This window comes from Kordia periserrulae (assembly GCF_003054265.1).
Classification (GTDB): Bacteria; Bacteroidota; Bacteroidia; order Flavobacteriales; family Flavobacteriaceae; genus Kordia; species Kordia periserrulae.
The window spans coordinates 1-57,671 of sequence record NZ_QBKT01000007.1 but is presented as its reverse complement, the minus strand read 5'-3'; the positions used below and the strand labels follow the sequence as shown (position 1 = coordinate 57,671).

General features: G+C 36.1%; 59 protein-coding genes (1 of these 59 running past the window's edge). 37 read left to right on the top strand and 22 right to left on the bottom strand.

Going from position 1 to position 57,671, the window contains the following annotated elements:
- The 8 genes from C8N46_RS14695 to C8N46_RS14660 form a co-directional block, all read left to right on the top strand.
- A protein-coding gene (locus tag C8N46_RS14695) for a hypothetical protein (RefSeq protein WP_108115676.1) crosses the window boundary here: on the top strand, nt 1-311 show its final stretch. Its footprint begins 406 nt before the window's first position; only the last 311 of its 717 coding nucleotides appear in the window; its start codon lies beyond the left edge, outside the window; the stop codon is at nt 309-311.
- 110 nt (nt 312-421) lie between these two features.
- On the top strand, nt 422-1,168 hold the full coding sequence (locus C8N46_RS14690; RefSeq protein WP_146169837.1) for a hypothetical protein: 747 nt from the start codon (nt 422-424) through the stop codon (nt 1,166-1,168).
- Between the two features lie 78 nt (nt 1,169-1,246).
- Entirely contained in the window at nt 1,247-1,879 is a 633-nt protein-coding gene (locus C8N46_RS14685) for a SanA/YdcF family protein (RefSeq protein WP_108115674.1), read from the top strand.
- A gap of 126 nt (nt 1,880-2,005) precedes the next feature.
- Nucleotides 2,006-3,100, top strand: a complete 1,095-nt coding sequence (locus tag C8N46_RS14680; protein WP_108115840.1) for an aminotransferase class I/II-fold pyridoxal phosphate-dependent enzyme — start codon at nt 2,006-2,008, stop codon at nt 3,098-3,100.
- Nucleotides 3,097-3,486 carry a putative signal transducing protein gene (locus tag C8N46_RS14675; RefSeq protein WP_108115673.1) on the top strand — a complete coding sequence of 130 codons (390 nt, stop codon included), beginning with the start codon at nt 3,097-3,099 and terminating at the stop codon, nt 3,484-3,486. Before C8N46_RS14680 ends, C8N46_RS14675 begins: the two co-directional genes overlap by 4 nt.
- Nucleotides 3,486-4,100: a dethiobiotin synthase gene (gene bioD / locus C8N46_RS14670; RefSeq protein ID WP_108115839.1), complete on the top strand. Its 615-nt coding sequence runs from the start codon at nt 3,486-3,488 to the stop codon at nt 4,098-4,100. Before C8N46_RS14675 ends, bioD begins: the two co-directional genes overlap by 1 nt.
- Entirely contained in the window at nt 4,097-5,362 is a 1,266-nt protein-coding gene (bioA, locus tag C8N46_RS14665; RefSeq protein ID WP_108115672.1) for an adenosylmethionine--8-amino-7-oxononanoate transaminase, read from the top strand. Before bioD ends, bioA begins: the two co-directional genes overlap by 4 nt.
- A gap of 152 nt (nt 5,363-5,514) precedes the next feature.
- Entirely contained in the window at nt 5,515-5,700 is a 186-nt protein-coding gene (locus C8N46_RS14660) for a class I lanthipeptide (RefSeq protein ID WP_108115671.1), read from the top strand.
- Between the two features lie 70 nt (nt 5,701-5,770).
- Here C8N46_RS14660 and C8N46_RS14655 read toward each other — a convergent pair whose 3' ends face one another.
- Together C8N46_RS14655 and C8N46_RS14650 are read right to left on the bottom strand one after the other, a co-directional pair.
- Complete coding sequence (locus C8N46_RS14655; RefSeq protein WP_146169836.1) at nt 5,771-5,962, bottom strand: hypothetical protein; 192 nt, start codon at nt 5,960-5,962, stop codon at nt 5,771-5,773.
- Nucleotides 5,963-6,079: 117 nt separating this feature from the next.
- The gene (locus tag C8N46_RS14650) at nt 6,080-7,783 is read right to left on the bottom strand and encodes a response regulator transcription factor (RefSeq protein WP_108115669.1); all 1,704 of its coding nucleotides are present in this window, start codon (nt 7,781-7,783) and stop codon (nt 6,080-6,082) included.
- A gap of 149 nt (nt 7,784-7,932) precedes the next feature.
- Here C8N46_RS14650 and C8N46_RS14645 point away from each other — a divergent pair, with 149 nt between their 5' ends.
- From C8N46_RS14645 to C8N46_RS14635, 3 genes are read left to right on the top strand one after another with little or no spacing between them, the layout of a single operon-like run.
- Nucleotides 7,933-9,093: a beta-ketoacyl synthase N-terminal-like domain-containing protein gene (locus C8N46_RS14645; RefSeq protein ID WP_108115668.1), complete on the top strand. Its 1,161-nt coding sequence runs from the start codon at nt 7,933-7,935 to the stop codon at nt 9,091-9,093.
- Nucleotides 9,094-9,133: 40 nt separating this feature from the next.
- The gene (locus C8N46_RS14640) at nt 9,134-9,754 is read left to right on the top strand and encodes a hypothetical protein (protein ID WP_108115667.1); all 621 of its coding nucleotides are present in this window, start codon (nt 9,134-9,136) and stop codon (nt 9,752-9,754) included.
- Nucleotides 9,755-9,779: 25 nt separating this feature from the next.
- The gene (locus C8N46_RS14635) at nt 9,780-11,177 is read left to right on the top strand and encodes a flotillin family protein (RefSeq protein WP_108115838.1); all 1,398 of its coding nucleotides are present in this window, start codon (nt 9,780-9,782) and stop codon (nt 11,175-11,177) included.
- A 67-nt stretch (nt 11,178-11,244) separates the two neighbouring features.
- Here C8N46_RS14635 and C8N46_RS14630 read toward each other — a convergent pair whose 3' ends face one another.
- Complete coding sequence (locus tag C8N46_RS14630; protein ID WP_108115666.1) at nt 11,245-11,547, bottom strand: hypothetical protein; 303 nt, start codon at nt 11,545-11,547, stop codon at nt 11,245-11,247.
- 153 nt (nt 11,548-11,700) lie between these two features.
- Here C8N46_RS14630 and C8N46_RS14625 point away from each other — a divergent pair, with 153 nt between their 5' ends.
- The 4 genes from C8N46_RS14625 (at nt 11,701) to C8N46_RS14610 (ending at nt 14,263) form a co-directional block, all read left to right on the top strand.
- Nucleotides 11,701-11,904, top strand: coding sequence for a hypothetical protein (locus C8N46_RS14625; protein WP_146169835.1), 204 nt, complete (start codon nt 11,701-11,703; stop codon nt 11,902-11,904).
- Nucleotides 11,879-12,142: a hypothetical protein gene (locus C8N46_RS14620; protein ID WP_108115664.1), complete on the top strand. Its 264-nt coding sequence runs from the start codon at nt 11,879-11,881 to the stop codon at nt 12,140-12,142. The genes C8N46_RS14625 and C8N46_RS14620 overlap by 26 nt, the downstream gene beginning before the upstream one ends.
- Nucleotides 12,143-12,170: 28 nt before the next feature.
- Nucleotides 12,171-13,280 (top strand): biotin synthase BioB, encoded by a 1,110-nt coding sequence (bioB, locus tag C8N46_RS14615; RefSeq protein WP_108115663.1) that lies wholly within the window; start codon nt 12,171-12,173, stop codon nt 13,278-13,280.
- Between the two features lie 110 nt (nt 13,281-13,390).
- Nucleotides 13,391-14,263: a cupin-like domain-containing protein gene (locus C8N46_RS14610; protein WP_108115662.1), complete on the top strand. Its 873-nt coding sequence runs from the start codon at nt 13,391-13,393 to the stop codon at nt 14,261-14,263.
- A gap of 3 nt (nt 14,264-14,266) precedes the next feature.
- On the opposite strand, the gene C8N46_RS14605 is transcribed toward C8N46_RS14610, so the two are convergent.
- Nucleotides 14,267-14,743 (bottom strand): regulatory protein RecX, encoded by a 477-nt coding sequence (locus C8N46_RS14605; protein WP_108115661.1) that lies wholly within the window; start codon nt 14,741-14,743, stop codon nt 14,267-14,269.
- Nucleotides 14,744-14,841: 98 nt separating this feature from the next.
- Between C8N46_RS14605 and C8N46_RS14600 the strand changes: the two genes are divergently transcribed.
- Nucleotides 14,842-19,359: a lamin tail domain-containing protein gene (locus C8N46_RS14600; protein WP_108115660.1), complete on the top strand. Its 4,518-nt coding sequence runs from the start codon at nt 14,842-14,844 to the stop codon at nt 19,357-19,359.
- A 61-nt stretch (nt 19,360-19,420) separates the two neighbouring features.
- On the opposite strand, the gene C8N46_RS14595 is transcribed toward C8N46_RS14600, so the two are convergent.
- From C8N46_RS14595 to C8N46_RS14585, 3 genes are all read right to left on the bottom strand, one after another.
- Nucleotides 19,421-20,110, bottom strand: a complete 690-nt coding sequence (locus C8N46_RS14595) for an alpha/beta fold hydrolase (RefSeq protein WP_108115659.1) — start codon at nt 20,108-20,110, stop codon at nt 19,421-19,423.
- A 465-nt stretch (nt 20,111-20,575) separates the two neighbouring features.
- Nucleotides 20,576-22,123 (bottom strand): Rne/Rng family ribonuclease, encoded by a 1,548-nt coding sequence (locus C8N46_RS14590; RefSeq protein ID WP_108115658.1) that lies wholly within the window; start codon nt 22,121-22,123, stop codon nt 20,576-20,578.
- Nucleotides 22,124-22,456: 333 nt separating this feature from the next.
- Nucleotides 22,457-22,747 (bottom strand): HU family DNA-binding protein, encoded by a 291-nt coding sequence (locus tag C8N46_RS14585; RefSeq protein ID WP_108115657.1) that lies wholly within the window; start codon nt 22,745-22,747, stop codon nt 22,457-22,459.
- A gap of 130 nt (nt 22,748-22,877) precedes the next feature.
- Between C8N46_RS14585 and mutY the strand changes: the two genes are divergently transcribed.
- Genes mutY through gldD form a run of 4 tightly spaced genes read left to right on the top strand, consistent with a single transcriptional unit; the run spans nt 22,878 to nt 26,340 of the window.
- On the top strand, nt 22,878-23,915 hold the full coding sequence (gene mutY, locus C8N46_RS14580; RefSeq protein ID WP_108115656.1) for an A/G-specific adenine glycosylase: 1,038 nt from the start codon (nt 22,878-22,880) through the stop codon (nt 23,913-23,915).
- A gap of 42 nt (nt 23,916-23,957) precedes the next feature.
- On the top strand, nt 23,958-24,449 hold the full coding sequence (locus tag C8N46_RS14575; RefSeq protein WP_108115655.1) for a single-stranded DNA-binding protein: 492 nt from the start codon (nt 23,958-23,960) through the stop codon (nt 24,447-24,449).
- Nucleotides 24,450-24,475: 26 nt separating this feature from the next.
- Nucleotides 24,476-25,780: a gliding motility-associated protein GldE gene (locus tag C8N46_RS14570; RefSeq protein ID WP_108115654.1), complete on the top strand. Its 1,305-nt coding sequence runs from the start codon at nt 24,476-24,478 to the stop codon at nt 25,778-25,780.
- Nucleotides 25,777-26,340 (top strand): gliding motility lipoprotein GldD, encoded by a 564-nt coding sequence (gldD, locus tag C8N46_RS14565; protein ID WP_108115653.1) that lies wholly within the window; start codon nt 25,777-25,779, stop codon nt 26,338-26,340. Before C8N46_RS14570 ends, gldD begins: the two co-directional genes overlap by 4 nt.
- A gap of 705 nt (nt 26,341-27,045) precedes the next feature.
- Here the strand turns inward: gldD and C8N46_RS14560 are convergent.
- Complete coding sequence (locus C8N46_RS14560) at nt 27,046-27,549, bottom strand: heavy-metal-associated domain-containing protein (protein WP_108115837.1); 504 nt, start codon at nt 27,547-27,549, stop codon at nt 27,046-27,048.
- Nucleotides 27,550-27,676: 127 nt separating this feature from the next.
- On the opposite strand from C8N46_RS14560, the gene C8N46_RS14555 reads away from it, so the two are divergent.
- A complete protein-coding gene (locus C8N46_RS14555) occupies nt 27,677-28,567 on the top strand; it encodes a DMT family transporter (protein ID WP_108115652.1) in 891 nt (296 codons plus the stop codon).
- 26 nt (nt 28,568-28,593) lie between these two features.
- Here C8N46_RS14555 and C8N46_RS14550 read toward each other — a convergent pair whose 3' ends face one another.
- The 3 genes from C8N46_RS14550 to C8N46_RS14540 form a co-directional block, all read right to left on the bottom strand.
- The gene (locus C8N46_RS14550) at nt 28,594-28,809 is read right to left on the bottom strand and encodes a hypothetical protein (RefSeq protein WP_108115651.1); all 216 of its coding nucleotides are present in this window, start codon (nt 28,807-28,809) and stop codon (nt 28,594-28,596) included.
- Between the two features lie 122 nt (nt 28,810-28,931).
- A complete protein-coding gene (locus C8N46_RS14545; RefSeq protein WP_108115836.1) occupies nt 28,932-31,022 on the bottom strand; it encodes a M16 family metallopeptidase in 2,091 nt (696 codons plus the stop codon).
- Nucleotides 31,023-31,032: 10 nt separating this feature from the next.
- Nucleotides 31,033-32,370, bottom strand: coding sequence for a M16 family metallopeptidase (locus C8N46_RS14540; RefSeq protein WP_108115650.1), 1,338 nt, complete (start codon nt 32,368-32,370; stop codon nt 31,033-31,035).
- A 169-nt stretch (nt 32,371-32,539) separates the two neighbouring features.
- Between C8N46_RS14540 and C8N46_RS14535 the strand changes: the two genes are divergently transcribed.
- The 3 genes from C8N46_RS14535 (at nt 32,540) to rpmA (ending at nt 34,024) form a co-directional block, all read left to right on the top strand.
- A complete protein-coding gene (locus tag C8N46_RS14535; protein WP_108115649.1) occupies nt 32,540-32,989 on the top strand; it encodes a DUF4199 domain-containing protein in 450 nt (149 codons plus the stop codon).
- Nucleotides 32,990-33,066: 77 nt separating this feature from the next.
- Nucleotides 33,067-33,720, top strand: a complete 654-nt coding sequence (gene rplU / locus C8N46_RS14530; protein WP_108115648.1) for a 50S ribosomal protein L21 — start codon at nt 33,067-33,069, stop codon at nt 33,718-33,720.
- Between the two features lie 43 nt (nt 33,721-33,763).
- Nucleotides 33,764-34,024 (top strand): 50S ribosomal protein L27, encoded by a 261-nt coding sequence (gene rpmA, locus C8N46_RS14525; protein WP_046743080.1) that lies wholly within the window; start codon nt 33,764-33,766, stop codon nt 34,022-34,024.
- A 79-nt stretch (nt 34,025-34,103) separates the two neighbouring features.
- On the opposite strand, the gene C8N46_RS14520 is transcribed toward rpmA, so the two are convergent.
- On the bottom strand, nt 34,104-36,236 hold the full coding sequence (locus C8N46_RS14520) for a M3 family metallopeptidase (protein ID WP_108115647.1): 2,133 nt from the start codon (nt 36,234-36,236) through the stop codon (nt 34,104-34,106).
- Between the two features lie 119 nt (nt 36,237-36,355).
- Between C8N46_RS14520 and C8N46_RS14515 the strand changes: the two genes are divergently transcribed.
- On the top strand, nt 36,356-37,111 hold the full coding sequence (locus C8N46_RS14515) for a hypothetical protein (protein WP_108115646.1): 756 nt from the start codon (nt 36,356-36,358) through the stop codon (nt 37,109-37,111).
- 73 nt (nt 37,112-37,184) lie between these two features.
- Here C8N46_RS14515 and C8N46_RS14510 read toward each other — a convergent pair whose 3' ends face one another.
- From C8N46_RS14510 to ahcY, 7 genes are all read right to left on the bottom strand, one after another.
- Nucleotides 37,185-38,090 (bottom strand): dockerin type I repeat-containing protein, encoded by a 906-nt coding sequence (locus C8N46_RS14510; protein WP_146169834.1) that lies wholly within the window; start codon nt 38,088-38,090, stop codon nt 37,185-37,187.
- A gap of 100 nt (nt 38,091-38,190) precedes the next feature.
- Complete coding sequence (locus C8N46_RS20540; protein ID WP_158269159.1) at nt 38,191-38,340, bottom strand: hypothetical protein; 150 nt, start codon at nt 38,338-38,340, stop codon at nt 38,191-38,193.
- A 93-nt stretch (nt 38,341-38,433) separates the two neighbouring features.
- The gene (locus tag C8N46_RS14505) at nt 38,434-40,131 is read right to left on the bottom strand and encodes a helix-turn-helix domain-containing protein (protein ID WP_158269158.1); all 1,698 of its coding nucleotides are present in this window, start codon (nt 40,129-40,131) and stop codon (nt 38,434-38,436) included.
- Nucleotides 40,132-40,361: 230 nt separating this feature from the next.
- Nucleotides 40,362-40,583 (bottom strand): hypothetical protein, encoded by a 222-nt coding sequence (locus C8N46_RS14500; protein ID WP_108115643.1) that lies wholly within the window; start codon nt 40,581-40,583, stop codon nt 40,362-40,364.
- 94 nt (nt 40,584-40,677) lie between these two features.
- Nucleotides 40,678-40,896: a hypothetical protein gene (locus C8N46_RS14495; protein ID WP_146169833.1), complete on the bottom strand. Its 219-nt coding sequence runs from the start codon at nt 40,894-40,896 to the stop codon at nt 40,678-40,680.
- A 73-nt stretch (nt 40,897-40,969) separates the two neighbouring features.
- Nucleotides 40,970-42,655, bottom strand: a complete 1,686-nt coding sequence (locus C8N46_RS14490; RefSeq protein WP_108115641.1) for a helix-turn-helix domain-containing protein — start codon at nt 42,653-42,655, stop codon at nt 40,970-40,972.
- 227 nt (nt 42,656-42,882) lie between these two features.
- Nucleotides 42,883-44,199, bottom strand: a complete 1,317-nt coding sequence (gene ahcY / locus C8N46_RS14485) for an adenosylhomocysteinase (RefSeq protein ID WP_108115640.1) — start codon at nt 44,197-44,199, stop codon at nt 42,883-42,885.
- Nucleotides 44,200-44,333: 134 nt separating this feature from the next.
- On the opposite strand from ahcY, the gene C8N46_RS14480 reads away from it, so the two are divergent.
- From C8N46_RS14480 to C8N46_RS14455, 6 genes are read left to right on the top strand one after another with little or no spacing between them, the layout of a single operon-like run.
- A complete protein-coding gene (locus C8N46_RS14480) occupies nt 44,334-44,975 on the top strand; it encodes a 4'-phosphopantetheinyl transferase family protein (protein ID WP_108115639.1) in 642 nt (213 codons plus the stop codon).
- A gap of 4 nt (nt 44,976-44,979) precedes the next feature.
- Nucleotides 44,980-45,714 (top strand): geranylgeranylglyceryl/heptaprenylglyceryl phosphate synthase, encoded by a 735-nt coding sequence (locus tag C8N46_RS14475; protein WP_108115638.1) that lies wholly within the window; start codon nt 44,980-44,982, stop codon nt 45,712-45,714.
- 46 nt (nt 45,715-45,760) lie between these two features.
- Complete coding sequence (locus tag C8N46_RS14470; protein ID WP_108115637.1) at nt 45,761-46,021, top strand: hypothetical protein; 261 nt, start codon at nt 45,761-45,763, stop codon at nt 46,019-46,021.
- Nucleotides 46,005-46,712 (top strand): nicotinamide riboside transporter PnuC, encoded by a 708-nt coding sequence (gene pnuC / locus C8N46_RS14465; protein ID WP_108115636.1) that lies wholly within the window; start codon nt 46,005-46,007, stop codon nt 46,710-46,712. Before C8N46_RS14470 ends, pnuC begins: the two co-directional genes overlap by 17 nt.
- A complete protein-coding gene (locus C8N46_RS14460) occupies nt 46,664-47,221 on the top strand; it encodes an AAA family ATPase (RefSeq protein ID WP_108115635.1) in 558 nt (185 codons plus the stop codon). Before pnuC ends, C8N46_RS14460 begins: the two co-directional genes overlap by 49 nt.
- Complete coding sequence (locus C8N46_RS14455; protein ID WP_108115634.1) at nt 47,218-48,765, top strand: DUF4301 family protein; 1,548 nt, start codon at nt 47,218-47,220, stop codon at nt 48,763-48,765. Before C8N46_RS14460 ends, C8N46_RS14455 begins: the two co-directional genes overlap by 4 nt.
- 87 nt (nt 48,766-48,852) lie before the next feature.
- On the opposite strand, the gene C8N46_RS14450 is transcribed toward C8N46_RS14455, so the two are convergent.
- Nucleotides 48,853-49,086: a hypothetical protein gene (locus C8N46_RS14450; RefSeq protein ID WP_108115633.1), complete on the bottom strand. Its 234-nt coding sequence runs from the start codon at nt 49,084-49,086 to the stop codon at nt 48,853-48,855.
- Between the two features lie 398 nt (nt 49,087-49,484).
- Here C8N46_RS14450 and C8N46_RS14445 point away from each other — a divergent pair, with 398 nt between their 5' ends.
- The gene (locus tag C8N46_RS14445; RefSeq protein WP_108115632.1) at nt 49,485-51,875 is read left to right on the top strand and encodes a TonB-dependent receptor; all 2,391 of its coding nucleotides are present in this window, start codon (nt 49,485-49,487) and stop codon (nt 51,873-51,875) included.
- Nucleotides 51,876-52,052: 177 nt separating this feature from the next.
- On the opposite strand, the gene C8N46_RS14440 is transcribed toward C8N46_RS14445, so the two are convergent.
- A complete protein-coding gene (locus C8N46_RS14440) occupies nt 52,053-52,496 on the bottom strand; it encodes a Rieske (2Fe-2S) protein (RefSeq protein ID WP_108115631.1) in 444 nt (147 codons plus the stop codon).
- 202 nt (nt 52,497-52,698) lie between these two features.
- On the opposite strand from C8N46_RS14440, the gene greA reads away from it, so the two are divergent.
- Both greA and C8N46_RS14430 read left to right on the top strand, forming a co-directional pair.
- Nucleotides 52,699-53,175, top strand: a complete 477-nt coding sequence (gene greA, locus C8N46_RS14435) for a transcription elongation factor GreA (RefSeq protein ID WP_108115835.1) — start codon at nt 52,699-52,701, stop codon at nt 53,173-53,175.
- Nucleotides 53,176-53,284: 109 nt separating this feature from the next.
- Nucleotides 53,285-53,674: an HIT family protein gene (locus tag C8N46_RS14430; RefSeq protein WP_108115630.1), complete on the top strand. Its 390-nt coding sequence runs from the start codon at nt 53,285-53,287 to the stop codon at nt 53,672-53,674.
- 223 nt (nt 53,675-53,897) lie between these two features.
- Here the strand turns inward: C8N46_RS14430 and C8N46_RS14425 are convergent, their stop codons facing one another.
- On the bottom strand, nt 53,898-55,067 hold the full coding sequence (locus C8N46_RS14425; protein ID WP_108115629.1) for a sensor histidine kinase: 1,170 nt from the start codon (nt 55,065-55,067) through the stop codon (nt 53,898-53,900).
- 182 nt (nt 55,068-55,249) lie between these two features.
- On the opposite strand from C8N46_RS14425, the gene C8N46_RS14420 reads away from it, so the two are divergent.
- The 3 genes from C8N46_RS14420 to C8N46_RS14410 all read left to right on the top strand — a co-directional run.
- Nucleotides 55,250-56,110: a flavin reductase family protein gene (locus C8N46_RS14420; RefSeq protein ID WP_108115628.1), complete on the top strand. Its 861-nt coding sequence runs from the start codon at nt 55,250-55,252 to the stop codon at nt 56,108-56,110.
- 5 nt (nt 56,111-56,115) lie between these two features.
- The gene (locus C8N46_RS14415; RefSeq protein WP_108115627.1) at nt 56,116-56,490 is read left to right on the top strand and encodes a DUF3127 domain-containing protein; all 375 of its coding nucleotides are present in this window, start codon (nt 56,116-56,118) and stop codon (nt 56,488-56,490) included.
- 236 nt (nt 56,491-56,726) lie between these two features.
- Nucleotides 56,727-57,671: leucine-rich repeat domain-containing protein (locus C8N46_RS14410; protein WP_146169832.1), on the top strand; the 945-nt coding region annotated here is incomplete at its 3' end.

Here is a 57,671-nt window from a genome sequence, read left to right as displayed (position 1 = left end):
ATTATATACAACTTACCGATGGCGAAAATGTAAAACTCTATCGAAAAGATCGAAAAAAGTTTGTAGAGTCAAAAGCAGCGGCTTACGGAAGTATCAATGAAACTAGAGCAAAATACAAAGAGCAAAAAAGCGAATTTTACATTGAATATGGCGATAGCGGAACTGTAGTTGAACTTCCAAGAAATAAAAAATCGATCATCAAACTGTTTGCTGACAAAGGCGATATCAAGAATTTTATTAAAAAGAACAACATCAAAACCAACAAAGAAGCAGATGCTATTCAGCTAGTAAATTATGTTAACTCTTTGTAAAAGATGATTTTAGAAGTAAAAAAAACTTCTCAAAAATAGTACAATGGTAAGATTTTTGTGAGATATTATTTACTATCAATAGACACATTAACACAAAAAACCAAAGCACTATGAGATCATTTATCAAAACAATTTGCCTAAGCGCATTTTTACTAGTATTCGTGGCAACATCGTATTCACAAGGAGGAACGGTAACGCTGCAACAAGACAATTCGCCGACAATCACATTTTTTCTAGTACCACATTTCAATCCTCTATTTGGATTGGGTTATGTGAATCCAGATAAAAGTTTATTAGAGGTTGCTGAAGGTTCGCAATACTTTGACGAAGAATTTAAAGAACTGAAAACAACACCATCTGCTGGGAAAGTCCAAGCGCGATACAATGCATTTTTTGACGAAATGGAAATCAAAAAAGACAAGGAACAAGGTTGGATTAACAAATATCGTCATCGTAATAAAATTATCTTTGCAGAAGACGGAAAAGCTTTTAAAATCTTAGATGCGGATCCGCGTTCAGATAAAAACGCACTTGGCTACTTTGAAGTTTTGTTGGAAAATAACAGAGTGTCACTTTACAAAAAGAATGTAAAAAAGCTAAGTGTCGGACTCGAAAATTCACCATACATGATTCCAGTTCCAGAAGTAGTTACAGAATTTCAAGCTGAAAAAACGGAATATTACATAGAATTAGGAAAAAATGGCAACGCACTCAAACTCTCTAGAACGCGTGGCGGAGTTGCAAAACTATTTGGAGAAAAAAGTGATATCATCAAAAATTATATGAAAGAAAACAAGCTGAAAGTGACTAAAGATGAAGATCTAATCAAAATCATCACGTTTGTCAATTCACTATAACTTTTCAAAATATATAAAATAACTAAAGACTGTCTTTTTAAAGGCAGTCTTTTTATATGAACCTAGATACCAAATCGAATGAAAAAATGGACGAAATATAGTGTTTGGTTTATAGTAGTACTTATTGTGGGAATCATAAGCTGCAATGTGTATGTGGAAATAGCTTCACAAGGAAAAACATACAATGACACTGACGAAATACCGAATAATAAAGTCGGACTACTACTCGGAACAGCAAAATATTTAAGTGACGGACGCGTCAATCTCTTCTATCAATATCGAATCAACGCAGCGGTAAAACTCTATCAATCACAAAAAATTGAATACATATTGATAAGTGGCGATAATGGAACAATTCATTACGATGAACCCACTACATTCAAAGAAGATTTAATTGCGGCAGGCATTCCCGAAAATCGTATATTCTTGGATTATGCTGGTTTTAGAACGCTGGATTCTGTCGTACGAAGCAAAGAAATCTTTCAGCAAGAAAGCATTACGATAATTTCGCAACAATTTCACAACGAACGTGCCATTGCTATTGCAAATGCTAAAGGCATCAACGCTGTTGGTTTTAATGCAAAAGATGTGGGCGGAAACAACGGTTTCAAAGTAAAAATCAGAGAAGCATTTGCACGAGTAGCAATGTGTTTGGATTTGCTTTTTGGTACGCAACCTAAATTTCTAGGTGAAAAAATTACCATTCAATAAGCGCATTTCACTACTGCTTTCCATAGAATAATCGCTATTTTTGTGTGTTGAAAAGGAAATGATAGCCCGAAGCACAAAAACTCAGTGAAAACGCCCAGAAAAATACAAGAAAAACTGCAACAACGTATGCAAAACAATAGTTTGCGTGCGCTCTCAGTTTCGAAAAATCAAGTTGATTTCTCGTCAAATGATTACTTGGGATTTGCCACTTCAAAAACTATTTTTCAAAAAACACATCAATATTTAGTTGATAACAATTTGCAACAAAATGGTGCCACAGGTTCACGATTGTTAACAGGAAATCATCAATTATATCAAGACGTAGAAGCGCAACTCTGCAAATTTCACAACAGCGAAGCAGCGTTGCTTTTCAACTCTGGCTATGATGCCAATATCGGATTCTTCTCCTCAGTGCCACAACGCGGCGATGTAATTTTGTTTGATGAATTCATTCATGCGTCCATTCGCGATGGTATTGGCATGAGTTTGGCGAAATCGTACAAATTCAAGCACAACAATCTTGACGATTTACACGAAAAAATTCAAAAACTGCAACAGTCAAACACGCCAAACCAAGAAATTTATGTGGTAACAGAATCGGTTTTTTCTATGGATGGCGATTCTCCCGACTTAAAAAAGTTGGTGGAAATATGTGAAAAAGCAGGCGCATATCTAATCGTAGACGAAGCACATGCACTAGGTGTTTTTGGGGAGAATGGACAAGGATTGTTGCACGAATTACAGCTAGAAACGCATGTTTTTGCCAGAATCTACACGTTTGGAAAAGCACTAGGTTGTCATGGTGCCGCAATTTTGGGAAGCGAAACCTTAAAAAGCTATTTGGTCAACTTTGCACGAAGCTTCATTTACACCACAGGATTGTCGCCGCACGCGGTTGCAACCATTAAAATTGCGTATGAGGAACTCTCAAAAACGAGTGAAAAACAGCGTTTGCGACATAATATAAATACATTTCAAGAAGCGACCAAAGAATTGAATTTTATAAAAGGAAATGCGGCTATTCATTGTTGTATCCTTTCGGGAAATGACACGGTAAAAAACATAGCAAACGCCTTACAAACCGAAGGATTTGATGTAAAACCCATTCTGTCACCAACCGTTCCAGCAGGAAAAGAACGTTTGCGTTTCTGTTTGCATTCGTACAATACAGAAGCAGAAATAAAAAAAGTAATTAACAGACTAAAAGAACATCTCTCATGAAAAATGATTTCTATACAGTAGCCACTTTTGAATTTACCGCAGAAGCACAAGTAATGAAAGGACGCTTTGAATCGCAAGGTATCGAAGTCTTTTTACGAGATGAATATACGGTGGATACCGATCCGCTTGTAAGTCATGCCATTGGCGGTGTAAAACTGCAAGTACACTTGCAAGACAAAGAAGCTGCTACCGAATTATACAACGAATTGCGCGAATACGAAAAAGACCGCAAAGGCAATCGAATCGTATGTCCAAACTGTAATGAAAACAAAATATTAATTGCTCCGCTCCAAAAAAAGTTGCTCTATCTACTCTTTCCGTTCTTTGAACCGAAACGATATATGTGTAATGTATGTGGAGAAATTTTCAAACCAAAAACGAACTAATGCAGAAAAAAATATTTGTCACAGGAATCTCTACGGAAGTTGGAAAAACAGTCGCTTCAGCCATCATCACAGAAGCATTAGAAGCTGACTATTGGAAACCTGTACAAGCTGGCGATTTAAACAATTCTGACAGTCATAAAATTGAAAAATATATTACTAATCAAAAAACTAAAATTCATCCAAACAGCTATGCGCTCAACACGCCAATGAGTCCGCACGCATCTGCTGCCATTGACAATTTGGTTATTCAATTAGACAAAATTCAAGAACCAACAACTAAAAATCATTTGGTTATTGAAGGTGCTGGCGGAATATTAGTGCCGCTCAACGACGAACATACCATTTTAGATATCATCAAACCTGAATATCACGTCATTGTGGTGTCGCGTCATTACTTGGGAAGCATCAATCATACCTTGTTGACGGTGAATTTATTAAAAGAAAAAGGATTCAACGTGTCTATTATTTTTAGTGGAGCTCAACATCCTACAACGGAAAGCATCATTGAAAAAATGACGAATGTTCCTATTATCGGACGCATTGATGAAGAACCGTATTTTGACCAGAATGTTATTCGCGAATATGCGGAATTGTTCAAATCCAACCTAGCATGAGTTTACAAGAAAGAGACAAAAAACATCTTTGGCATCCGCTAACACAACACAAATCGCATCCCAATCACATCGCGATTACAAAGGCGAAAGGCGCTGTTTTATACGATGAAGACGGAAACGAATATATTGACGGCATTGCATCGTGGTACACTTGTGTGTACGGACATTGCAATCCGTACATTATCGAAAAAGTAACAGCGCAAATGCAACAGTTGGATCATGTGGTATTTACAGGATTTACACATCAACCTGCTGTTGAACTTTCAGAAAAACTAATAAAAATTCTTCCCGAAAACCAAGAAAAGCTATTTTTCTCTGACAATGGTTCCACTGCTATCGATGTTGCTATCAAAATGGCGTTGCAATATCATTTTAACAACGGTGAAAAGCGCGGAAAAATAATCGCGTTAGAAAATGGCTTTCACGGAGATACCTTTGGCGCGATGTCCGTTTCAGGGCTATCTGTCTATAACGGACCGTTTGAAGAATTCTTTATCGATGTAGCGCGAATTCCTGTGCCAAATGCAGAAAATTTAGAAGAAGTCAAAGCTCTTTTTACAGAACTCATCACAACGCATAAAGTCGCTGCTTTTGTGTACGAACCGTTGGTACAAGGTGCCGCAGCCATGCAAATGCACAAAGCGGAACACATCAACGAAATTTTAAAAATTGCCCAACAACACCAAGTAGTGACCATTGCAGATGAAGTGATGACAGGTTTTGGGAAAACGGGCAAAAACTTCGCTTCCGAATATATCACAACCAAACCCGATATCATCTGTTTGTCAAAAGCACTGTCTGCAGGAATGGTGCCAATGGCAATTACGAGTTGTAGTCAAAAAATTTACGACGCTTTCTATGCGGACGACTTAAAAAAAGGCTTCTTTCACGGGCATACCTATTCGGGAAATCCTGTGGCGTGTAGTGCTGCTATTGCGGGAATTGACTTGTTACTGTCAGATGAAATGCAGGCAAATTTGCAACGAATTGAAGCAGCTCACCAAAAATTCAATCAAGAAATACAACAACATCCAAAAGTGGCTGCGACGAGACAGCAAGGACAGATTTTCGCACTCGATTTGAATATCGAAATGGAGCGTTATGGAAACTTGCGCGACAAGCTTTTCCATTCGTTTATGAGCAAAGGCGTTTGTTTGCGTCCGTTGGGAAATACCATTTACATTTTAGCACCCTACATTACTTCAGATGCGCAATTGCAAAAAATATATCAAGCCATTCGGGAAACGCTTGATACGTTGTAAATTCTTAAAAAACACTATAAAAGGTAACAATTTTGAAGCAATCGATTTTCATAAAAATCGTGTCTACTTTTCATGAAAACCGTATATAGTGGCTTGTGTCAGCCCAAAAACACTCTTAGTTTTGAGTATTGTTTAATCACAAAAATCACAATATGAAAAAACAACAATTAAAGTCGTTAAGCTTAAACAAAAAAGCAGTTTCTAACTTACAAATTGAAAATGTGTCTGGCGGATGGGATACGGAAGACACGTACACAAAAACATTTATTGGTCCTATTTGTAATTGTCCAGCACCTTCTCGCTATGGAGGAACTCAAAGCTGGTGTTTTTGTCAATAGGTAACACAACATCAAAAAAAACCAGCGAAATATACTTCGCTGGTTTTTCAAATTGAAGTGATTTAAACTCTTACACACAAATATCTACATCGACACTTAAAAACATACGATTGGTGTCGTCATTTTCAGTCGGTTGGTGATACGCGCTAGATAGTGTCGGATTTTCCGTGTCTTCTGGATTTTCTTGAGACGTATTTTCTCCGCCATATACCTGATGAATTGCTACAGTTACTTTCTTTAAAGTTAATTTCTTGGGAATCATAGTTTTCATATTAAATATTAAGTGAATTTACCTGCGAAGAAATTCAAATATCTTATACAATCCCAAGAAAGGGAAACGATTTTTATGAAAATCGGCATGTAATTTTTTCTCTATAAACTACAGATTTTCAAGGTTTTTAATATAATATGAAGGGTTGAATCCTGTACGTTTTTTAAATGCTTTGGCAAATGATTCGGACTTCTTAAAACCAATTTCTTCTGCAATAGATTGCACCGTATACGAACGCAATTTTTTATCATTCTTTAAGGCAGTCAACACATAATCAATTCGCATATCATTCATATATTCTGAAAAAGTTTTCTCCTTGTATTGATTGATGACTTTTGACAGATAACTCGAATTGGTATGACACTTTTTCGCCAATGTAGCCAAGTTGTATTTAGCGTCAAGAAAGAATTGTTTTGCTTCTAATTTTTCCAAATACTCCAAAATCTTCGCGGCTTTTTCATCGGACAACACATAGCCTTTCTGTGATGCGTTTTCTGTGGAACTTTCTTTTTCTTTAAGTTCTTGAATGAGTGTGTGAAATTTTGCTAATTTCTGCTTTTGACGATTTCTATAATACACGAAAAAAATTCCTGATGCAATTACAATAAGCACAATCGCGACCATTGCTTGTGAAAAATAATTTTTAAACAAATTGGAACTTTTTTCTGCTTTATCAGCGCGGTATTCGACGTTTTTTAAATCGTAACCTTCAAAAATAGTTTTGTACAACTCAAAACGTCTGTCAGTACTTATATTTTTTCGTTCAATATACTGGTCATAAATTTCTGTGGCTTTTTCATAGTTTCCAAGCTGAACGTATGTTTTTGCCAACCACTGATAGGTTTCGTCCAATCCCACAAAATTCAATTGTTTTTCTTGAATAATTTCGTCGGTTTCCCTAAAATAGTTCAATGCTTTCTCATAATCATTCAACCCAAACCAACATTTTCCTTTATCAAGCAATAAAAAAGGTGTAATCAAATATAAATCTTCGTGATTTGTGGAAATTTTTAAAGCTTCGTCTAACTTTACCAGTGCTTTTTCGTAGGCTTGTTGTGCCGTAAATACATTTCCTTTTCCGCCAATAGCGATACACTTTCCAGATAAAAAATCAGTAGTTTCACTCAATACCAAACTCTTCGAATACAAGTCATGCGCGCGTTGAAACATGCCTGCTTCTGTATAGGATTTAGCGGTATTATTCAACATTTTTACAAATCGAATTTTTAAAAAGCGCGAATCTGGTTTTTGTGTAAGCAAGGAATCGTACGAGCGAATGATGTTATCAAATTCGGCTAATGCTTCTGCAGTTTTTCCAACTTTCAATTTGATAGTTGCCACATCAAACTCCAACGTCAATCGGTTACTAATAGAACCTGAAACACGCATCACATCATAGGCTTTTAAATACAATTCCAACGCTTCACTGTATTGAGAAGCGATATAAAAAGTAGCGCCTTTAGCATGATAAAACGAACCTAACAACGAATCTTTCTGCTGCAATTGTGCTAACGAAATCGCACTGTCAATCGCCGCATGTGCCTCTGAATACAATTTATTTTTTCGATACACGCGATGCTTCAAATAATACGATTGCGCCATAAAATTGGTGTCTTTTTCTGAACGTGCAGCTTTTAGCAACTCGTTAATATAGGGCATCATTTCTACGGAAGTATTCAGTCTTTCTTTTACGTATGCAAATTGTTGTGATAGTTTCTTTTCTTTAAAAATAGACAAAGAATCTTGCGGATTTGCTGAAATTGGCAAGGCGAAAAACGCAATAACAATGACTAAAAATATTCGGAAATTCATAAATGGTAGTTTAGTACTGCAAAAATAATGTATTATAAAGACACTTTTATTTGGTATTTGTTACGAACGAACAGAAATATAAACTCGTGTACAAATGTTAGCAAATCATCACATTTCTTACGATATTAGCACTCTTAATTTAGGATTCTATGATGCATGATGGTATTTCAATAACAGGCTTGGGCTCGGTGTCTCCACTGGGAATTGCGCAAGCCGAAATTTGGAAACAGTACACCAATGATTCTCATTGTTTTCACCAAGAAACAATTCAACAACAAAACATATATACAGCGTCACTTTCTAAAGATGCAAAAGTAGCTGTTGAAACTTTAAAAAATTCCAATGCTAAATATAAAAATCTAGACGATAGTGTATTGTATGCAATATTAGCATCGCGCATAGCGGTTGAAAATGCTGGTTGGAACGCGGAAAACGACTTCGGAATCAACATCGGTTCTTCAAGAGGTGCCACCACACTTTTTGAAAAATACCATCAAGAATATTTAAAAAATGAACATGCTGCAACACTAAGTTCGCCAACCACAACTTTAGGAAATATTTCGTCATGGGTTGCGCACGATTTGCAAACTGCTGGTCCACAAATTTCACATTCCATTACCTGTTCTACCGCTTTGCATGCCTTGTTGAACGGAATTGCCTGGTTGCAATCGGGAATGGCAGAAAAATTTTTAGTTGGAGGAAGTGAAGCGCCGCTCACACCATTCACCATTGCGCAAATGCAAGCATTACACATTTACGCTAAAAATGAAGCTGCTTATCCTTGTCTTTCATTAGACTTAGAAAAAAATCACAACACCATGATTTTGGGCGAAGGCGCAGCAGCAATTTGCTTAGAAAAAGGCGAAAAAAGTAACGCTTTAGCAAAAATTAGAGGCATTGGCTATGCCACAGAAATTTTAACGCACAATACGTCAATCTCGGCAGAAGGTATCTGTTTTGAAAAATCGATGCGTATGGCGTTGCAAGATTTTTTGCCAGAAGAAATTGATGCCATCGTTCTGCACGCGCCAGGAACGATTAAAGGTGATTTGGCAGAATATCAAGCTATCAAAAAAATATTTTGTAACGAAATTCCAAAACTAACTACGAATAAATGGAAAATAGGTCACACTTTTGGAGCTTCAGGAATATTAAGTGTAGAATTAGCGATTTTAATGATACAGCAACAAAAATTTGTTTCAATTCCGTATCTTGAAAAAGAAAAACAACCGAAACCACTAAACACGATTTTAGTCAACGCGGTCGGATTTGGAGGAAATGCAGTATCCGTATTGCTAACCAAAGACTAAATTTCAAACAATAATAATAACACCTTAAAAACCGTACATCATGGGAGATTGGTTTTCAGCATTAACAACTTTTGAAAAATCGTATTGGATCATTGCGGCCATATCATCAACGATTTTTGTATTTGTCTTAATCACTACGTTTTTAGTAGGCGATGCAGACGGCGTTGATGGTGACGTAGATGCCGAAATAGAAAGTGATACTGGAATCGGATTTCAGTTTTTTACCTTCAAAAACTTGGTAGCATTCTTTACCATTTTTAGTTGGGCAGGAATCTCTTGTATCAATGCAGGGTTTGGAAAAGGTGTCACTATTTTAATTTCAACGCTAGCAGGTTTGGCAATGATGTTTGTTATGGCAACACTCATTTACTATATCAACAAATTGGTAAGTAGTGGAACTCTCAAACTTGAAAATGCCGTTGGAAACGTAGGCGAAGTGTATTTAAGCATTGGTCCAAATCGCTCCAAAATAGGAAAGGTACACGTCAATGTACAAGGTGCTTTGCGCGAACTCGACGCACTTGCCGATAGCAATGAAACACTCAAAACAGGTACTGTGGTAGAAGTTACTGACATTACAGGAACTGGAATATTAATCGTTCAACCAATAAACAACACAAATTATGACAAAAGCACTCCTCTTATTGCAAATGCAAAATAGTGGTGATGGCAGCGCGCTAGGCGAAATGTCAGGACTTATCCTGATAGTGGCTGCGGGACTCTTTATCTTCTTGCTAATTACGGTATTTATCCGTCGATACAAACGTTGTCCTTCCGACAGAATCTTAGTGGTATACGGAAAAGTAGGTGGCGGACAATCCGCAAAATGTATTCACGGTGGTGCCGCGTTCATTATGCCGGTTATTCAAGACTATGAATACTTAGATTTAACACCAATTTCTATAGAAGTAAACTTGGTAAATGCATTAAGTAAACAAAACATTCGTGTCAATGTACCTTCTCGATTTACCATTGGTATTTCTACCGAACCTGGCGTAATGCAAAATGCTGCAGAACGTTTGCTTGGATTGGGACAACACGAAATTCAAGAATTGGCACAGGAAATCATTTTTGGTCAATTGCGTTTGGTAGTAGCTTCGATGGATATTGAGGAAATTAACTCGGATAGAGATAAATTCTTAACGAATATTTCTGAAAGTGTCGAATCGGAATTAAAGAAAGTAGGTTTAAAATTGATCAACGTAAACATTACAGATATCGTTGACGAATCTGGTTATATTGAAGCACTTGGTAAAGAAGCAGCAGCACACGCAATCAACGCAGCGCGTAAATCGGTTGCTGAGAAAAATAGAGATGGTTCTATTGGTGAAGCAAACGCATTACAAGACGAACGTACACAAGTTGCCGCAGCAAATGCACAAGCAGTAGAAGGAGAAAACACCGCGAAAATTGCAGTTGCAAACTCTGATTCCTTACGTAGACAACGAGAAGCAGAAGCAGAACGTGTGGCAATAGCATCTGAAAAAGTACAATCCGCAAAAGCCTTAGAAGAATCATACGGAGCAGAACGCGAAGCGGAAATTGCAAGAGCAGAAAGAGAACGATCTTCTCAAATGGCAGATATTATTGTACCTGCGGAAATTGATAAACGTAAAGTAGAAATCGACGCTGAGGCAGAAGCAGAACGCATTCGTAGAAAAGCCAAAGGTGAGGCAGATGCTATCCTTTTCAAAGCACAAGCCGAAGCACAAGGTCAGTACGAAGTATTAACCAAGCAAGCAGCTGGTTTGGAAGAAATCGTAAAAGCGGCTGGCAATAATTCCAAAGATGCCGTTTTATTATTAATCGCAGACAAATTGCCAGAATTGGTAAAACTTCAAGCAGAAGCTATCAAAAACATTAAAATTGATAAAGTAACTGTTTGGGAAGGTGGAAACGGCGGAAAAGACGGTAAAACCTCTACGTCCAATTTCATCTCAGGCATGTACAAAGCGGTGCCACCATTGCAAGAAATGTTCAACATGGCAGGAATGGAATTGCCTGAATATTTAAAAGGTAAAGATGTAGCGAAGGCTGAAGAAGCTTCGGAAATGACAACTTCGGAGGATTCAGAAGAGCAATAAATAAAAAAAGCCGTTTTTATGATTAAATAAAACGGCTTTGAAATGTTTTGCTATTTATGCAGAAAGCTTATTTGCAGTTTCCTGACATTTCTAATTTCTCAAAACCGAAGATGAAGAATCCCTTCATAGAAACTGTCGTAGTAACATTTACAACCTCACCACCACATTTGTCTCGTAACTCCTGAAGTGCTGATTCAGCTTTTTTCTGAGCGTCTAATGGACTTAATCCTAAAATGTTGGTACCTTTCATGGTAACGGTAACTTTTTTGCCTGCATTGTCATAAGTTGAAGGCGTTGATACATAACCAACCGTTCCACAACTAGTTAGGAAAAATGATACGCAAACCGTTAATAGTAATAATTTTTTCATTTTATATAATTTAAAAATTCAGCAGTAAATATAAGTAAAAAGATTACAAAAATTAACAAGTAAATCAGTCAGGAAAATATTTTGATATAACTTTTTGAATGCTAGTCAATTATGAAAAATAATAAAATTATCTTTAAAAGAAAAGTTCCCATCATGCGGTATATATTTGGTGTGGCTTTCTTTTTTATGGGCGTCGCATGGATGATAACTGGAAACTTATTTGGAATGATTTTCAGCGGAATGTCTGTTTTTTTCTTTAACAAAGATGGTTCTGAAATTGATTTAGATATCAAACGTTACCGAACGTTTATAGAACTTTTTGGGATTCGTTATGGAACTTGGCAAGAATTTACCTGAAATTGAATATGTTTCTGTATTCAGTACCACCGAATCGGCAAAAGTGAGAGCGTTATCAGCAGAAGCGACCGTAAAAAATGATATCATTGTGCTCAATTTATTCTACAACGGAAATCATCGCATCAAAGCATACGCTACAACAGACAAAGAAGACGCTTTTAAAGTAGCGAAACAAATTGCAGAAATCTTAAAAATTGATATTTTAGACGCTACAGAAGCAGAATCTAAATGGATATAACTATTTTTGTCACCAAACTAACTTTTTTATGAGCAACATACGACACAATTGGACGAAAGAAGAAATCATAGAAATTTATAACAAACCAATGATGGAACTGTTGTACGAAGCAGCAACGGTACACAGAGTACATCACGACCCAAACACCGTACAAGTCTCCACATTACTATCCATAAAAACGGGCGGTTGTCCAGAAGATTGCGGGTATTGTCCACAAGCAGCACGCTATCATACCGATATTGAAGGCAACGATTTAATGACAGTTTCGCACGTAAAAGCACAAGCCTTACGCGCCAAAGCTTCTGGAAGTTCGCGTGTATGTATGGGCGCTGCTTGGCGAAATGTAAAAGACGGACCAGAATTTGATCAAGTGCTAGAAATGGTGCGTACCATTAACAAGTTAGACATGGAAGTATGTTGTACGTTAGGAATGGTGACAGAAAATCAAGCAAAGCGTTTGGCAGAGGCAGGTTTATATGCATATAATCATAACTTAGATTCATCGGAAGAATATTATAAAGAAGTCATTTCTACACGTGGTTACGAAGATCGTTTGGAAACCATTGACAATGTTCGTAAAACCAACGTAACGGTTTGTAGTGGTGGAATTATCGGAATGGGCGAATCGGTAGAAGATCGCGCGGGAATGCTAGTTGCTTTATCAACCTTAAATCCACAACCAGAATCTGTGCCAATTAACGCATTAGTTGCCGTTGATGGAACGCCGCTAGAAAACGAAAAACCGGTAGAAATTTGGGAAATGATTCGCATGGTCGCCACTACGCGAATTGTAATGCCAGAAACGCAAGTACGTTTATCTGCAGGACGAACCAATATGAGTAGAGAAGGACAAGCCATGTGTTTCTTTGCAGGAGCGAACTCTATTTTTGCGGGAGATAAGTTGTTGACGACACCTAATCCAGACGTGAATGAAGACATGAAAATGTTTGAATTGCTAGGATTAAATCCACAAAAACCATTCACCAAAAAGGTACAGCCAAAAACGGTAGAAGCAACCGATTCGCAATACCAATCGTTAGGAGAAAAGCCAAAATGGTCACGTCCAGATCATACCATTGAGCGAAACGAGCAAGCAAAAGAAAAAATGAAAGAAGCGGTTTTGGCTAAAAAACAATAGAAAATAATCAAAAATAATTGTAAAAGGGCTCAATTTTTGAGCTCTTTTGTAGCTTACAAAAGCATATTTGATAACAATTTAGTAACTTAGCTTTACAAAACGTTAGAACTTTGAAACTGAATCTGCAAGAAATTCCAAGGGTTAAAAATATTACCAAAGAAGACTTCATTAAAAACTACTTTAAGCCACAAAAACCTGTGGTGATAGAGAATTTTATTGAAGATTGGCCTGCGTACACCAAATGGAGTTTGGACTACATGAAGGAAGTTGCAGGCGATAAAGAAGTGCCGCTCTATGACGACAGACCTGTAGATTATAAAGACGGTTTTAACGAACCACATGCCAAAATGAAAATGGCAGAGTATGTAGATTTACTCAAAAGTGAGCCTACTAAATACCGTATTTTCTTGTGGAATATTCTAAAAGAAGTCCCGTCATTGCAAGATGATTATAGCTATCCTGACTTTGGTTTGAAATTGATGAAATCCTTACCAATGTTATTTTTTGGCGGGAAAGACTCGTATACCTTTATGCATTATGATATCGATTTGGCGAATATTTTTCACTTTCATTTTGAAGGAAAAAAGCAATGCATTCTATTCGATCAAAAACAAAGCGATTATCTCTATAAAATTCCACATTCGTTGATTGTTCGTGAAGATATCGACTTTTCAAATCCAGATTTTGAAAAATGGCCAGCCTTACAAAAAGCAGAAGGACATATAGCCAATTTAGAACATGGTGATATTTTATACATGCCCGAAGGTTGGTGGCATTATATGAAATACATTACACCAGGATTCTCTATGAGTCTTCGTGCCATTGCAAGAAAACCTAAAAATTTAGGAAAAGCATTGTATAATATTTTCATCATGCGTCATTACGATAATTTGATGCGCAGAATGAAAGGTCAAAAGTGGATTGATTGGAAAAACGAGGAAGCGATTGTTAGAACGCATCGCAAAAATAATATTGCTGTATAAAAACTATTTCACCAATTCATTAATTTTCTCATACACCAAATGCGATTCCCAACCGCGATACAATAAATAATCAGCAATTTTCTTTTTTCGCTTTAGCGGATTAGTCTCTTTAACAGCATTGGCTCTTTTTTCAGCCAACTCGTCCAATGTTTTTAAATACTCGTTTTCTTCAATTTCTTTCAAAGCAATATCAATATTGTATTTTGAAATATTTCGAAACTTTAATTCTCTTACAATACGCAATCGTCCCCATTTTTTGATGCGAAACTTTCCTCTAGCAAAACTCTTAGAAAAACGCTCTTCATTCAAAAAATTATCCTCAATCAATTTCGTCACAATAACATCAATCGCATCAGGAATCATGTTCATATTTTGTAACTTTTCCACAACTTCTTTATGACAACGATCTTGATATACGCAAAATTGTTGTATTTTTATGATAGCTTCTGTAAGAGAATACGATTTTTTATCTAAAGGCATGAGCAAAAAAATAACTATTTATTCACACAAACAAAAATAATGCTTTTGATTATTAAATAATTATCTAGTATTATTGTAGGTATTTAATATGCAGCGGTATGAAAAAAAAAATAACCCCAGTTTTCTTTTTTCTAATGTGTTTATTCAGTCAAGCTCAAATCTTAACATTTGACTTTAACGGATTAGCCGGAAATGAAACTTCAGCAGTATCAAATTCAAATGATGCAAATTTAACAACTTCGACAATCACCAGAGGTAGCGGACTTACAGCTTCCAATAATGCAAACAGATTTAACGCACAATCATGGGCAACAACTAGTATTGCCAATGCGGTTTCGGGTAATGACTATATGGAATTTACCATTACACCCAACAGTGGTTTTGAGTTTAACGTTACAACAATGGTATTCAATGTGCAGCGTTCAGGAACAGGGTTAAGAGGCATTGCCTTGCGGAGTTCTATAGACGCTTATGCAGCTAATATTGATACTGAAATGGCAATTGCCGATAATACAAGCGTGCAAACCATTACATTTACGGTGAACCAAACAGGAAATACAGCGGCCGTAACGTATCGAATTTACGGCTGGGCAGAAGCTACAGGCGGTTCTGGAGGATTTGAAGGTACTGGAAATGATATCATCGTCAACGGAACAGTTTCGGCTTCCTGTACAGACGCGATGGACTTCGCCAATGTACAATTCCCGACAACTTCACAAACCATTACAGTAGGCGATAGCTTTACAGTATTTGCTCAAGGATATGAACCGGGAGTTACCGAAGCAGCAGGAGCGGGAACTGGTGTAGAAGCATGGATTGGTTACAACACCACCAATAATGACCCAAGTGTAGGAGCTGGCTGGACGTGGATTTCGGCAACATTCAATGTACAATCAGGAAATAATGATGAATTTAGTGCAGAAATCGGTTCTGCATTGCCAACAGGAACCTATTATTATGCAAGTCGTTTTCGATTGAATAGCTGTAATTTTACCTATGGAGGATCAGGCGGCGTTTGGAATAATGATTCTGTACAATTAACCGTAAACCCTGATGTTGCAGACTTTTGCAATGTAGATTTTCCAAAAACAGCAACCATCACGCAAGGAGATACTTTCAATGTATATGCCCAAGTATATGAACCAGGAATAACCGATGCTGTTGGACAAGGCGCAAATGTAGAAGCATGGATTGGTTACAATACGACAGATAATGACCCACGAACCGATGCAGGTTGGACTTGGGTTGCAGCGACGTACGATTCAGACAGTGGAAATAACGATCAATATACCGCAGAAATTGGTTCAGCATTAACCGCAGGAACGTATTACTACGCATCACGATTTAGAATAAATAGTAGTGATTTCACGTATGGTGGAATTCTAGCAGATAATATGGGGAATTTTTGGGATCCTGTGACCTATAATTCAGGAATCTTAACTATCAATCCACCGCCAACAGCCAATGTGGTGATTACGGAAATCATGTATAATACTTCAGGGACTGATGACGAATGGATAGAAATTTGTAATGTTTCTGGAAGTTTGCAAGACATTAGTTCTTATATTATTGATGTTGGCGGAATAACAGAGCATACCTTTGGAGGAAGTACCACACTAGCCGATGGCGCCTGTATTACGATTTCATTAGGAAGTAATGGCGATGGAACCTACAACCCAGGATGTAACTTTACACCAGATGAAGGTGAAGATGCAAGTACTAATAACACAAATAATTTGGTGAATTCTTCCGCAACCATTACGCTATTTGCAGCTGATGGAACTACGGTTGCTGACGTGGTAACCTATTCTAATACTGATGGGGCTAATGGAAATGATGCTTCTTTGCATGTCATTGACGCTACGTTAGATAATTCTGATACAGGAACCAACTGGCAAGAAGTTCTAAATGGTGGATCGCCAGGAACTAACGCGCTAATTTCTCCATGTTCTCAAACACAAGTTCAATTTGTAGCTACAAGCTCTACACTAGCGGAAGATGGTGCTTTTATTGATATTTGCGTTGCTATCACAAATCCGAGCGGTTCTGTTGCCACTACGGTAGAAGTTGCCTTAGATGGTGCAAGTACAGCAACCAATGGAACCGATTATGACGATGGAGCAGGAACGCCAGCGGCAATTTCATTTCCAGTAACACTGACGTTTCCAGCAGGTTCTTCAACAAATGAATGTATCACTATTTTCATCTCAAACGATGATGCGGTAGTAGAGCCAAGTGAAACGGTGATTTTAAACTTGCAAAATGCTTCTGGAGGAACTTCGGCAAGTATTGGAACAAATACAACACATACCTTAACCATCACAGACAACGACGGTGCGGGTTCAGGAGATATTATGATTACGCAGTATTATGAAGGAGCAGGAATTAATAAATGGATTGAGGTAAAAAACGTAAGTGGTGCAATCATTCCAGCAAATACATACTACATCGTAATATTAAACAATGCAGATGCTGATAATCCAGCTGCAGCTGATCCTACTTTGGGCGGTTCGCCTTCAGTTAATAACAATATACTTATCAGTACAGATATGGCTGTGGATGAGGTAAGGCGCTATAAACACGATAGCGCTACCATACCTGCATACGCAACTCCAGGAGAAGTTGGTTATGACGGAAATCCAACATTTAGCTTTGCGGCAGCAGCAAGTATGTTTAGCGGTGACGATTTGGTAATCATTTCAACTACAAACGATAGCACTACGTGGGCAAATAGAGTAGATGTGATTGGTGATGGAACACTTTGGGGCGACCGTAGATGTTTTGTGCGAAACTCTTGCGTGGCAACAGGACCATCAACGACGTTTGATGTAACCGATTGGGTAGAATTTACTGATACTGAGGTTGCAAGTCCAGCTTCAGGAACCAATCCGTATTTGGGAGAACATGAAGAAGGGATTACCTCTTGGAATGGTTCTGCATGGAGTAACGGAACTCCAGATAGGTCGAGAGTAGTTACTTTATCGGGAAATTACGATACTTCTGTCAATGGCGATTTAACAGTTTGTTCTTTAACAATTGACACGGGAGTAACAACAACGATTCCTAGCGGAACTTTTATAGACATTCAAAACGATTTAACGGTAAATAGTGGAGGAACACTCACCGTTGCGAATCAAGGTTCGTTGGTTATGGTGGATGATACTGGCGTTGTAACAGCCAACGGTACAATTACTGTTGAAAAAACAACGACTTCCTTTGAGCAATACGATTATACCTATTGGTCTTCACCAGTAGTAAGTGAAACTATAGGAGGAGCATTAGGAACTTGGCGAATGGATAGAGCATATGCGTATGTAGCTTCTAATTATGAAGATTTAGACAATGATGAAATTGATGACAATAATGATGTATGGTCAAATGTAACTTCTGCAAGTACCATGACGCCTGGCGTTGGGTATGCAGTGATGGGACCAACTACGGGAAGTTTTCCTCGGACGGAAGCTGTTACCTTTAGCGGTGCGGTCAACAATGGAGTGATTACTTCTTCCATCAGTTTAAGTGCAGATAACACAGATGCTGATGACGATTGGAATTTAGTCGGAAATCCTTATCCTTCTGCGATTAGCGCGGATGATTTTGTAGCGTTAAATACGAATATTACAGGGACCTTATATTTTTGGACGCATGTTGATGACGCCTCTATGTCAAATCCTGGACCTGATTTGTATAATTTTAGTACCGACGATTATGCTATGTACAATGCTGTAGGAAGTGTTGGTACCAGTTCCGTAAGTGGAAGTACGGCGCCGACAGGTTTTATAGCTTCTGGACAAGGTTTCTTTTTAGAAGCCATTACAGCAGGTTCTGTTACATTTAACAACAGTTTGCGAAGTAGTGCGTATGATAATAGTAACTTTTACAGACAGGCTACCGATGATGATGCATTTATAACGGAAGAATCTATAGAAGCTGAAGAAACGCAAGAACGCAATCGTATTTGGTTGAATCTTACCAATGCCGATGGTGCTTTTAGCCAAATATTGATAGGATTTTTAGACGATGCCACTTTGCAAAAAGACCGTTTATACGACGGAATTCGATTGAATGGTTTCAATTATTTACGTTTCTACTCAAAAGATGACACACATACATACGGAATTCAAGGACGACCAACGTTTACAGATACGGATATCGTTCCTTTGGGCTACGATTCAGCAGTTTTAGGAAACATTACTATCAGTATTGACCAAATAGAAGGAATTTTAAATACAGCGGATGTGGATGTATTTTTGAAAGATTTAGACTTAAATATTACGCACAATTTAAAAGTTGCTCCGTACACATTTACAACTACGGACGGAACATTTCCAAACAGATTTCAGTTGCAATTCATTAACAACATTCTAAGTGTAGATGAAGAAGTGTTGCCAGATAATGCTTTAGCAGTCTATTTAAACAATAATAAAGAAATCGAAATTCAACAGCGTACACGCACAGAAATTAAAAGTGTCAAAGTATATTCTGTAGTCGGACAATTGATAGGAAGCACGTCAAATATGAACAAAAAAATATCACTTCACGATATGGCCTCTGGCGTATATATCGTTGTTATTGATACTGAAAAAGGTTCAGTAGTTAAGAAAATTACACGATAAATATTTTAAAAAAGCAATACTAAAAAAGTGATGGAGTCGATGGTTGCGTTTTCGAAAAAAATCACGCTAAAAAATCATGAATCACAGCAGCTAAGATATTCATATCCACTTTTTCAATAGGATGTTTTACACCTTCTAAAATGTTAATTGTTCCGTTTGATACTAGTGCAGCAGCATGTTCAGATTCTGCAACGCTTACCATAGTATCTAAAGAGCCGATTCCAATAAGCACTTTGTGTGGAATTTGTTGTAAATCATCGTCTGTCAGGCGTTTTCCGTTTGCTAGTGCTAACATCATATCTGCTGTTTTTTGTAGGACTTCTTTCCAATCGTTTGGATGATGTAATTGTTGGAGATGTTTTGCAAAAGCGGGTACTTTTTCTTCAATTTTGGAAGGATTTAACATGTTGACTTCCTGTTGCGCGCTTTCCAAACTCCAATTGAACTTGGTGCCCAATGTCACAATACTATCAACCATTTCTGGATGCTTTTTCGCGAGTGTTAACGCCACATATCCGCCCATACTATAGCCGAAAATATGTGTTTGAGAAATTTTCAATTCTTGAAGCTTTTCCACAACATTCTCCGCAAAATATTCCATAGCAAACCCACGATTCGACTTACGTCCGCCGTGACCTTCAAAGTTGAGTGTATGTACATTAAAATCTTTTGAAAGCAGTTGTTGAAGCGGTTGCAATTGTGCTTCGCTTCCCAAAGCACCGTGAAGTAGGAGTAAGTTGTTGTGTTTCATGACTTAAAAGTACATAAAATCACTGTGAAATAAAATATAATACTACTCAAGTCACATATGGAATTTCAATGACTTTAAAATATAAGCCTATTTTAATTGTATTTTTATGGTATTACTATTAAAACCAGTTATTATGAAGAAAAAAACTAAAAAATTATCATTGACGAAATTGAGTATTGCCAAAATTAACTGTTCAAGGAAAATAGTTGGAGGTTCAGTAAAAGCTGCATGCCCTTCTAATGTTTGTCCAACAACTACAGGGTCTGAAACACACCATTGTCAAGACGAAACCAATGACACGAGATGTTTGGGTACATGAAATGAACAATCAAGCTAGTCCGAGCTGTAAGCTCGAACAAACAAATTAGAACTTTTAAAAGATTAGATAGCTTTTCAAAGTTGATTCAAGTTTCCAACTCGGACTACTACAAACAAAAAAAGCGACCGAATTTCGGTCGCTTTTGGTTAGTTTAAGACTTCATCGTTTTTATCTTTAAAACGATATTCTAGATACGTGTAAGCGTCTCTTGGTAATATTTTTACCCATTTTTTGTGTTCTAAAAACCACTTAAAACGGATGGATGGAAATCCTTTTGTGAGATACGCTGCAATAAACGGATGTGTGTTGAGCGTAATCCCGTTAAAGCCATCTTTCTTGGCTAAAATTCTTTCTAGATCGGTTGTAATTTTATCCACAAGAACAATTGGTGCTTCCACTTCGCTACCAGTTCCATTAGGGTTTACTTCTCTTGTTTTAATATTTACTTCCGGTCGTACTCGTTGTCGCGTAATTTGTACCAAACCAAATTTGCTAGGAGGTAATATTTTATGTTTCGCTCTATCATCTTTCATTTCTGTCTTCAAATGATCAAATAGAGTTCTTCGGTGTTCTGCATTGGTCATATCGATAAAGTCGATTACAATAATTCCTCCCATATCTCGTAATCGGAGTTGCCTTGCAATTTCTTTTGAGGCAATTAGGTTGACTTCTAATGCAGTATCCTCTTGTGTTTTGGCTTTGTTAGAACGATTTCCGCTATTTACATCAATAACATGTAATGCTTCGGTATGTTCTATTACTAAATAGGCGCCTTTACTCATGGAAACAGTTTTTCCAAAAGAGGTTTTAATTTGTCGTTCGACTCCATATTTTTCAAAGAGAGGAACTTTAGATTGGTACAATTTTACGATAGACTCTTTTTTAGGTGCAATTTTTTGCACGTATTCTTTAATTTCATAATAAAGATCTTCATCATCTACTTGAATTCCCGTGAATGATTCGTTAAAAATGTCTCTCAAAATGGAAGACGCTTTGTTCATTTCACTTAATACTTTCGACGGATGTTGAGCTTTATACAACTTTTTGCACATTGTTGACCACTTTGTCAACAAGTTTTGCAAGTCTTGGTCCAATTCAGCTACTTTTTTGCCTTCAGCTACTGTACGTACAATAACGCCAAAACCTTTAGGCTTGATACTGAGTACCAAACGTTTTAATCGGTCTTTTTCTTCTTTGCTTTCTATTTTTTGCGATATGGAAACACGTTCCGAAAACGGAACAAGTACAATATATCGTCCTGCAATAGAAAGTTCCGAACTAATTCTAGGACCTTTGGTCGAAATTGGCTCTTTCACAATTTGTACTAATATTGACTGATTGGCTTTTATAGCATCCATAATGCTACCATTTTTGTCAATATTAGGTTCAAACGGAAAGTTTTTTAATGTATAATCTTTTAATTTACCTGTGCTTACACGTTTTATAAATTTTAATAAGGAGAGTAATTGTGGACCTAAGTCGTGGTAATGTAAAAAGGCATCTTTTTCGTAGCCTACGTTTACAAACGCTGCGTTAAGTCCAGAGACAGGCTTTCTTATTTTGGCAAGAAATATATCTCCGACGGCAAAGTCATTATTGTCCTCTTCCTTATGTAATTCAATAAGTTTTCCATCCTTTAGCAAGGCAAAATCAACTTCAGAGGAATTGGATCTAATGATTAATTCTTTATTCACTCTGATTTAATTTTTATCCATACAATAATGTACAGATGGATTAAACAATTTTCACAGGTATTGTTTTTACCTAATAAATATACATGTTGCGTTTGCAAATACAAGACAGTAGTATTTGCGCAATCATGCAATTTTTTTCAAAGAACGTTTTTACTTTTTAGCTTGTAAAGCTATAAAATAAAGAAGTAGTTTGCTAACCAAACTACTTCTTCTTTTTATGACGGTTGGCTCTTCTTCTTTTTTTACGCTTGTGCGTAGCCACCTTGTGTCTTTTTCTTTTTTTACCACTTGGCATAATGCTCTATGTTTTTAAATTAATAAATGTATTTTTTGTTACTTTACTTTAACGTTGTCTTTCACTCCTTCAACAAAGATTTTTGCAGGTTTAAATGCAGGAATGTTGTGTGCAGGAATCTTGATAGTTGTGTTTTTAGAGATGTTTCTACCTGTTTTTTCAGCTCTAGTTTTGATGATAAAGCTACCAAAACCTCTCAAGTAAACATTGTCTCCACCTTCAAGTGAATTTTTTACTTCTTCCATAAAAGTTTCTACAGTTGCCTGTACTTCACTCTTTTCCATTCCTAACTTTTCTGAAATCTTCGCTACGATGTCCGCTTTCGTCATTTTAATATATTTTGTTTATTCGTTATAAAATTAAGGGATGCAAATATATAATTAATTAGATAATATTTATGTTCTAATTGATTAAAATTTAACGATATAAACATTTATTTTTGCGTATTATTTTGATTTGATGAACTTTTCTAAAGAAATTATACACTGGTATTTGCAAAATAAACGCGATTTACCATGGCGAAAAACAAAAGATCCGTACCGAATTTGGCTATCAGAAATCATGCTGCAACAAACGCGTGTAGCGCAGGGATTGCCTTATTATGAGAAGTTTACAGCAGCATTTCCTACAGTGTACGATTTGGCAAAAGCCGAAGAATCGCAGGTGTTAAAACTTTGGCAAGGATTGGGATATTATTCCCGCGCACGGAATTTACACTATACTGCAAAAGATATTGTAGAAAATTATAACGGAAAATTTCCAAGTACTTATAAAGAACTTTTACAACTAAAAGGTGTGGGCGATTACACTGCGAGCGCCATTGCTTCTATTTGTTTTGATGAAGTTGCGCCTGTAGTTGACGGAAATGTGTACAGAGTTTTAGCTAGATATTTTGATATTGACACTCCTATTAATAGTACCGAAGGCATCAAAAAGTTTAAAGAATTGGCGTTTGAAGTGATTGCTGAAGACGATCCTGCAAATTTTAATCAGGCAATTATGGAGTTTGGAGCCGTGCAATGCAAACCACAAAATCCGTATTGTATTGTATGTCCGTTGAACAACAGTTGTGAAGGTTTGAAAAATCAACGTGTTGGGATGTTGCCTGTAAAGTTGAAAAAAACCAAAATAAAACATCGTTGGTTCAATTATTTAGTGGTAATTGCTAAAGAAACAGAGACGCTTCTAGAAGAACGCACAGGAAAAGGCATTTGGCAAGGATTGTATCAGTTTCCGCTATTAGAAACCAAAAAAGCAATTACAGATATTCATTCGCATCAAGAAGAAATCAAAGCATTAGTGCAACTTCGTAACTTTTCCATTACACCATATAATACGGAAGCGAAAATTCACAAATTATCACATCAACATTTACATACTACATTTTGGATAGTAGAAACTACCGAGAATTTAAAAAATGGCATACTTTTGCAGGAAATTCGAAAATATCCTGTACCCATTTTAATTGGAAACTTTATAGAAGAATTCAATTTTTAATGGTTTTTTAGTACATTTGATTAGACACATAAATTTTACAACATGAGCGGAACACTAAATAAAGTAATGTTGATAGGACACTTGGGCGATGAGGTAAAAATGCACTACTTTGAAGGTGGCGGCTGCATTGGTCGTTTTCCGATTGCAACCAACGATTCGTACACTAACAAACAAACAGGCGAGCGTGTGGTAAACACAGATTGGCACAATATAGTTGTACGAAATAAAGCGGCAGAAATTTGTGAAAAATATTTGAGCAAAGGTGATAAAATATATGTAGAAGGTCGTTTGAAAAACAGACAGTGGCAAGGAGAAGACGGACAAACGCGGTACACAACGGAAATTCAAGTGACCGATTTTACCTTTTTGTCTACCAAACAAGAATCGCAAGCCAATGCTGGGGCAAATACGCCTGCAAACGCTTCGAATCCGAATCCACAAGCTGCGCAACAACCGTCGCAGCCATCAGCGCAACCACAACAGCAAGCGCCACAAGCTTCGCATGTTGAAGAAGATGATGACTTGCCATTTTAATCGAAGTTTAATTAACCACTCAAATTTTGGATCCAGAACCCAGTTTACTAATTCTTGCAGCGTCTTTTGAAGGACTCGATATTTTTAAGATGGTGTTTTTTGGTGTCTTATTAATTTGTTCTGCCTTAATTTCAGGTGCGGAAGTTGCTTTATTTTCCTTGTCGCAAACAGAAATCAATGAAGCTTCAGCATCGAAAATTGCTAGTGAGCGATTGGCAGCAAAACTCCTTCGAAAACCACGAAAACTCTTAGGAACTATTTTAGTAGCAAATAATTTTATCAACATTGCAACCGTATTATTGTTTGCGTCTTTTAGTGATAAATTTTTTGGCGGAATCACCACAGAATGGCTTCGATTGGTCATTGAAATTGGCGTAGTTACCTTTTTTATTTTACTCTTTGGTGAAATTCTTCCGAAAGTATATGCCAGCAGAAATAAGCACAAGTTTTCTGCAATGATGGCGTTTCCATTAAATGTGTTGGATAAAATTTTTGCACCTATTAGTATGCCGATGAGTTTTGTTTCAGGATTGATTCAAAATAAACTAGGAAAACGCCGTTCCAATCTTTCGGTAGACCAACTTTCACAAGCCTTAGAATTGACGTCTGAAGACGAAACAACGAAAGAAGAACAAAAAATTCTACAAGGAATTGTATCGTTTGGAAATACAGATACCAAGCAAGTCATGCGCCCACGTATGGACGTTTTTGCCTTAAAAGAAGGCATGTCGTTTGAAGCGGTATTGAATGAAATTACCAAAAATGGCTACTCGCGAATTCCTGTGTATAAAGATAGTTTGGATGAAATTTCGGGGATTTTATACGTAAAAGACCTCATTCCACATATAGACACTAAAGATTTTGGTTGGGAGAAAATTTTACGCAATGCGTATTTTGTTCCAGAAAATAAAAAGTTAGACGATTTGCTGCGCGAGTTCCAAGATAAGAAAATTCACTTGGCAATTGTGGTCGACGAATACGGCGGAACTTCTGGTTTGGTGTCGTTGGAAGATGTGATTGAAGAAATTGTTGGTGATATTAGTGACGAATTTGACGATGAAGATGTGCACTATTCCAAAATTGACGATAAAAATTATGTCTTTGATGGAAAAACAAACTTGAAAGATTTCTACAAAATTATTGGATTGGAAGACAACTCTGAATTTGAAGAACAAAAAGGCGAATCGGAAACTGTTGCAGGTTTTGTGTTGGAAATTTTTAGAGGTTTTCCAAAAGTAAAAGATAAAATAAACTTTGGTGACTATACGTTTACTGTGGAAGTAATTGACAACAAACGATTGAAACAAGTTAAAGTCACATTAAAAGAATGAACATCCTAAAATACACAAGTCTCTTTTTAATTGTAAGCGTAGTATTGATTTCCTGTGGCGGCGAAGTATTGCCAAAACCGAAAGCTTTTTTACGCTTGGAATATCCTGCGCCAAAATATGCTAAAGTCGCTTCCGATTGTCCGTATGCCTTTGAAAAGAATGAACTTGCCATTATTGATCCACAGAAAAATTGCTGGATAAATTTGCAATATCCTGCACTCAATGGAACGTTGCATTTATCGTACATTCCCATTGATGGAAATTTGAATCAATTGTTAGAAGATGTACAAAAACTCACCTATGAACATGCCGTAAAAGCAGATGCTATTGACCCAACGGTGTATGAAAACGCAGAACAAAACGTCTATGGAATGGTGTATGAAGTATCGGGAAATGCCGCTTCGCAAGCACAATTTTACGTTACGGATAGCATCAATCACTTTTTAACAGGTTCGCTATATTTCAACGCGCGACCAAATTACGATTCTATCTTTCCAGCGGTAAATTACATCAAAAAAGACATTCGCGTATTGATTGAATCGTTGGAGTGGAAGAACTAGACTCGCTTCGCTATGGACTCGCTTCGCTCAATTCAACGATTTAAGGTTTTTGCGTTTTTAATTAGAATTTCAAATTGTTTTTAGAACTTGACTAATACCTAACACCTAAAAGCTAACACCTAAATTTAAGATACGCTTCGCTTTGGACTCGCTTCGCTGTTAGATGTAAGATTGGCTTCGCCTTTTAGACTTGCTTCACTCAATTCAACGATTTAAGGTTTTTGCGTTTTTAATTAGAATTTCAAATTGTTTTTAGAACTTGACTAATACCTAATACCTAATACCTAATACCTAATACCTAACACCTAAAAGCTAACACCTAAATTTAAGATACGCTTCGCTTTGGACTCGCTTCGCTGTTAGATGTAAGATTGGCTTCGCCTTTTAGACTTGCTTCACTCAATTCAACGATTTAAGGTTTTTGCGTTTTTAATTAGAATTTCAAATTGTTTTTAGAACTTGACTAATATCTAACACCTAAAAGCTAACACCTAAATTTAAGATACGCTTCGCTTTTGGTAGTTGAGTAGGTTAGTGAGTGAGTTTTTAGTTTTTGGGATGTTCCTTATTGCGAAACTTAGTGTCACATCGAGCGCAGTCGAGATGTCTTTATAACTTTTAATTATCACATTTTCAAATCTCCAAATTAAAAAAATCCCCAATCATAACAATTGAGGATTTTGATATTTTATATGTAAAACTAAGTTACGCTTTTGTAGCGCAGCATGCTTTTTTACAGTCTTTTGCACACGCCATTTTTTCAGCTTCTTCTTTTTTAGCGCAGCACGCTTTTTTGCAATCAGCGGCACATTCTTTCTTAGCTTCATTGGTTGAAAATGTTTCAACGTTTTTCATGTCAGAAACTTTATAATCGCCAGCAACTTTTGAAACGGTACTTGTTAAAGCATCAAAATCAACTTTAGCGTCGTTGTATTCGACCATAGCTAATTTCTGTTCGAAATCTACCTTTGCCGATTTTACACCTTCCATAGCGGCTAATTTGCCTTCAATGCGCTTTGCGCAACCAATTGCACACGTCATTCCGTCAATTTTAAATTCAGCTTTGTTGTAGTTAGCAGCAAGGTCTTCTTTAGTAGTTTCCTTTTCAACGGTTTTCGTATTTGTGTCAACCGTAATTGTTTTAGGTGTGTTGTCTTTGCAGCTTATCAAAGCGATTGTCATTGCAAAAACGAATAGTATTTTTTTCATTGTTGTTCTATTTAAAATAAAATTCACTCATATAATTTTTGCTTATGAGCGTATCACAAAATTAAGCAAATATGAATGAATTATTCGAAATAATTGTCAGACTTTTGTATGATTCTATTTAAAAATCATGAATCACGACAAATTAAAGTGGATTTATCTAGCGTCATTATCCTTAATTTGGGGAAGTTCGTTCATCTTAATAGAACAAGCCATTAAAGGACTGAGCTCCATTCAAGTGGGTGCGTTGCGATTGACCATTACTGCAATCATCGTGTTTTCGATAGGCGGAAATAAAATAAAGTTGATTGAGCGTCAGCAGTGGAAATGGATTTTTTTAACAGCGCTTGCAGGTTCGTTTTTTCCAGTGTTTTTATTTGCCATTGCGCAAGAGCAGTTGGATAGTGCTGTAGCAAGTATGTTAAACTCGCTCACGCCATTAAATACAGTTATTTTCGGAATTTTATTATTTGGTGTGAAAACGTCCAAGCTGCAAATTTATGGCGTGTTGATTGGTTTGGTTGGCGCGTTGGTTTTGATTTTTGCTGGAGCGAATTTTAATCCGAATCAAAATTATTGGTACAGTATTTTTATTGCCTTTGCCACCATTGGTTACGGTTTGAATGTGAATATGATTAAAAGGCATTTGAACAATCTAAACGCCTTAGCTATTGTCACAGGTAATTTTTTATTCTTGATTGTGCCTGCGCTTATTATTTTGGCTTCTACAGGCTTTTTTGGAACCATTTTAGAAAACAAAGAAATGCAAGTTTCGTTAGGATACGTTGCTATTTTGTCACTTTTCGGAACGGCAATTGCCAAAGTAATCTACAATCGATTGGTGCAAATTTCGAGTCCTGTATTTGCTTCTTCCGTAACCTATACGATGCCGTTAGTTGCGATATTTTGGGGCGTGTTGGCAGGAGAAACATTAAGTTTCTATCAAATACTTGGAGGTATTGTAATTTTAGTCGGAGTGTATTTGGTGAATAGGAGGAAGAAAAAACCAACAACTTTATAATTGTTGGTTTCAATTGGAAATTAGTTTTATGAATTCCATGTTCCATTGATGCAATTCTCATAGGCAATTTGATAATAAATTTCGTAAAACTCTTGAAAAAAGTGTTCGCCAAAAGCATCTATTGAAGCAGAAATTGTAGCTTGAGCTTCGCAAGATTCTAGTGGATTTATGTTTCCTCCATTTAATTGTGTTTGTTCTTTTTTACTTAAAATTTGTAAAGTCTTGATGCTTGCTAATTTCATAATTTGTGATTTAAATTTCAATTAAAGTAAGAAAAATAATTTATTAAATGTAATATTAAAACACAAAAAAATCGAGAGTATTTAACTACTCCCGATTGTTAAGTATTATTTAAAGATATAATTTATTGAAAATCTTCTTTCGTAAGTGGTGTATTTATTTTAGTTGATAAAGCAGTCATTTCTAATTTCTGTCCAGCAGCAGGAATTACCATTCCGTGTGGAATCATAACGCCGTCGATTTCTTTATAATCGCTAAAGAAACGATCTTGTATCATTTCTTGACCGCCAGGACCTTTACCTGTAGAACTTTCTTTTACTTTTAATCCTGTTTTTGTATCATAAAAGTTGGTTACTTTTTCTCCATTCGATTTTTCAATCACAACTGCATACGCATCTTTTCCATCTACTGATTCAATACCTTTCAACGTTATTTTATCACTTTCATAGTAAAGTTCAGGAAACAACCCTTTTCTAGATTTCATATCAGCAATCATTTCTGCTGGCATGTCCATTTTTTGACCTTGTCCTGAAATGTATCCTGTTTCTCCATCAAAAACTTGCTTGTTAACACTTCCCATTCCAGCAACAGACACATCTACCATTAATAAATTTGGGCTTTTACGCTTCATCATCATTGACATGTCCATTCCTTGAAACGACGTTCCCATTTCCTGTACAATCGAGTTTACGCTCATCAATTTTTCTTTTCCACCAATGGCTTTGATGTAATCATTCACAACAGTTTGTGCAGTTACTCCCGCAGGAATTGGCTTTTTAAACACAGGCTTTTTTGTCGAATTTCCGTACTGATCATAATATTTTACAGGCACTTTTTTCCCTTCAAACGTTATGTTTTCGAGTCCGTCAATTACTTCGCTTCCTTTTCCGGTTACGACAATACGTAAGTTATCTTTCTTAAAGTATTTTTTTGCTGCACGCAATACATCTTCTTTGGTAACAGCTTCAATTTTTTCCAAATACGTTTCGTAGAAATCTTTTGGTAAATCTTCTGTAATAATGTTCAACGCGTAGTTTGCAATGGTACTTGGGCGCTCGATTCCTGTTACAAATCTACCTACATATTTTGCTTTTACATTTTTCAATTCTTCATCAGAAACCAATTCTGTAGTCATTTTTTTGATTTCTTTCAAAATTTCAACTACCGCGCTATCCGTAACTGCATTACGTACACTTGCGGTTGCACTGAATCGAGAGATGGTTTTTCTATTGTTTCCAATACTTGAATACGAACCGTAGGTGAATTTTTTATCTTCACGTAAATTGTTAAATAAACGCGCTTCACCACCGCCACCAAGAATATTGTTAGCAATCAACACAGGGAAATAATCTTCGTCTTTCATTGTCAAATTCACCGTGTTTTGAACGCTTAATTCTGATTGTACAGCGTTGTCAGCATTGATAAAGTTGATTTCTGTTTGTGTAGGATTTGAAGCTGTATCATACGTGTCAGCAACGATAGTTCCTTGTTCCCAGTTTTTGAAAAGCTTTTTTACTAATTTCTTTACATCTTTGGTTTTAACATCACCAATTACGATAAGATAGGCGTTGTTTGGTCGGAAATATTTGTTGTGAAACGCTTTAATGTCATCCAGTGTTACATTTTTTATCGTTTCTTCCGTCACAAATTCACCATATGGATGATTTGGACCATATGCCAATACAGATTGCACTCTTCCAGCAATGGCACTTACATTTTTCTTTTCAGATTTGATACCTTCTAAAATCTTAGCACGCTCACTCTCTAAATCTTCCTGCGTAAAATTTGGATTTAAAGCTGCATCTGCCATTAATTCCATGATTCTAGGGAAGTATTTCGATAAAGAACTTGCGAAAGCGCTTTGCGAACCGAAATTTAAAGAAGCACCTAAATAATCAACTTCTTCATTAAAATCATCTTTAGAAATAGACATAGAACCACTTCCTAATAAGGAACTTACCAAGTCTGTCATTCCAGCTTTTTCTCCTTCTACAATCAGAGGATTGTCTATTCGTAAAGTTGCAGAAACACGCGGTAATTTATTGTTTTCAACCACCATCACTGTTAATCCATTTTTTAATGTAAATGTATCAGGCTTTCCGATATTTACTTTAGGTGCAGGTCCTGGTTTTGGTTGTTTTGATCTATCTATTTGTGCTTGCATTGTTAGTGATGCCACAAACAATACAAGAAGTGAAACTATTTTTGTTTTCATCTGTAATTTTTTATTTTTTTTCTGTTTTGTCAGCAGGTACATATTCTAAAAGCAAACGTTGATTTGACTTTAAGTACTTATTTGCAACTTCTCTAATTTCTTCTCTAGTAATAGAGCGGTAAATGTCAATTTCTGTATTGATAAGATTGGTATCACCATACATTACATTGTATCTAGCTAGTGAGTTTGCAATACCTTGTATACTAGAGTTTGAGTTTACAAATCGGTTTTCAAACTTATTTTGAAGTTTTTCGTAATCTCTTTGCGAAATTAATTCTGTTTGAAGCATTTTAATTTCATCGTCCATTTCAGCTAACAAATCTTCTAAAGTATTGTCGCCTAACGGAAGTGCAAAAAGCGCATAAGTTCCATAGTCTTTTTGACTGAAATTCACTGCTTGTACAGCCAATGCCATTTTTTTATCGTCTACAAGTCTTTTGTATAATTTAGAGCTTTTACCGCCACTTAAATAGGTAGAAATCATATCCAAAATACGTGCGTCTCTTGTCGTAAATCCAGGTGTTCTGTATGCTGCAATAATTGCAGGAATTTGAATGTTTGGATCTTCGTATTTTACTTTAAATTCTTCTGTAATTGGATCTTCTTTTGGGAAGTTGCGCACTACATCTTTTCCTCTTGGAATAGGACCAAAATAATCTTTAATCATTTTTTTAGTCTTCGAGATGTTAATGTCGCCTGCAACTACTAAGGTTGCGTTATTAGGAACATAATATTTTTTGAAGTATGCTTTAAATTCATCGAGAGTAGCAGCATCCAAATGCTCCATTTCTCCAATGTTTTTGTGTTTATATGGGTGTTTTTTGAAGATGTTTTCGCTCACTACAAACAACAATTGTCCGTAAGGCTGGTTGTCGTAACGTTGTCTTTTTTCTTCTTTTACAACTTCACTTTGGGTATCCACACCAATTTGATTGATAACAGGATGCATCATGCGTTCTGATTCCATCCACAACCCTAATTCTAAATTGTTTGAAGGAAATACTTCATAATAATACGTTCGGTCATTGGAAGTATTTGCATTGTTGCTTCCTCCGTTAGAAGATACTATTTTAAACCATTGTCCACGGTCAATATTTTCGGTTCCTTCAAAAAGTAAATGCTCAAAGAAGTGAGCAAAACCAGTACGTTCAGGATTATTGTTGCCTCCTAAATCTTTTCCGCCAACATCATACATAACCGATGTGGTTACTACAGGAGCAGTATTATCTTGATGAAGAATTACATGCAAACCGTTGTCTAGGTCGTATTCTTCAAACGTAACTTCTTGTGCTTGGGCAAACACGCCTACCAGCATCAATGAAGCTATTGAAAATAGTCTTTTTTTCATTGCATTTAACTTTTTTTGACTTTGAGTTATTTTAGATCTGACGCAAGTTCTGTAAAAATGTTACATATCACAAATAAACCTTAAAGTTTATGACAATTTTAGGAAGTCTGTAAATTTTCGTATCTTAATGGTTCTTAAATAATTACTAACTAAAAACCCGAAAACTACTATGGAAAAGAAAATTATTAAATACGGCGTTTTTATTGCCTTTGGATTGATTTTATACTTTTTAATTGTACGAATGTTTGGCTTGCATGAAAATCCTTGGTTGCGTTTGCTCAACGGAGCTATTGTTGCCTTAGGGATTTACAAAGTCATAAAAGATGTAAAAAAAGAAAGCGGCGTCAATTTCAATTATTTTGAAGGATTTAAAGCTGGCATTATCTCAGGATTTATAGCAACCTTAGTTTTTACCTTCTTTATGGCAATTTACATCTTCCACATAGATGTTGAGTTTGGAGAAAAAATTATGGCAATGAGTTTGGGGAGTGTTTCACGAGAACCAGGACTTTTATTATTCATTATTTTGATTGAAGGATTCGCATCAACAGTGGTTTTGAGCCTGCTATTTATGCAAAAATTTAAGCCAAGTTGGAATATTAACAACAAACTGCCTTAGAAGTATTTGTAGATTAATTAATTAGATGTATATTTGCGTCCATTTTTGGATAAAATTAATTAATTAAACGATACGCTATGTATGCAATTGTAGAGATAGCAGGGCAGCAATTCAAAGTTGCGAAAGATCAAAAAGTATTTGTTCATCGTTTGGCTACAGAAGAAGGAAAGCAAGTGACTTTCGACAATGTTCTTTTGTTAGACGATAACGGACAAGTTACTATTGGCGCCCCAGCTATAAACGGAGCCGCAGTAGAGGCAAAAGTTTTAAAGCACCTTAAAGGTGATAAAGTGATTGTTTTCAAAAAGAAAAGACGTAAAGGATACCGTGTAAAAAATGGTCACCGTCAGTCTTTAACAGAAATTGTAATTGAAAACATCGTAGCTTCAGGAGCTAAAAAAGCAGCACCAAAGAAAGAAGAAGCTAAAAAAGAAGTTGCTAAGCCAGCTGCAGAAGTTAAGCCTGCCGCTAAGAAAGCAACAACTAAAGGAGATGATTTAAAGAAAATCGAAGGAATTGGTCCTAAGATTGCATCTACTTTAAACGAAGCAGGAATCACAACGTTTGCTGAATTGGCAAATACAGATGCTGCTAAAATTTCTGAAATCATTGCGGACGTTCGTGGAAATCACGTAACTGACACTTGGCCAGCACAAGCTCAATTAGCTGCTGATGGAAAGTGGGATGAGTTAAAGAAATGGCAAGATGAATTAGACGGTGGTAAAGCATAATTGCAAAATCCACTTAAGTATAACAATTTAAAACCTTACGAAAATGGCTCACAAAAAAGGAGTTGGTAGTTCGAAAAACGGTAGAGAATCAGAATCGAAACGATTAGGCGTTAAGATTTTTGGTGGACAAGCAGCTATTGCTGGAAACATCATCGTTAGACAAAGAGGAACTACTCACAATCCAGGAGAAAATGTATATATGGGGAAAGACCATACCTTACATGCTAAAGTAGATGGTATTGTGAAATTCACAAAGAAAGCAAACAACAGATCGTACGTTTCAATTGAACCTTTTGAAGCTTAATTAGCATCTGAATGTATAAAAAAAGCCTGAACTTCAATGTTCAGGCTTTTTTTATGTCATTCAAAAAAGAATTTATGTATTATTTCACAAATCCTTTTTTCTTTAATAAAGGTTCAATTTTAGGTTCTGCACCTCTGAAGGTTTTGTATAAATCCATTCCCGATTGCGATCCGCCCATGCTCAACATTTTTCGGTAGCGTTTTGCTGTGGCAGAATCAAATAAGTTTCCAGTGTCTTTAAATGCCTGAAAAGCATCTGCATCTAACACTTCTGACCATAAATAGCTGTAATATCCGGAAGAATAACCCACGGGACTTGAAAATATATGCCCAAAATACGTACTTCTATATCGCGGAATGATTTCGTCAATCAACCCTAATTTGTTCATGGCTTCTTTTTCAAAAGCATTCACATCTGTTGGAATGTCTGCTGTTTTGGAATGCCACGCCATATCCAAATATGCTGCCGCCATATATTCAACCGTAGCAAATCCGCCATTGAATGAATTGGCATCTTTCATTTTTTTAATCATGGCATCTGGAATGACTTCGCCTGTTTTGTAATGTTTCGCAAACATGCGCAATACTTGCGGTTCGCTCATCCAGTTTTCCATTACTTGCGATGGAAATTCTACAAAATCTCTTGGAACATTGGTTCCCGATAAGGATTCGTATTTTACGTTTGAGAATAATCCGTGCAACGCATGCCCAAATTCGTGGAATAAGGTTTCTGCTTCCGTAAAGGATAATAACGACGGAGAATCTGCGGTTGGTGCAGGATAATTAAAATTATTCGTCACAATTGGAGTAACCATTCCGTCCACGTTTTTCTGACTGCGCAAAGCATTCATCCATGCGCCGCCACGTTTGCTTGGACGCGCAAAGAAGTCCATATAAATAATTCCCAAATGCTTTCCATCAGCTTCTAGCACTTCAAATACTTGCTGGTCTTCATGCCATTTTGGAACATCGTTCATTTCTTTAAATTCCAATCCGAAAAGTTCTTTCGCCAAAGCAAATACTCCATCGCGCACAGCATTTACTTCAAAGTACGGACGTGTTTCTTCTTCGTCAAAATTGTAACGCTCTTTCCGAACTTTTTCTACGTAATAACGCCAATCGCTTCCTCTAAAATCACCTTTTACACCTTCACTTGCCATTTTTTTAGCCAATGCTTCACGCTCAGATTTTGCCATTGCGAGTGCCGAAGGCCACAATTTGTCCATAAAAGCATATACAGCTTCTGGCGTTTCTGCCATGTTATCAGATAATATATAGGCTGCATGCGATTCATAGCCTAGTAATTTTGCTTTTTCCAAACGCAAAGCTGCCATTTCGCTTAAAATCGCTTTGTTGTCATTTTCGTTGTCATTGTTAGCACGCATGGCATATCCATCAAATAGTATTTTGCGTGCTTCTCTGTTTGGAGACGATTGTAAAAACGGATTGATACTTGGGCGTTGCAAAGTAAACGAATAGCCGTCTTCGTGACCGCGTTTTTTTGCTTCGGATTTCGCCAAATCGACCAAGTTTGCTGGAAGATTCCCTAAGTCTTTTTTGTCTTTGGTGTGATATTCAAACGCGTTGGTTTCATCAAGTAAATGTTCGCTGAAATCGCCACTTAATTTTGCCAATCGTTTGTTGATTTCGCGTAAACGTTCTTGTGGTTCACCTTTCAAACTGATTCCCGCACGCACAAATTGTTTATGCGCTTCTTCTAGCAACCGTTTTTCTTCTTCCGATAAATTCAAATTTTCTTTTTGGTCGTACACCGCTTTTACACGTTCGTACAATTTCGCATTAAGATTGATAAAATCGTTATGCGCCGCCAATGCTGGTGTGATTTCTTTGGCAGCAGCTTTAAGTGTATCGTCTGTATTGGCACCATTAACTGCATAAAAAACACGTTGCAATCTTTTCAAATATTTTCCGCTAAATTCCAACGCTTCAATCGTGTTTTGAAAGGTTGGTGCTTCTGTATTTTCGGTGATTGCAGTAATTTCCTTTTGATTTTCTTTTAAAGCAACTTCAAAAGCAGGTAAGTAGTCGCTACTCTTTATTTTGTCAAAAGGCGGTACTCCGTATGGCGTGTTCCATTCTGTCAACAAAGGATTGTCTGTCATAGTCGTTTCTGATTTTTTTTCGGGAGTAGCTTCTTTGCAGGATGCAAATAGTAAAATGCTACTCATAATGGCTATTGAGGTTCGTTTCATTAGTTTAATTGTTTAGTACTCCAAGATACAGAATTTTTAAGTTTTTGGAATGATTTTAACGTTCTGCAACAGTTTCTGTTTTTTGTCGTTATAATTTATATAACACGAAGCCAAACTTTATGAAATCAATTATTACGCTGCTATTTTTCTGCATGACTTTCACTGCTTTTGCACAAAAGAAAATTCACGTATTTGTGGCGTTGTGTGATAATGTGCATCAAGGAATTGTGCCTGTGTCGAAAGCGTTGGGAAATGGTCAAAATCCACGAACCAATTTGTATTGGGGAGCGTTGTATGGTGTGAAGACACATTTTAAGCGTAGTAAGGATTGGGAATTGGTGAAAATCTTACCTTCAAACAATCCGAAAATTTTAGAGCGAATCCTTTTTAAACATAAAACGACAGATACCTATTTGTTAGCAGATGCGTACGATGGAAAGTTTATCAAACAAACAACGATTGACTTTTTACAAGCATGTAGCGGTGAAAATTCAACAGAAATTTTGATTGACAATAAAAAAGTGCATTTTGGCGGAAGTTCTGATTTGCTTGCGTATGTTGGTCATGATGGATTGATGGAGTTTCGTTTGAAAGAAACATTTAAACCCAAAAATACAAATAAGCGTGATGCGATTATTTTAGCCTGTATTAGCAAAGATTATTTTAAACCATATTTGAAACAAACTGGCGCGAATCCGTTGATTTGGTCTACAGGATTGATGTCGCCCGAAGCATATACCCTAAAATGGGCAATTGACGGCTGGATTTTGAATGAATCGGATGCAGCCATTAGAGAACGAGCTGCAAAGGCGTATCACAACTATCAAAAATGTGGCATGCGTGGCGCGCGTGGTTTGTTGGTGACAGGATATTAAAAACGCTTCAAAATTAATCGAAGCGTTTTCTATGGAAGTTATACTCTATTAAACTATCCAACTAACTTATATTTTAAAAAATCCAATTTCCACTAACATCACCACGTTTTATGGCAAATCGGTCAAATTGCTCATCGCTAATGCGTTGACAGGAAATGATTTCATAGAAAGGTACAAACAAAGATTCATCAAAAGTGCACGGATTTATAGTGATGAAGTTCTGAAAAATAGCATAAGTTTCCTGCGGAAAATAAATAACTGGCTGATTGTATCCGCTGGTTGGAACTTCTGGAAGTTCATTGATTTCATACAGAATAAGATTTTGTAATACATTGGTGTCTAATTCATTGATAGCGCCATCACCGTTAGCATCGGCAGCTAAGAATTGCCATGCACCTTCAAAACATTCAATTTGTTCAACATGTCTGGCGATTAAAACCAAGTCCAATACGCTGATACCATTACGCCATTGCGCACCTGAAAATACCTCATTAGTAATATCATCATAAAAGAAACACATTACATCTGTAGATGTATTTATAGAAAAGAAGTAATTGCTATCATTTCCAAAATTGGAGTCTTCGGAAAGCGTATGTCCTAGTTCGTCATTTAAATCAGAGAAATTGTATGTTGAAATTCGTGTATTTCCTAGCCAGTTATTTGTCAGACTTCCACCGTTTTGTACTTGAATTTTACCAAATTCCAAAGAACTAAAAGAGTTTCCAAATCCGTCTTTTTCAACAAACTCGTTAGGTTTGCTACTTGGTTTCTCTTCCTTAGTGGTAAAATACTCAATCACTTCCTTAGGAGCTGTTACAAACTGTTGCCAATTGTCAATTGTAATTTCTTTTGGATAGTTTTTTAAAACTTCCTTTGTTATTGATGTCGATTCATCAAAACTTGCGCTGTTTTCGTGAGAACAAGAAGTCATTAAAAGAAGACTTATTGTTAAAGAAAAAATCCATTTTAACTGTTTCATAATATCGATTTTAAAAATTAATTATGAAGTGAAATTAAAACGGATTTTATGTAAAAACCAGTTTTTGTAACGCTGGTTTATGAATTAAAGGCAACGTGTTTTAGCATTCGTTAGAAGCAAAATCTGTTCTAGGGTCGACTGTTGTTGGACATTGTTTAGGTCCTGTATCAGGGTCAGTATCAGGCGGTAAATGTCCTGCTTTGATAGAACTTAAATTAGCAATACTTTTTTTTCGGAGTCTTAGAGACATTTCTTTTTTGTTTTTCATCATTTTCAATTTTAAAATTTAATGACTGAAATATAGCAAACAAAAGGGTTGAGAACTACAATAGATACCTCTGGTTTATGAATTAGAGGTTAGGTTTTTTATAAAATAGGAAGGGTAAATGCCTGTTTGCTTTTTGAAAGCTCTTGAAAAAGCACCTTCGGTTTTAAAACCTAGTTCTTCGGCAATGGCTTTGATACTGTATGAACGTAAAACTTTGTCATTTTTTAAATTCTTTAAAGCGTAATCGATACGTAATTTGGTGATGTAATTGATAAAACTCATTCCTTTGTGCGCGTTGATTGTTTTGGATAAATAAGAAGTGTTTGTGTTGAGTTTTTTTGCGACAGATGTCAAGCTCGTGTTTTTATGTAAAAACGCATGTGAATCTTCAAATTTTTGTAAGCCTTTTAAAATTTCAGTTATTTTTTCGTCGGGAACTTTCTTCTCTTTTGTTTTTTGGGTTGCAGGTTTTTCTACACTATTTTTTTCAGCATCTTCAAGTTTTTGGACTAATGCTTTAAACTTTTTTTGATTGTTTGTTTTGTTTTTTTGATATAGAATAAGAAGTAAAATAATTATTGTTGCTAAAACTAAACTGGTGTATATGAGTGATAGGTTTTGTTGCTCTTTTTCTTCGCTTTTCGCAACGAGTCGGTCAATTTTAGTTTGAAATATTTTGTGGTCGTATTTATTGATGATTTCGTAATTAATCGCTTGTTTGATAGTATCGTTTGCTTTTACCAATTCCTGCGCAAGCGTAAAATTTTCAATCGCTTTTTCAATATTGTTGATAGTATCGTAGCTCAACGCCAACGTAGCAATCACTTCCTGATATTTGAAATGATCAAAATTTATATCTTTTTGTAACTCCTTAATTTTTTCATACACTTCAATCGTTTTTTCAAAAGCACCAAGTTCATAATATGCTTTTCCTTTAAATCGATACATAGGAAATAAATTTCGCTTTCTTCCCAACGAAGTTACCAAACTGTCGGCAGTTTCTAAGGTTTCCAATGCTGCATTGTAATCTTTTTTAAGATAAAAAATGATACCTTTCAACATGTAGTAATACGATAAGGCATCTTTATCTGCTGAGGTAGTACTGATGTCTTTTAATTTAGAAAGATATTCTTCTGCTTTGGGAATGTCAAAATACGTATGTGCAGAGCAAAGTCCAATAATAGTACTTGCATATTGCGACGCATACGCTGGATTATTTTTCAGTGGTTCTAAAATAGTTTCGTTTTCCAAAAACAACTTAGCGGCACTTTTATGGTCGCCTAACACCGTTTTTACAGCGCCAATACTTTGATTGGATTTGAGTTGATACGCAATATTATCCGTGATTCTCGCAATAGAATCTATTTTTAAGTAAAATGATATCGCTTCATCATATTTTCCAAAGTTGTAGTAGGTCATTCCTTTTCTATGAATGGCTTTTACATACAAATCATAATTTTCTTCCACTGTAGCATAAGCGATACTTTTATCAACAAAATCTAAAGCATTTGTCAGATTTCCGAAATAACTTTCTGAGCGAGCCAACAATACATAAGCATTACTTTCTTGTAAGCGATTCTTTTCTGAAATTGCTTTTTCAAGCATAATATCAGCATATAGTTTTGCTTTTTTTGGTTCATTATATCTATATTTTGAAAAACGCTTATTCAATTCTTGATATGAATATTCTGAAATAGAATCCCGATCCTGTGCAGAAATAGTTCCAACAAAACAAAGACATAGCAATACAATAAAATGGTAACGAAAACTCATGTGGTAACAATTAGAAAGAGGACTGCTACGTGAATAACAGTGCAATGACGTCATCAATATATAAAAAAGTACGGGAAATTTTGTTTTTTAATATAATCTTGTGGTCTCAAAACATACTTTGGGTATCGTTTGCGATTTATTTTTTTGATTGTAAAGTAAATCTATTCAACAAAAAATCACAGCTAAAAAAGATTTTTAACTGTGATTTTGTTAACTAAATACAATACGGATTAACTTGCTGCTTGTGAACCGCCTGAAGTTGCTTTTCTTTCTGCAGCATGGCAAGTAATTACGTGCCCGTTACCATAATCACCACTAATATCTTCCTCAGAATGATATAAACCTGGCATAATAGTAGACGAACATAAATAACCTGCGCCACCGTTAATTGCATGTTGCTCTTTTTTACTTAACGCTCTTACCGATTGTAATGCTGAAATCTTTTTTAACATAATAAAAATTTTTAATGATTAATACTGTGAAATTAGAATGGATTTTCAGCGTTTACAACTTATCCAAAGTTCGTTTTATAAAAAAGAGGGATACTTATTTGCTGCCTTCACCATTTTCGTCATCTCCCGGATTTAAGCTGTCAGGTCTTGTGGTTAGTGTATGTATGCAATATGGAAACTGCGAGCAGCAATACGTTTTAAGAGTTTCATCCATTGCTTGTTGTTCATCTGCACCTTTAATCAAGTTTAATGTTGCAATACTAACTTTTTTTAATCTTAAGGAATTGAGGTTCAATTTTTGTTTTTTCATCATGATATGTATGTTAATGTTTATTGGTCGAATATAGAGCATACGCGGATTTGACAAAAATAGAAATGCCTTCGTTTTATGAAATGGCGGTGAGATTTTTAATGAAAAATGACGGATAAATCCCTGTTTGCTTTTTAAAGGCTCTCGAAAAGGCACCTTCACTTTTAAAACCTAATTCTTTCGCAATGGCTTTTATGGTATACGAGCGCATCACTTTATCGTTTTTCAGTTTGCGAAGCACATAATTGATGCGCAATTCGGTAATGTAATTTTTGAATGTCATGCCTTTTTGCTCGTTTACAATTTGCGATAAATAAGTCGTATTGGTGTTCAATTTTTTAGCAACAGTCACCAAACTTGTATTTTGTTGTAAAAATGTATTGGATGCTTCAAACTTTTCAAGTCCTTCTAAGATTTTAGTGATTTTTTCGTTTGAAATTTGAAATTTAGAATTGCTGTCTTCAGGCTCTTTTTGGGTATCTTCTGAAGCTAATTTTTGTAATAACGCATCAAATTTTTGTCGGTTGTCGCGTTGTTGTTTTTTGAAAATTAGAAATAAGATGACGAGCGACACTAACAATCCGCTAGAAATAAACCACAATGATATATTCTGTTTGGTTTTTTCATTCGATTTAATTTTTAATGTTTCAATCTTACTTTCGAGTGTTTTTTTATCGTATTCTTTTAAAATAGTGTACCGAATTGCTTCTTGAATGGTATCTGTATATGAGTACTTATGCGCCAAACGGTAATTTTCTAAAGCTTTTTCCGTGTTGTCAATTTGTTCGTAACTGTTGGCGAGTAAGGAAAGGACTTCTCGATACTGAAAATCGTCAAACTCAATTTCTTTTTGTAGTGTTTTTATCGCTTCAAAAGCAGCAATTGCTTCTGGGAACATTTTTTTCTCGTAATACGTCTTCCCGCGAAAGCGATAAATAGGATATAGATTTCGTTGAATTCCCAATTCGGAAACCAAACTGTCTGCCTTTGCTAACGTTACCAATGCTTCGTCGTATTCTTTTCGTTTGTAATTGACAATTCCTTTTAGTGAAAAATAATAACTCAGCGCATCTTTGTCGTTAATTTGAAGACTTACTTTTTTAAGTTCTGGCAAATACGCAGCGGCTGCATCAACATCAAAATAGGTATATGCGGAAATGAGTCCAATCAACATGTTTAGGTACAAGGTATGATAGTTTCGCGCTTCCATAATGGGTGTGATGATTTCCTTGTTCTTTAAGAATAATTCCGTTGCACCTTTATGATCGCCCATAATATTTTTGATAGAACCAATGCTGTGATTGGAATAAATTTGATAGCGTATGTTTTGGGTTTTTCTTGCTAAAGAATCCAATTGCAAATAATAGGTGATGGCGTCGTTATATTTTCCAAATGTAAAATACGTTTTCCCTTTATGGCTGATTGCTTTAATGAGCAAAGCATCATTTTTTTGAGTATTTGCATAGGTAATACAGGAATCAATATAGGCTAACGACGCTTTCATATTTCCAAAATAATTTTCAGAAGAAGCATTTAATAAATACGCCGCATTTTTTTCTTGGAGATTGCCTTCTTGCTTGGCTTTTTTTAGCAACGCTATGGCATATTGTTGTGCCAACGCAGGATTGGTATATTCTAATGTTGTGTATTGTTTTTTAAGTTCTTGATAGGATTTTTTTTGAAGTGAATCTACTTGTTGTGCAATACCAATTTGTACGAAACAAAAAAGTGAAATACAAAGAAAACGAATGTATGTATGCATGAATAACGGAATTTGTGGGATAAAAAAATACTATCAAATATAACGCCAGTCTTGCCCAATATTATGTGCAACCTATAATTTTTCTACTAAAAAATACAATGATTGTTATGTAGTGCTTGTTTTAATTTAGATGTCAAATCGTATGGTTGGTTGCTTGAAAATTTTAAAAAAAGAAAGCCTTTCATCGTATGACAAAAGGCTTTCGAATATATAGAAAAATAAATTTCTTAGTATCTGTAGTATTCTGGCTTGAATGGTCCTTGAACTTCTACACCAATATAATCTGCTTGGTCTTTAGAAAGTTCTTCTAACTCTACGCCAATTTTTTCTAAGTGTAAACGTGCTACTTTTTCATCTAAGTGTTTTGGTAACATGTACACTTTATTTTCGTACTTATCCGCATTTTTCCAAAGCTCAATTTGTGCTAAGGTTTGGTTGGTAAATGAGTTACTCATTACAAAACTTGGGTGACCTGTAGCACATCCTAAGTTTACCAAACGTCCTTCTGCCAATAAGATGATATCTTTTCCGTTTACCGTGTACTTATCAACCTGTGGCTTGATTTCAACTTTTGTATTTCCATAGTTGTCATTCAACCAAGCAACTGCGATTTCGTTATCGAAGTGTCCAATATTACACACAATCGTTTTATCTTTCATCGCTTCAAAGTGCTTTCCAGTCACGATATCTTTGTTTCCAGTTGTTGTAATTACGATATCTGCTTTTCCAACAACAGTTTCTAATTTCTTCACTTCAAAACCGTCCATTGCTGCTTGTAATGCACAAATTGGATCAATTTCAGTAACTGTTACAATAGAACCTGCACCACGGAAAGAAGCTGCGGTACCTTTACCTACGTCTCCATATCCACAAACAACCACTCTTTTTCCTGCTAACATTACGTCAGTTGCACGACGAATCGCATCTACAGCACTTTCTCTACATCCGTATTTGTTGTCAAATTTAGACTTCGTTACAGAGTCGTTAATGTTGATAGCTGGCATTGGTAATGTACCATTCTTCATACGCTCGTACAATCTGTGAACTCCTGTAGTTGTTTCTTCAGACAATCCGTTGATACCGTCTACCAATTCTGGGTAACGATCTAAAACCATATTTGTTAAATCACCACCATCATCTAAAATCATGTTTAAAGGCTTGCGCTCTTCTCCAAAAAATAAAGTTTGCTCAATACACCAATCAAACTCTTCCTCGTTCATACCTTTCCAAGCATATACTGGAATTCCAGCTTCTGCAATTGCTGCTGCTGCTTGGTCTTGTGTAGAGAAAATGTTACATGAACTCCAAGTTACTTCGGCTCCTAAAGCGACCAATGTTTCAATCAAAACTGCTGTTTGAATTGTCATGTGTAAACATCCTGCAATTCTCGCACCTTTCAATGGTTGCTCATCTTTATATTCTTCACGAAGACTCATAAGTCCTGGCATTTCCGCTTCTGCTAACTCAATCTCTTTTCTTCCCCAAGCTGCCAATGAAATATCTTTTACTTTATAAGCTACGTAAGGAACTGATTTTGTACTCATACTTTTCTTTTTTATGTTTAAATAATTATGGTTTGTGACCTAAAATATGTTTAAATTCGCAACACAACAAAACCAATAATTCTATTTGGTTTCCAGTTTGCGAGTGCAAAGGTACTAAATAACTTTTTAATATAATGGCTCTTTACAAAACTATAACAGTAAATAATGATACTAAAGTGCTGATTTGGAAGATAGAAGAGTCTTTTGAAGCCTTGAATCGTGATGTAAAGCTTACCAATCATTGTCAAGAGCGACTCGATGGCATGCGTTCCGAAATTCATCAACGTGGTTTTTTAAGTGTACGACATTTGCTAGCGGAATTTGGGTATACAGATTTTGATTTGTATTATGATGAAAAAGGAAAGCCACATTTAAAAGATGGAAAACACATCTCCATAACACATTCGTTTCAATTTTCGGCAATCATTGTCAGTGCGTCTACCCCTGTGGGAATTGATATCGAAATGCAACGTGATAAAATTGTTCGCATCGCACACAAATTTACACCCTTAGAAGAGTACCGAACCATTGCCAATCACGATGCTTTGGTGCGAAAACTGACGATTGTTTGGGGCGGAAAAGAATCTATCTATAAAGTATATGCAGAAAAAGGACTTAGCTTTTTGAAACATATTGATATTGACGATTTTTCTATGGAAGTCTCACATACCAAAGGAACCGTATATTACGGAAAAGATACTGCGAAATATGCATTAGATTTTTTAGAGTTTGATGGATTTACGTGCGTGTATGCGCTTGAAGAAACGCGTTCGTGAGAATATGACAACAAGCATCTACCAACATATCATTCAAGCCAAAATAGAAGGGCAAAAATTACTTGCCGTATTAATTGATCCTGACAAAATAGACATCAGTTATATTCCACAATTTTTACAAAAAGTACACACATCCATCATTACACATATATTTGTTGGCGGAAGTACGGATGCCGAAAAAAAGATGGAAATAGTAGTGAAAACCATCAAACAACACACCACATTACCGATTTTAATTTTTCCTGGAAGTCACGAGCAAATCACAGAAGCTGCGGACGGCATTTTGTTTTTATCATTACTTTCTGGGCGAAATCCGAAATACTTAATCGAGCAGCAAGTGCAATCTGTTGAAAAACTCATTGGCACCAATTTAGAAATCATTCCGACAGGTTATATTTTAATTGATGGCGGCGTAGAAACGGCTGTACAACGTGTGAGCGAAACAAAACCAATTTCGCAAAATAATAAAGAAACCATCTTGCATACAGCGTTGGCGGGACAATTCTCTGGAAAGCAACTCATCTATCTAGAAGCGGGAAGTGGCGCTACAAAAATGGTGCATGAAAAAATCGTACAAGAAGTTGCACGAAATTTAAAAATTCCGTTGATTGTTGGTGGTGGAATCCGAAGCAAAACACAACTCGAAACGGCTTTCAACGCAGGGGCAGATTTAGTTGTTATCGGAACTGCTTTTGAAGAAAATGAAGATTTTTTCTTTGAATTGAGAAGTTTCAAATAAAAAATACGAATAACAAACAACAAAAAACAAACAACAGACAAAAAAAATGAACATATCCGTAGAACTCACGCTAACTCCTTTACAAGATGATTTTGAAACACCGATTATCAATTTTATCAAAAAATTACGTGTTTCGGGCTATACTGTTTTGGAAAATCCGCTCAGTACGCAGATTTTTGGCGATTATGACGGCATTATGAAATTACTGACTTCGGAAATCAAAGTGGCGTTTGAAAACGAAAAAAACATATTACTCACCATGAAAATCGTAAAATCCGACAGAAGCAACTATGAGCCAGTTTTTTAACTTTTTACTTGAGCAATATCAAGGATACTATTGGTTTGATGTGCTGTTGGAAATTTTAGCAGCAGGTTTTGGAATTGCCAGCGTTTGGTTTGCCAAGCAAGAGAAAATTTGGGTATATCCAACAGGAATCATCAGTACGCTTATTTACATTTACATCTGTTACAATTTCGTACTGTATGGCGATATGATTATCAACGTGTATTATACAATTATGAGTATTTACGGTTGGTATATGTGGACGCGGATTCGGGAAGATGCAAAGCTTGAAATTTCACGGACTACCTTTATGCAAAAACTGACTACAATTGGTATTTTTCTATTTACGGCAGCGTTTACCTATGTGGTGTACATTCAAGTTGGGAGAATAGATGTGCATCGTAATGTTTCTGAAACCATTGATTTCTTTTTCTCGCATTTTGGTTCTGTAGAAGAAATCAATGAAATCACACCCTATTTAGACATTTTTACCACAGGTGTTTTCTTTTCGGGAATGTGGCTTATGGCGAATAAAAAGATTGAAAACTGGATTTTTTGGATTTTCGGAAACCTGATTTCAATACCACTCTATTTTGTAAAAGGACTCGGTTTTACAGCAATACAATTTGCAATTTTCTTAATTTTAGCCATCTTTGGATACATCGCATGGAGAAAAACCTTGAAAAACAAAAAGCAACTCGCTTCAAAATCGTAATCGTAGGACCTGAATCTTCAGGGAAAACAACGCTTGCTAAGCAATTGGCAGCGCATTACAAGGCTGCTTTTGTGCCAGAATTTGCGCGAATCTACGCCGAAGAAAAACAGCAAAAAGGGGAAATTTTAACCGAGAACGATGTCATGCCCATCGCCAAAGGACAATTGCGTTTGGAATGCGAAGCTTCGGGAAGTGCTATGATGATTTGCGATACAAATATATTGTCAACGCTGACGTATGCGCGAATATATTATCCAACATTTAAAAGTAAAACGCTTGAAAAATATGTGGAAAAAAGTACGGCGAATTTCTATTTTTTAACTTATATTGATACACCTTGGATTGCGGATTCCATAAGAGATTTGCCCTACAAAAGAGAAACCTCATTTTTGGAATTTCAGCAAACGTTAAAAACCTATAATCAACCTTATGTATTGTTGAAAGGTGATGCAGAAACTCGTTTTCAAAAAGCCGTTGCAACAATAAACAAACTATTACAACACCATTGAACTTTTCAAAAAAACATATCGAACAAATAGCAGCAAAAGGATTGTCTGTATCTGAAGTGGAAGAGCAGCTTCATAAGTTCGAAAAAAAAATTCCGCATGCCGATATTACAGCGCATGCGAGTATAGAAAAAGGAATTTTACAACTCAACGAAGCCGATAAAGAAGCATGTGTTTCGCTATATGAAAGCGAACGAGCATCGCTAGAAATCGTTAAATTCATTCCTGCTTCTGGCGCAGCAACGCGAATGTTTAAATTTCTGTATAAGTTTCTCGAAAACTACAATCCCAAAAAGGATTCCATCAATTCGTATATCAACAAAGAAAAAGAACCAGAAATTCGATTGTTTTTTATTGGGTTAGAAAAGTTTCCATTCTATAATGATGTGGTACAATTCATGAACAAAACCGAACTCGATCGCATCAAAAAACCAGACGAGTTCAATCATGATTTTGTACATACGCTTTTGGCGGAAACAGGCTTAAACTACGGAAACTATCCAAAAGGATTGTTGCCTTTTCACAAATACAAAAAGCATCTTTCTACACCTTTTCAAGAGCATTTATTTGAAGCGGCAAGTTACGCCTGCAATGCTGGAAAAGCAAAGTTGCACTTTACCATTTCCAAACAACATTACGACAAATTCAAAACAATAGAAAACAACATTCTTCCACAAATCAAAGAAAAAACAGGCTGCGATTTTGACATTTCATATTCCTATCAACTCGAGGAAACAGACACCATTGCCGTCGATCAAAAAAACAGACCAATTATAGACGCTTCGGGAAATTTGGTGTTTCGCCCTGGCGGTCATGGCGCGTTGATTGAAAATCTAAATGCTATTGAAGCTGATGTGATTTTCATTAAAAACATAGACAATGTAGTTGTGAACACCTATTCGGACGAAATATCACGTTACAAAAAAATTCTGGCAGGAAAACTCATTGCACTTCAGCAAAAAGCATTTAAGTATATGAAAATGCTGCACAATGGTGTTTCTAATGAAGAATTGCATACTATTTTACGCTTTTTATACACCAAACTCAATGTGGAAATCAGTGAGGAATTTGAAAAATATTCTCAAAAATATCAAATAGAATATCTCATCGACAAGCTGAACCGACCAATTCGTGTGTGCGGTATGGTAAAAAATGAAGGCGAACCTGGCGGCGGACCATTTTGGGTAAAACATGAAAATGGCGCGGTGTCACTACAAATAGTAGAATCTGTACAAATTGACAGGAAGAATGAGTACCATCAAGGTATTCAAAAACTGGCAACACATTTCAATCCAGTAGATATCGTATGCGGCGTAAAAGACTATCAAGGAAACAAATTTGATTTGACAAAATTTGTAGACCGTAAATCGTACTTTATCGCTTCTAAATCCCAAAGTGGAAAAAAAATAAAAGCGTTGGAATTGCCTGGCTTGTGGAATGGTGGCATGGCGTTTTGGAATACCGTTTTTGTAGAAGTTCCACTCATTACATTCAATCCAGTAAAAACCATCAACGATTTGCTAAAGCCCACGCATCAGATTAAGTAACTTTAAAAAAAAACGCCAAAAACAACTGATAACAATCATTCTTGGCGCGAAGGTTTTCAGGCAATACTAACTATTTTTAAGCAAAAGCTACACAGTACACGGCGTTCCATCAGGATTTAGGCCGTTTCCAATCGTATGCGTGCAACGCAGTGCTTCCGTCAATTTAACAGGCTCTTGAACCGTTGTACACGTTTCCACATCTGAAATAATACAAGGGTTTTCCGTAAAACGAACAGGTGTATTTCCACCGTTAATTGCTGTTAAATTCGAAACTCGGGTAGCTTTTAAAGCTAATTTCTTCTGAAAATGTTGCTTTTTCATGATTAGTAAGTTTTTTGGTTAGAAATTAAAGTTACTGATTTGCAGTGTATTTCGCTGTTAAAAAAATAAATTTCTTACGAAAGTGCGTAATTTTTATAATACAATACAGTCCAAAAGAAGCGGGACGGATTAACAATATCAATTGGCAACGAAAAAAATAGTGCAATTCAAAAAACTACATTATTTTTGCAGCATCTCAAAGGGGTGCAATTTGAATCACATTCAAAAAGCTGAGATTATACCCAATGAACCTGGGCAGGTAATGCTGCCAAGGGATGGATTAAATCTTTATTTGTAAAGATTTGATATGCCGACAGTCATAGTCTGTCAATCACCAACAATTAATTTTTAACTAAGAATAATTACCCCTTTTATTCGTAACAAAATGTATTACGAATATGAAGAATTTATTCGCTTTTTTATGCCTTTTCGTGCTTTCAGTCAGTCTACAAGCACAAAATTTTACACTCTCAGGTACCGTTTCTGATGAAAATGGAGCACCACTCACAGGCGCAACTCTTGTGGTAAAAGGAGCTTCTTATGGAACCACAACAGATTCTGACGGAAAGTATGCGCTAAGTGTTGCGCAAGGAAACATTGCAATTATCTGTTCTTTTGTGGGAATGAAAACAGAGACGAAAACGCTAACAATTACAGAAAACACTGTTTTGAACTTTACTTTAAAAAGTTCGCAAGAATCGTTGGATGCAGTGCTGATTTCTGCGGTTCGTGTAAATGCAGATTCGCCAATTACCTATTCCAATCTTGAGAAAGAAGAAATTGCAGAACGTAATTTGGGACAAGACATTCCGGTATTAATGAACTTTATGCCTTCCGTCGTAACAACTTCTGACGCAGGTGCAGGTGTGGGTTACACAGGAATCCGTGTGCGTGGTAGCGATGCAACACGTGTCAATGTAACAATTAACGGAATTCCGTATAACGACGCGGAAAGTCAGGGAACTTTTTGGGTAAATATGCCCGATTTGGCTTCTTCCACAGAAAACATTCAGTTGCAACGTGGTGTTGGGACGTCTACCAATGGTTCTGGTGCTTTTGGTGCGAGTTTAAGTTTGTTGACCGATGCAGTTTCGGAAGAAGCAAACGGAGAAATTACCAACGCTTTTGGAAGTTTTAATACGAGAAGACACACGGTAAAATTCAGCACAGGAAAACTAGCTGACAATTTTGAATTGGCTGGTCGTTTGTCCAAAATCAAATCGGATGGTTATATCGACCGCGCTTCTTCAGATTTGAGCGCTTATTTTTTACAAGGTTCGTATGTCACGGAAACAACGTTAATCAAAGCGTTGACGTTTGGTGGACATGAAATTACGTATCAAGCTTGGAATGGAATTGACCGACAAACGTTGGAAACCAATCGTACATTCAATCCTTCGGGAGAATACACGGACGAAAATGGAAACGTGCGTTTTTATGATAATGAAGTAGATAATTACCGTCAAGATCATTATCAATTGCATTGGAATGAAAAAATTTCAGAAAACTGGACAACTAATTTAAGCTTAAATTATACGCAAGGAAGAGGTTATTTTGAGCAATACAAAGAAGACGAACCATTTTCAACCTATGGTTTTGACGAAATTACCATCAACGGAACCACGATTAACGAAACAGATGTAATCCGCAGACGTTGGCTCGACAATGATTTTTACGCGATTAACGCGAATGCGAATTACAGAAAGAACAATCTGGATATGGATTTTGGTGCATTCTTGGGAATTTATGACGGAGACCATTTTGGAGAAGTCATTTGGGCGCGATTTGCCAGCGATAGTGAAATCAGAGATCGTTATTACGAAGGAAATGGGAAGAAAAATGACCTAAGTTTCTTCACCAAAGCAACGGTTCGCGTGAATGATAACGTAAGTCTTTTTGGAGATGTGCAAGTGCGAAACGTGACGTATAAAACTTCAGGGTTGACATCTGATCAAGATCCGTTTAACATTGATGAGAACTACACATTCTTCAATCCGAAAGCGGGAATTAACTATCGTGTGAATGATAAAAACAGTTTGTACTTTTCGTATGCAAGAGCAAACCGTGAACCGAACAGAAGCGATTTTGAAAACAATAATGAAGTAAAACCTGAGCAATTAGACGATTTCGAACTCGGTTGGCGTTGGAATGGAGAAAACTTTACGGTAAACACAAACGCATACTACATGTTGTACAACGACCAATTGGTACTAACAGGCGCATTGGATGACACAGGAACACCATTGCGTACGAATAGCGGAAGAAGCTATCGTTTAGGATTGGAAATTGATGCGTCGTTTAAGTTGAGTGATAAATTTTCAATACGTCCAAACATGGCGATTAGTACCAACAAAAACATCGATTTTATTGCGTCACAAGATGGAAGTTTGGTGAATTTAGGCAATACCAATATTTCGTTTTCTCCAGATTTTATCGCAGGAAATATCATGACGTATAAGCCGTTGCATAACTTCCAAGTTTCTTTATTGTCAAAATACGTAGGCGAGCAATTTATGGGGAATATTGATTCCGAAGTTTCACGACTGGACAGCTATTTCACCAACGATTTGAATTTTGTGTATGAACTAAAACTAAACACATTTTGCGAATCCATTACCTTTACGGGATTAATCAATAACATTTTTGATGTAGAATATGTGTCAAACGGTTATTTCTTTACGTATGATGATGATTTTTCAAATCCAGGAACAGTAACAACGATTGAAGGTGCAGGATTCTATCCGCAAGCCACTAGAAACTTCTTAGTAGGAATGACACTAAAATTCTAAAAAAAGAAAAGTACAAAAAGCACAAAAGCGATTCGAAAGAGTCGCTTTTTTAGTTTAATAAGTTTGAATTCACGAAAAACAAACAACAAACAACGAAAAACAAAAAAGCGAAGCGACCCAACACCTAAAACCCAACACCCAAAACCTAATTCACACTGAGCCTGCCGAAGTGAACTCCTAATTATTCGAAATCGTAATAACATCGCCGTTCTTTGTAGCGCGATAATTTACCATCGGATAATTTGCTTGTCCTTGTACCGGATTTAACAACTGACCGTTAGCCAAACTATATTCGTAATCTTCGCATGAACACGTTGCCAACACACCTTGAACCGTCATGGTAGAGCAGTTATTAGGTGTATGGTTTGGACAACTAGCTTCCCACGCAAAAAACTGATCGCCTGATAAGTTAAACACAAAAAAACCACGAACGCCACCGCCATTGGAAATATAAGCAGAACCGCCCGCAAAACGTAAATTATCAAACAAAGGCAGATTCAAATCCAACTGATATTGCACTAGCGCATTTGGAATAAACGGATTATTATTTACACCACCATCATCCGAACTACAAGAAAATAAACATACTACAGCAACACAAATCAATAAAAATCGTTTCATTTCTTTCCTAATTAAAAAGTTTCGCAATTTACGCAAATCATTCTTTTAAAAGCGAAGATAGATAAGCACTTTAAATATTTTCTTATATTTGTATTTATAAATCCCGTGTTCAATGGGATTTTTTTGCGTTTTATAATATACAGTAACTGTGTGTATTAAGCAAAAAACCAAAATCTATCAACATATAGAAAACGAAGAAATTATGAGTAAAGTATCTTATTATACAGCAGAAGGTCTAAAAAAATTGAGAGATGAATTGGAGCATTTAAAAAATGTAGAACGACCAAAAGCTTCGCAAGCGATTGCAGAAGCGCGCGATAAAGGTGATTTGAGTGAAAATGCAGAGTATGATGCTGCCAAAGAAGCGCAAGGATTGTTAGAAATGCGCATCTCTAAAATGGAAACCGTTTTATCTACTGCACGCATTATTGATGAGAGTCAATTAGACACTTCAAAAGTATTGGTGCTTTCTACCGTGCGCATTAAAAACGTCACCAACGGTATGGAAATGACCTATACATTAGTTGCTGAAAGTGAAGCAGATTTAGCATCGGGTAAAATTTCTGTAACCTCTCCAATTGGAAAAGGATTGCTAGGAAAATCGGTAGGAGAAATAGCCGATGTTCAAGTGCCAAACGGAACTATGCAGTTTGAAGTATTGGAAATTACGCGTAACTAAACGCTCGAATTATACAACTAGAAAATCCTTTTTTTACGTGTTAAAAAAGGATTTTTCTATATAAAATAGACAGAACTTTTTTATCTTACATCCATACAAAATTCAATTTATGGCATCTATTTTTACCAAAATAATCAACGGAGAAATTCCTTCTTATAAAATTGCAGAAGACGACAATTACTACGCTTTTTTAGACATCAATCCGAATTCTGTTGGACATACTTTATGCATTCCAAAAGAAGAGGTTGATAAAATTTTCGACCTTTCAGAAGAAACCTATATGGGATTGATGAAATTCTCAAGAAAAGTCGGAATTGCTATTGAAAAAGCCATTCCGTGTTTGCGTGTTGGAATTACCGTCATTGGATTAGAAGTGCCACATACACATGTACACTTGATTCCATTGCACAATATGGAAAGCATGGACTTTAAAAACAAAGAAAAACTCACGCCAGAAGCTTTTGAAGAAATCGCCGCTAAAATCCGCGCAGAACTGTAGGAGTTACGAGTTACGTTTTTGATTAACGATTTTTGATTTTTTCGCTTCTTATGCGATGCTGAATTAAGTTCAGCATGACGCTGATTTTGTCATTCCTGCGCAGGCAGGAATCCACTATATTGAAAAAACGGTTTTGATGAATGCTTCAAAAAACGAATAACAAAAAACAAAAAACAATACTTTAAGAGCCAAGAGCCAAGAGCCAAGAGCCAAGAACCAAAAATCAAACCACCGTTTTCAACAATATCTGCATCGTGGTTCCTTTGCCAATCTCTGATTTTAGCACTTTTACTTTTCCGTCGTGATAATTCTCTACAATACGTTTGGCGAGTGACAATCCCAATCCCCAACCACGTTTTTTGCTCGTGAATCCTGGTTGAAATACTTTTTTAAAGTTTCGCTTTGGAATTCCTTTTCCGTTATCGGTAATCAGCACTTTTACCACATTGTCGGCAGGAATAATTTCGAGTTTTAAATCGCCTTTTCCTTTCATCGCATCAATAGCATTTTTCACCATATTCTCAATGGTCCAACTATACAATTGCGCGTTGATGTCGCTATAAATAGGTGTTTCGGGCGCTTCAAACGTAAAATTGACCAATTTGGAAGTTCGCGACAACAAATAATCGTAGGAATCTTTCGTTTCTTGCACAATATCCAAGCGTTCCAATTTCGGAATAGAGCCAATTTTTGAAAAACGCTCCGTAATGGTTTGCAAGCGATTGATATCTTTTTCAATCTCACGTACATACTCAGGATCAATATTTTCGGTCTTTAAAATCTCTGTCCAACCCACCAATGAAGAAAGCGGCGTTCCAATTTGATGCGCGGTTTCTTTCGCCATTCCAGCCCACAACTTATTTTGTTCTGATGCTTTGGACGCGCTAAAAAAGAAATACGCAACGGCGCCAAACAGTGCAATAATTAATAATAGTGCCAGTGGATAATATTTGAGTTTGTTTAACGCTTCGGAATCGCCATAATACAGTGTTCCAACTTTAATCCGTTGATTTGTAGTTTCATCGAAATAAGAAATATCAATTGGAGTATTTTCTTTGGAAAATTGTTTCACTTTCTTTTTTAGATAGATGGAGTCAGACATTTTATCTTCTGACATATTTTGCGCATCCATAACGTCATCAATAGTTACGAAGATTCTAGGATTGGAAGTATTACTACTTATAATTTTCAGTGATAAATTGCTCAAATCATCTTGAAGAGAATTTTGATTAACTTCAGCAACAGCTTCGGCAAAAATTTCCATCTTGGCGCGTTCTTCTTGCTTAAATTCTTGAAAGAAAATATACGTATTCCATAAAATACCTGAAACAATCGCAAACGAAGCGAGAATCAATATCCAGCGAATTAAAACAGGTCTGTTTTTTAACGTCATTACTATACTTTGAAACCACTAATATAAACGAAATACGGGAGTTTTATTGTGACAGTGTAGAACTTTTGAATAAAACGTACACAATTGTAAATTAAGTTGTTAAAAACACCGCTTTTGCGTTGATAACTATTATTGTATGCTCCGCTTTTTTATAGTAGTTTTGTTGCGTTAAATACATCAAAATGCTATCCATAGATCCAAAAGAAATTCCAACGGCAAAATTACACGCCTATTTGTTAGGAGCTGTAGCGCCACGCCCAATTGCCTTTGCAAGTACGGTGGATGCTGAAGGAAACCCGAATTTATCGCCGTATAGTTTTTTTAATGTGTTTAGCTCAAATCCGCCTATCATGATTTTTTCGCCTGCGCGAAGAGTTCGTGACAATACAACAAAGCATACGCTGGAAAATGCCTTAGCAACAAAAGAAGTTGTGATTAATGTGGTAAATCATGCTATTGTGCAGCAAATGTCTTTGAGCAGTACGGAATATGCCAAAGGTGTAAACGAGTTTGAAAAAGCCGGATTGACTATGTTGCCATCTGAAAAAGTAAAACCGTTTCGTGTGGCAGAATCACCCGCACAGTTTGAATGTATTGTAAAAGAAGTCGTGGCTTTAGGCAATGAAGGTGGCGCTGGAAATTTAATCATTTGTGAAGTGGTCAAAATTCATATTCACGATGAGGTGTTGAATGAACGCGGCACAATTGACCATTACAAAATTGACTTAGTTGCCAGAGCAGGCGGAAGCTTTTACAGCAGAGCACGCGACGGATTTTTCGAAATTCCAAAACCGATTGCTACGTTGGGAATTGGTGTTGACCAAATTCCCGCAGAAATTCGAAACAGTAAAGTTTTGACAGGAAACGACTTGGGAATTTTAGGAAACGTGGAAAAATTACCAACTGCGGAAGAAATAAAAGAATTTACAAAAACGACTGAAATCGAAATTTCAGACAGTATAGAAACAAATCATAAAGCAGCAAAGGAATTCCTTGAAAGAGGAGATGTAATGACTGCTTGGAAAATCTTATTAGCAAAATAATTAACATGGAAGTACAGGGAAAAATAAAAGTAATTGGAGAAACGCAAACGTTCGGAAACAATGGATTTAGAAAGCGTGAAGTAGTCGTAACGACGGAAGAGCAATATCCACAACATATTATGGTGGAATTTGTACAAGATAAAACAGACTTGTTAAACAATTTTCAAGTAGGGCAACCTGTAAAAATCAGTATCAATTTGCGTGGACGCGAATGGGTAAATCCACAAGGAGAAACCAAATATTTCAACTCTATCCAAGGATGGCGTATTGAAAACTTACAGCAAGAACCGCCAGCAGGAATGCCGCCAGTGCCACCAGCAGACGCATTTGAGCCTGTAAACGACTTCAAAGAAGAAGATCACGACGATTTGCCTTTTTAAGGAAATAATTGTGTGCGATTAGTGCACTTGATTACGGCTACAGCCGTTGTAAGAGAAATGTAAAAGCCTTACTAGAAATAGTAGGGCTTTTGTATTTAACAGCTGTAAAAGAGCTTTAGAAACTTTATCACATTACAGGTAAATAATTAAAAGAAAATAATTTTATGAAGTAATTATTTACAAATATTAGGTATCTTTCTTTCGGTTAGTTGTTCAAAACAAATTTAAAACTGCAAATGGAAGCACTATCTCAAGCAAAAAAACTCATAAAAGAATGTTTACATACCCGAAACACTTATTTAGATTTAGGAAATTGTGGCATTACCAATTTAGCAGCTATTCCAGAATTATTTGAATGCACACATATTGAAACGCTGATTCTTTCAAATAGATGGTATGACGATGCCAAAAGAGAATTCATAGACAGTAAGAACAGCGGAAGCCTTAATAAAATTGAATACATAACTGAAGACATTGGTAAATTAGAAAAATTACAAAATCTTAAAATTGGAGGAAGTTTTCACTATTTTAATGCAATGTCTTTTTGGAATACTTTCCATGTAAAAGATATACATTTTTTAAAAGCGCTACATAAGCTAAAAGCTTTAGATTTTAGCTATAATAAAATTACGGATTATAGTTTTTTGAAAGACTTAGTTGGTTTAACTTCCTTAGATCTTAGCTATAATAAAATTACGGATATTCGTTTTTTGAAAGACTTAGTTGGCTTAACTTCCTTATCTCTTCGCTATAATAAAATTACGGATATTCGTTTTTTGAAAGACTTAGTTGGTTTAACTTCCTTAGATCTTAGCTATAATAAAATTACGGATATTCGTTTTTTGAAAGACTTAGTTGGTTTAACTTCCTTATCTCTTCGCTCAAATCAAATTACGGATATTCGTTTTTTGAAAGACTTAGTTGGTTTAACTTCCTTAGATCTTCGCTCAAATCAAATTACGGATTATAGTTTTTTGAAAGACTTAGTTGGTTTAACTTCCTTAGATCTTAGCGATAATAAAATTACGGATATTCGTTTTTTGAAAGACTTAGTTGGTTTAACTTCCTTATCTCTTCGCGATAATAAAATTACGGATTATAGTTTTTTGAAAGACTTAGTTGGTTTAACTTCCTTAGATCTTAGCTATAATAAAATTACGGATATTCGTTTTTTGAAAGAC

What these genes read in the sequence shown, in the direction of transcription:
- C8N46_RS14690 (WP_146169837.1), top strand. Translation starts at nt 422, where the DNA reads ATGAGATCATTTATCAAAACAATTTGCCTAAGCGCATTTTTACTAGTA.
- C8N46_RS14685 (WP_108115674.1), top strand. Translation starts at nt 1,247, where the DNA reads ATGAAAAAATGGACGAAATATAGTGTTTGGTTTATAGTAGTACTTATT.
- C8N46_RS14680 (WP_108115840.1), top strand. Translation starts at nt 2,006, where the DNA reads ATGCAAAACAATAGTTTGCGTGCGCTCTCAGTTTCGAAAAATCAAGTT.
- C8N46_RS14675 (WP_108115673.1), top strand. Translation starts at nt 3,097, where the DNA reads ATGAAAAATGATTTCTATACAGTAGCCACTTTTGAATTTACCGCAGAA.
- bioD (WP_108115839.1), top strand. Translation starts at nt 3,486, where the DNA reads ATGCAGAAAAAAATATTTGTCACAGGAATCTCTACGGAAGTTGGAAAA.
- bioA (WP_108115672.1), top strand. Translation starts at nt 4,097, where the DNA reads ATGAGTTTACAAGAAAGAGACAAAAAACATCTTTGGCATCCGCTAACA.
- C8N46_RS14660 (WP_108115671.1), top strand. Translation starts at nt 5,515, where the DNA reads ATGAAAAAACAACAATTAAAGTCGTTAAGCTTAAACAAAAAAGCAGTT.
- C8N46_RS14655 (WP_146169836.1), bottom strand. Translation starts at nt 5,962, where the DNA reads ATGATTCCCAAGAAATTAACTTTAAAGAAAGTAACTGTAGCAATTCAT.
- C8N46_RS14650 (WP_108115669.1), bottom strand. Translation starts at nt 7,783, where the DNA reads ATGAATTTCCGAATATTTTTAGTCATTGTTATTGCGTTTTTCGCCTTG.
- C8N46_RS14645 (WP_108115668.1), top strand. Translation starts at nt 7,933, where the DNA reads ATGATGCATGATGGTATTTCAATAACAGGCTTGGGCTCGGTGTCTCCA.
- C8N46_RS14640 (WP_108115667.1), top strand. Translation starts at nt 9,134, where the DNA reads ATGGGAGATTGGTTTTCAGCATTAACAACTTTTGAAAAATCGTATTGG.
- C8N46_RS14635 (WP_108115838.1), top strand. Translation starts at nt 9,780, where the DNA reads ATGTCAGGACTTATCCTGATAGTGGCTGCGGGACTCTTTATCTTCTTG.
- C8N46_RS14630 (WP_108115666.1), bottom strand. Translation starts at nt 11,547, where the DNA reads ATGAAAAAATTATTACTATTAACGGTTTGCGTATCATTTTTCCTAACT.
- C8N46_RS14625 (WP_146169835.1), top strand. Translation starts at nt 11,701, where the DNA reads ATGCGGTATATATTTGGTGTGGCTTTCTTTTTTATGGGCGTCGCATGG.
- C8N46_RS14620 (WP_108115664.1), top strand. Translation starts at nt 11,879, where the DNA reads ATGGAACTTGGCAAGAATTTACCTGAAATTGAATATGTTTCTGTATTC.
- bioB (WP_108115663.1), top strand. Translation starts at nt 12,171, where the DNA reads ATGAGCAACATACGACACAATTGGACGAAAGAAGAAATCATAGAAATT.
- C8N46_RS14605 (WP_108115661.1), bottom strand. Translation starts at nt 14,743, where the DNA reads ATGCCTTTAGATAAAAAATCGTATTCTCTTACAGAAGCTATCATAAAA.
- C8N46_RS14600 (WP_108115660.1), top strand. Translation starts at nt 14,842, where the DNA reads ATGAAAAAAAAAATAACCCCAGTTTTCTTTTTTCTAATGTGTTTATTC.
- C8N46_RS14595 (WP_108115659.1), bottom strand. Translation starts at nt 20,110, where the DNA reads ATGAAACACAACAACTTACTCCTACTTCACGGTGCTTTGGGAAGCGAA.
- C8N46_RS14585 (WP_108115657.1), bottom strand. Translation starts at nt 22,747, where the DNA reads ATGACGAAAGCGGACATCGTAGCGAAGATTTCAGAAAAGTTAGGAATG.
- mutY (WP_108115656.1), top strand. Translation starts at nt 22,878, where the DNA reads ATGAACTTTTCTAAAGAAATTATACACTGGTATTTGCAAAATAAACGC.
- C8N46_RS14575 (WP_108115655.1), top strand. Translation starts at nt 23,958, where the DNA reads ATGAGCGGAACACTAAATAAAGTAATGTTGATAGGACACTTGGGCGAT.
- gldD (WP_108115653.1), top strand. Translation starts at nt 25,777, where the DNA reads ATGAACATCCTAAAATACACAAGTCTCTTTTTAATTGTAAGCGTAGTA.
- C8N46_RS14560 (WP_108115837.1), bottom strand. Translation starts at nt 27,549, where the DNA reads ATGAAAAAAATACTATTCGTTTTTGCAATGACAATCGCTTTGATAAGC.
- C8N46_RS14555 (WP_108115652.1), top strand. Translation starts at nt 27,677, where the DNA reads ATGAATCACGACAAATTAAAGTGGATTTATCTAGCGTCATTATCCTTA.
- C8N46_RS14550 (WP_108115651.1), bottom strand. Translation starts at nt 28,809, where the DNA reads ATGAAATTAGCAAGCATCAAGACTTTACAAATTTTAAGTAAAAAAGAA.
- C8N46_RS14545 (WP_108115836.1), bottom strand. Translation starts at nt 31,022, where the DNA reads ATGAAAACAAAAATAGTTTCACTTCTTGTATTGTTTGTGGCATCACTA.
- C8N46_RS14540 (WP_108115650.1), bottom strand. Translation starts at nt 32,370, where the DNA reads ATGAAAAAAAGACTATTTTCAATAGCTTCATTGATGCTGGTAGGCGTG.
- C8N46_RS14535 (WP_108115649.1), top strand. Translation starts at nt 32,540, where the DNA reads ATGGAAAAGAAAATTATTAAATACGGCGTTTTTATTGCCTTTGGATTG.
- rplU (WP_108115648.1), top strand. Translation starts at nt 33,067, where the DNA reads ATGTATGCAATTGTAGAGATAGCAGGGCAGCAATTCAAAGTTGCGAAA.
- rpmA (WP_046743080.1), top strand. Translation starts at nt 33,764, where the DNA reads ATGGCTCACAAAAAAGGAGTTGGTAGTTCGAAAAACGGTAGAGAATCA.
- C8N46_RS14520 (WP_108115647.1), bottom strand. Translation starts at nt 36,236, where the DNA reads ATGAAACGAACCTCAATAGCCATTATGAGTAGCATTTTACTATTTGCA.
- C8N46_RS14515 (WP_108115646.1), top strand. Translation starts at nt 36,356, where the DNA reads ATGAAATCAATTATTACGCTGCTATTTTTCTGCATGACTTTCACTGCT.
- C8N46_RS14510 (WP_146169834.1), bottom strand. Translation starts at nt 38,090, where the DNA reads ATGAAACAGTTAAAATGGATTTTTTCTTTAACAATAAGTCTTCTTTTA.
- C8N46_RS20540 (WP_158269159.1), bottom strand. Translation starts at nt 38,340, where the DNA reads ATGTCTCTAAGACTCCGAAAAAAAAGTATTGCTAATTTAAGTTCTATC.
- C8N46_RS14505 (WP_158269158.1), bottom strand. Translation starts at nt 40,131, where the DNA reads ATGAGTTTTCGTTACCATTTTATTGTATTGCTATGTCTTTGTTTTGTT.
- C8N46_RS14500 (WP_108115643.1), bottom strand. Translation starts at nt 40,583, where the DNA reads ATGTTAAAAAAGATTTCAGCATTACAATCGGTAAGAGCGTTAAGTAAA.
- C8N46_RS14495 (WP_146169833.1), bottom strand. Translation starts at nt 40,896, where the DNA reads ATGATGAAAAAACAAAAATTGAACCTCAATTCCTTAAGATTAAAAAAA.
- C8N46_RS14490 (WP_108115641.1), bottom strand. Translation starts at nt 42,655, where the DNA reads ATGCATACATACATTCGTTTTCTTTGTATTTCACTTTTTTGTTTCGTA.
- ahcY (WP_108115640.1), bottom strand. Translation starts at nt 44,199, where the DNA reads ATGAGTACAAAATCAGTTCCTTACGTAGCTTATAAAGTAAAAGATATT.
- C8N46_RS14480 (WP_108115639.1), top strand. Translation starts at nt 44,334, where the DNA reads ATGGCTCTTTACAAAACTATAACAGTAAATAATGATACTAAAGTGCTG.
- C8N46_RS14475 (WP_108115638.1), top strand. Translation starts at nt 44,980, where the DNA reads ATGACAACAAGCATCTACCAACATATCATTCAAGCCAAAATAGAAGGG.
- C8N46_RS14470 (WP_108115637.1), top strand. Translation starts at nt 45,761, where the DNA reads ATGAACATATCCGTAGAACTCACGCTAACTCCTTTACAAGATGATTTT.
- pnuC (WP_108115636.1), top strand. Translation starts at nt 46,005, where the DNA reads ATGAGCCAGTTTTTTAACTTTTTACTTGAGCAATATCAAGGATACTAT.
- C8N46_RS14460 (WP_108115635.1), top strand. Translation starts at nt 46,664, where the DNA reads ATGGAGAAAAACCTTGAAAAACAAAAAGCAACTCGCTTCAAAATCGTA.
- C8N46_RS14450 (WP_108115633.1), bottom strand. Translation starts at nt 49,086, where the DNA reads ATGAAAAAGCAACATTTTCAGAAGAAATTAGCTTTAAAAGCTACCCGA.
- C8N46_RS14445 (WP_108115632.1), top strand. Translation starts at nt 49,485, where the DNA reads ATGAAGAATTTATTCGCTTTTTTATGCCTTTTCGTGCTTTCAGTCAGT.
- C8N46_RS14440 (WP_108115631.1), bottom strand. Translation starts at nt 52,496, where the DNA reads ATGAAACGATTTTTATTGATTTGTGTTGCTGTAGTATGTTTATTTTCT.
- greA (WP_108115835.1), top strand. Translation starts at nt 52,699, where the DNA reads ATGAGTAAAGTATCTTATTATACAGCAGAAGGTCTAAAAAAATTGAGA.
- C8N46_RS14430 (WP_108115630.1), top strand. Translation starts at nt 53,285, where the DNA reads ATGGCATCTATTTTTACCAAAATAATCAACGGAGAAATTCCTTCTTAT.
- C8N46_RS14425 (WP_108115629.1), bottom strand. Translation starts at nt 55,067, where the DNA reads ATGACGTTAAAAAACAGACCTGTTTTAATTCGCTGGATATTGATTCTC.
- C8N46_RS14420 (WP_108115628.1), top strand. Translation starts at nt 55,250, where the DNA reads ATGCTATCCATAGATCCAAAAGAAATTCCAACGGCAAAATTACACGCC.
- C8N46_RS14415 (WP_108115627.1), top strand. Translation starts at nt 56,116, where the DNA reads ATGGAAGTACAGGGAAAAATAAAAGTAATTGGAGAAACGCAAACGTTC.